General features: G+C 56.3%; 55 protein-coding genes (2 of these 55 running past the window's edge). 32 read left to right on the top strand and 23 right to left on the bottom strand.

The window, feature by feature from the left end:
* The 17 genes from hemF to F3J29_RS01255 form a co-directional block, all read left to right on the top strand.
* Positions 1-187: the 3' end of an oxygen-dependent coproporphyrinogen oxidase gene (gene hemF, locus F3J29_RS01335; protein WP_166862421.1), read on the top strand. Its footprint begins 716 nt before the window's first position; only the last 187 of its 903 coding nucleotides appear in the window; its start codon lies beyond the left edge, outside the window; the stop codon is at positions 185-187.
* A 121-nt stretch (positions 188-308) separates the two neighbouring features.
* Positions 309-875, top strand: coding sequence for a TetR/AcrR family transcriptional regulator (locus F3J29_RS01330; protein WP_166862419.1), 567 nt, complete (start codon positions 309-311; stop codon positions 873-875).
* Between the two features lie 31 nt (positions 876-906).
* Complete coding sequence (locus F3J29_RS01325; RefSeq protein WP_166862417.1) at positions 907-1,704, top strand: winged helix-turn-helix domain-containing protein; 798 nt, start codon at positions 907-909, stop codon at positions 1,702-1,704.
* Positions 1,701-2,219, top strand: a complete 519-nt coding sequence (locus F3J29_RS01320; RefSeq protein ID WP_166862415.1) for a FidL-like protein — start codon at positions 1,701-1,703, stop codon at positions 2,217-2,219. Before F3J29_RS01325 ends, F3J29_RS01320 begins: the two co-directional genes overlap by 4 nt.
* A gap of 405 nt (positions 2,220-2,624) precedes the next feature.
* Positions 2,625-2,903 carry a BMC domain-containing protein gene (locus F3J29_RS01315; RefSeq protein WP_004098239.1) on the top strand — a complete coding sequence of 93 codons (279 nt, stop codon included), beginning with the start codon at positions 2,625-2,627 and terminating at the stop codon, positions 2,901-2,903.
* Positions 2,904-2,920: 17 nt separating this feature from the next.
* Entirely contained in the window at positions 2,921-3,205 is a 285-nt protein-coding gene (locus F3J29_RS01310) for a BMC domain-containing protein (RefSeq protein ID WP_004098238.1), read from the top strand.
* Between the two features lie 15 nt (positions 3,206-3,220).
* Entirely contained in the window at positions 3,221-3,499 is a 279-nt protein-coding gene (locus F3J29_RS01305) for a BMC domain-containing protein (RefSeq protein ID WP_166862413.1), read from the top strand.
* Between the two features lie 53 nt (positions 3,500-3,552).
* The gene (locus tag F3J29_RS01300) at positions 3,553-5,157 is read left to right on the top strand and encodes an acetaldehyde dehydrogenase (acetylating) (RefSeq protein ID WP_166862411.1); all 1,605 of its coding nucleotides are present in this window, start codon (positions 3,553-3,555) and stop codon (positions 5,155-5,157) included.
* A gap of 26 nt (positions 5,158-5,183) precedes the next feature.
* Entirely contained in the window at positions 5,184-5,441 is a 258-nt protein-coding gene (locus tag F3J29_RS01295) for a EutN/CcmL family microcompartment protein (protein WP_166862409.1), read from the top strand.
* Positions 5,442-5,456: 15 nt separating this feature from the next.
* The gene (locus tag F3J29_RS01290; protein WP_166862407.1) at positions 5,457-6,611 is read left to right on the top strand and encodes a 1-propanol dehydrogenase PduQ; all 1,155 of its coding nucleotides are present in this window, start codon (positions 5,457-5,459) and stop codon (positions 6,609-6,611) included.
* 25 nt (positions 6,612-6,636) lie between these two features.
* Positions 6,637-10,023 (top strand): choline trimethylamine-lyase, encoded by a 3,387-nt coding sequence (gene cutC / locus F3J29_RS01285; protein ID WP_166862405.1) that lies wholly within the window; start codon positions 6,637-6,639, stop codon positions 10,021-10,023.
* A 56-nt stretch (positions 10,024-10,079) separates the two neighbouring features.
* Complete coding sequence (gene cutD, locus F3J29_RS01280) at positions 10,080-11,027, top strand: choline TMA-lyase-activating enzyme (protein ID WP_166862403.1); 948 nt, start codon at positions 10,080-10,082, stop codon at positions 11,025-11,027.
* 12 nt (positions 11,028-11,039) lie between these two features.
* Positions 11,040-11,468: a BMC domain-containing protein gene (locus F3J29_RS01275; RefSeq protein ID WP_166862401.1), complete on the top strand. Its 429-nt coding sequence runs from the start codon at positions 11,040-11,042 to the stop codon at positions 11,466-11,468.
* Positions 11,465-12,085: a phosphate propanoyltransferase gene (locus tag F3J29_RS01270; protein WP_166862399.1), complete on the top strand. Its 621-nt coding sequence runs from the start codon at positions 11,465-11,467 to the stop codon at positions 12,083-12,085. Before F3J29_RS01275 ends, F3J29_RS01270 begins: the two co-directional genes overlap by 4 nt.
* 12 nt (positions 12,086-12,097) lie before the next feature.
* The gene (locus F3J29_RS01265) at positions 12,098-12,775 is read left to right on the top strand and encodes a hypothetical protein (protein ID WP_166862397.1); all 678 of its coding nucleotides are present in this window, start codon (positions 12,098-12,100) and stop codon (positions 12,773-12,775) included.
* Between the two features lie 23 nt (positions 12,776-12,798).
* Positions 12,799-13,209, top strand: a complete 411-nt coding sequence (locus F3J29_RS01260) for a DMT family transporter (protein ID WP_166862395.1) — start codon at positions 12,799-12,801, stop codon at positions 13,207-13,209.
* A gap of 17 nt (positions 13,210-13,226) precedes the next feature.
* Positions 13,227-13,556, top strand: a complete 330-nt coding sequence (locus F3J29_RS01255; protein WP_166862393.1) for a DMT family transporter — start codon at positions 13,227-13,229, stop codon at positions 13,554-13,556.
* Positions 13,557-13,621: 65 nt separating this feature from the next.
* On the opposite strand, the gene maeB is transcribed toward F3J29_RS01255, so the two are convergent.
* Entirely contained in the window at positions 13,622-15,901 is a 2,280-nt protein-coding gene (gene maeB, locus F3J29_RS01250) for an NADP-dependent oxaloacetate-decarboxylating malate dehydrogenase (protein ID WP_166862391.1), read from the bottom strand.
* A 256-nt stretch (positions 15,902-16,157) separates the two neighbouring features.
* On the opposite strand from maeB, the gene tal reads away from it, so the two are divergent.
* The gene (tal, locus tag F3J29_RS01245; protein WP_166862390.1) at positions 16,158-17,108 is read left to right on the top strand and encodes a transaldolase; all 951 of its coding nucleotides are present in this window, start codon (positions 16,158-16,160) and stop codon (positions 17,106-17,108) included.
* An 18-nt stretch (positions 17,109-17,126) separates the two neighbouring features.
* Complete coding sequence (gene tkt, locus F3J29_RS01240; RefSeq protein ID WP_166862388.1) at positions 17,127-19,127, top strand: transketolase; 2,001 nt, start codon at positions 17,127-17,129, stop codon at positions 19,125-19,127.
* Between the two features lie 61 nt (positions 19,128-19,188).
* On the opposite strand, the gene F3J29_RS01235 is transcribed toward tkt, so the two are convergent.
* From F3J29_RS01235 to napF, 7 genes are all read right to left on the bottom strand, one after another.
* Positions 19,189-20,232 carry a DUF1176 domain-containing protein gene (locus F3J29_RS01235; RefSeq protein ID WP_166862386.1) on the bottom strand — a complete coding sequence of 348 codons (1,044 nt, stop codon included), beginning with the start codon at positions 20,230-20,232 and terminating at the stop codon, positions 19,189-19,191.
* Positions 20,233-20,375: 143 nt separating this feature from the next.
* Positions 20,376-20,951: a GDP-mannose pyrophosphatase NudK gene (gene nudK, locus F3J29_RS01230; RefSeq protein WP_166862384.1), complete on the bottom strand. Its 576-nt coding sequence runs from the start codon at positions 20,949-20,951 to the stop codon at positions 20,376-20,378.
* Positions 20,952-21,682: 731 nt separating this feature from the next.
* Complete coding sequence (gene napC / locus F3J29_RS01225; protein ID WP_166862382.1) at positions 21,683-22,285, bottom strand: cytochrome c-type protein NapC; 603 nt, start codon at positions 22,283-22,285, stop codon at positions 21,683-21,685.
* A 3-nt stretch (positions 22,286-22,288) separates the two neighbouring features.
* Entirely contained in the window at positions 22,289-22,738 is a 450-nt protein-coding gene (napB, locus tag F3J29_RS01220; RefSeq protein ID WP_166862380.1) for a nitrate reductase cytochrome c-type subunit, read from the bottom strand.
* A gap of 85 nt (positions 22,739-22,823) precedes the next feature.
* Positions 22,824-25,310, bottom strand: coding sequence for a nitrate reductase catalytic subunit NapA (gene napA / locus F3J29_RS01215; protein ID WP_166862378.1), 2,487 nt, complete (start codon positions 25,308-25,310; stop codon positions 22,824-22,826).
* Positions 25,307-25,570: a chaperone NapD gene (napD, locus tag F3J29_RS01210; protein WP_166862375.1), complete on the bottom strand. Its 264-nt coding sequence runs from the start codon at positions 25,568-25,570 to the stop codon at positions 25,307-25,309. Before napD ends, napA begins: the two co-directional genes overlap by 4 nt.
* Positions 25,560-26,051 (bottom strand): ferredoxin-type protein NapF, encoded by a 492-nt coding sequence (napF, locus tag F3J29_RS01205; RefSeq protein ID WP_166862373.1) that lies wholly within the window; start codon positions 26,049-26,051, stop codon positions 25,560-25,562. Before napF ends, napD begins: the two co-directional genes overlap by 11 nt.
* 351 nt (positions 26,052-26,402) lie before the next feature.
* Here napF and narQ point away from each other — a divergent pair, with 351 nt between their 5' ends.
* The 3 genes from narQ (at position 26,403) to acrD (ending at position 32,036) form a co-directional block, all read left to right on the top strand.
* The gene (narQ, locus tag F3J29_RS01200) at positions 26,403-28,112 is read left to right on the top strand and encodes a nitrate/nitrite two-component system sensor histidine kinase NarQ (protein WP_166862371.1); all 1,710 of its coding nucleotides are present in this window, start codon (positions 26,403-26,405) and stop codon (positions 28,110-28,112) included.
* A gap of 19 nt (positions 28,113-28,131) precedes the next feature.
* Positions 28,132-28,773 (top strand): nitrate/nitrite response regulator protein NarP, encoded by a 642-nt coding sequence (gene narP / locus F3J29_RS01195; RefSeq protein WP_166862369.1) that lies wholly within the window; start codon positions 28,132-28,134, stop codon positions 28,771-28,773.
* Positions 28,774-28,925: 152 nt separating this feature from the next.
* Complete coding sequence (gene acrD, locus F3J29_RS01190; RefSeq protein WP_166862367.1) at positions 28,926-32,036, top strand: multidrug efflux RND transporter permease AcrD; 3,111 nt, start codon at positions 28,926-28,928, stop codon at positions 32,034-32,036.
* A 113-nt stretch (positions 32,037-32,149) separates the two neighbouring features.
* On the opposite strand, the gene ypfM is transcribed toward acrD, so the two are convergent.
* Positions 32,150-32,209 (bottom strand): protein YpfM, encoded by a 60-nt coding sequence (gene ypfM, locus F3J29_RS01185; RefSeq protein WP_139827443.1) that lies wholly within the window; start codon positions 32,207-32,209, stop codon positions 32,150-32,152.
* A gap of 202 nt (positions 32,210-32,411) precedes the next feature.
* On the opposite strand from ypfM, the gene F3J29_RS01180 reads away from it, so the two are divergent.
* From F3J29_RS01180 to F3J29_RS01170, 3 genes are read left to right on the top strand one after another with little or no spacing between them, the layout of a single operon-like run.
* Positions 32,412-32,768: an ArsC family reductase gene (locus F3J29_RS01180; RefSeq protein ID WP_166864850.1), complete on the top strand. Its 357-nt coding sequence runs from the start codon at positions 32,412-32,414 to the stop codon at positions 32,766-32,768.
* Positions 32,769-32,772: 4 nt separating this feature from the next.
* Positions 32,773-33,900 (top strand): succinyl-diaminopimelate desuccinylase, encoded by a 1,128-nt coding sequence (gene dapE, locus F3J29_RS01175; RefSeq protein ID WP_166862365.1) that lies wholly within the window; start codon positions 32,773-32,775, stop codon positions 33,898-33,900.
* Between the two features lie 27 nt (positions 33,901-33,927).
* Positions 33,928-34,116: a YpfN family protein gene (locus F3J29_RS01170; protein ID WP_008460189.1), complete on the top strand. Its 189-nt coding sequence runs from the start codon at positions 33,928-33,930 to the stop codon at positions 34,114-34,116.
* Positions 34,117-34,158: 42 nt separating this feature from the next.
* Here F3J29_RS01170 and ypfH read toward each other — a convergent pair whose 3' ends face one another.
* From ypfH to dapA, 6 genes are all read right to left on the bottom strand, one after another.
* Positions 34,159-34,854, bottom strand: a complete 696-nt coding sequence (ypfH, locus tag F3J29_RS01165) for an esterase (protein ID WP_166862363.1) — start codon at positions 34,852-34,854, stop codon at positions 34,159-34,161.
* Between the two features lie 59 nt (positions 34,855-34,913).
* Entirely contained in the window at positions 34,914-36,953 is a 2,040-nt protein-coding gene (locus F3J29_RS01160) for a tRNA(Met) cytidine acetyltransferase TmcA (RefSeq protein WP_502706541.1), read from the bottom strand.
* 3 nt (positions 36,954-36,956) lie between these two features.
* Positions 36,957-37,835: a KPN_02809 family neutral zinc metallopeptidase gene (gene ypfJ, locus F3J29_RS01155; RefSeq protein WP_166862361.1), complete on the bottom strand. Its 879-nt coding sequence runs from the start codon at positions 37,833-37,835 to the stop codon at positions 36,957-36,959.
* Positions 37,836-38,321: 486 nt separating this feature from the next.
* Complete coding sequence (purC, locus tag F3J29_RS01150) at positions 38,322-39,035, bottom strand: phosphoribosylaminoimidazolesuccinocarboxamide synthase (RefSeq protein WP_008460193.1); 714 nt, start codon at positions 39,033-39,035, stop codon at positions 38,322-38,324.
* Positions 39,036-39,253: 218 nt separating this feature from the next.
* Positions 39,254-40,288 carry an outer membrane protein assembly factor BamC gene (gene bamC, locus F3J29_RS01145; protein ID WP_166862359.1) on the bottom strand — a complete coding sequence of 345 codons (1,035 nt, stop codon included), beginning with the start codon at positions 40,286-40,288 and terminating at the stop codon, positions 39,254-39,256.
* 16 nt (positions 40,289-40,304) lie between these two features.
* Positions 40,305-41,183: a 4-hydroxy-tetrahydrodipicolinate synthase gene (dapA, locus tag F3J29_RS01140; RefSeq protein ID WP_166862357.1), complete on the bottom strand. Its 879-nt coding sequence runs from the start codon at positions 41,181-41,183 to the stop codon at positions 40,305-40,307.
* A 146-nt stretch (positions 41,184-41,329) separates the two neighbouring features.
* Here dapA and F3J29_RS01135 point away from each other — a divergent pair, with 146 nt between their 5' ends.
* Together F3J29_RS01135 and bcp are read left to right on the top strand one after the other, a co-directional pair.
* On the top strand, positions 41,330-41,884 hold the full coding sequence (locus F3J29_RS01135) for a glycine cleavage system transcriptional repressor (RefSeq protein WP_008460196.1): 555 nt from the start codon (positions 41,330-41,332) through the stop codon (positions 41,882-41,884).
* Positions 41,885-41,899: 15 nt separating this feature from the next.
* Positions 41,900-42,370, top strand: coding sequence for a thioredoxin-dependent thiol peroxidase (gene bcp, locus F3J29_RS01130; protein ID WP_039295873.1), 471 nt, complete (start codon positions 41,900-41,902; stop codon positions 42,368-42,370).
* A gap of 66 nt (positions 42,371-42,436) precedes the next feature.
* Here bcp and F3J29_RS01125 read toward each other — a convergent pair whose 3' ends face one another.
* The 6 genes from F3J29_RS01125 to F3J29_RS01100 form a co-directional block, all read right to left on the bottom strand.
* The gene (locus tag F3J29_RS01125) at positions 42,437-43,303 is read right to left on the bottom strand and encodes an NmrA family NAD(P)-binding protein (protein ID WP_166862355.1); all 867 of its coding nucleotides are present in this window, start codon (positions 43,301-43,303) and stop codon (positions 42,437-42,439) included.
* Positions 43,304-43,388: 85 nt separating this feature from the next.
* A complete protein-coding gene (locus F3J29_RS01120; RefSeq protein ID WP_166862353.1) occupies positions 43,389-44,105 on the bottom strand; it encodes an SDR family oxidoreductase in 717 nt (238 codons plus the stop codon).
* Positions 44,106-44,160: 55 nt separating this feature from the next.
* Positions 44,161-44,763, bottom strand: a complete 603-nt coding sequence (locus F3J29_RS01115) for a TetR/AcrR family transcriptional regulator (protein WP_166862351.1) — start codon at positions 44,761-44,763, stop codon at positions 44,161-44,163.
* A gap of 118 nt (positions 44,764-44,881) precedes the next feature.
* Positions 44,882-45,769, bottom strand: a complete 888-nt coding sequence (locus F3J29_RS01110; protein ID WP_166862349.1) for an MBL fold metallo-hydrolase — start codon at positions 45,767-45,769, stop codon at positions 44,882-44,884.
* 36 nt (positions 45,770-45,805) lie between these two features.
* The gene (locus tag F3J29_RS01105; protein ID WP_166862347.1) at positions 45,806-47,221 is read right to left on the bottom strand and encodes an MATE family efflux transporter; all 1,416 of its coding nucleotides are present in this window, start codon (positions 47,219-47,221) and stop codon (positions 45,806-45,808) included.
* A 328-nt stretch (positions 47,222-47,549) separates the two neighbouring features.
* Positions 47,550-48,626: an AI-2E family transporter gene (locus F3J29_RS01100; protein ID WP_166862345.1), complete on the bottom strand. Its 1,077-nt coding sequence runs from the start codon at positions 48,624-48,626 to the stop codon at positions 47,550-47,552.
* A 202-nt stretch (positions 48,627-48,828) separates the two neighbouring features.
* Here F3J29_RS01100 and bepA point away from each other — a divergent pair, with 202 nt between their 5' ends.
* Both bepA and arsC read left to right on the top strand, forming a co-directional pair.
* Positions 48,829-50,292, top strand: coding sequence for a beta-barrel assembly-enhancing protease (bepA, locus tag F3J29_RS01095; RefSeq protein WP_166862343.1), 1,464 nt, complete (start codon positions 48,829-48,831; stop codon positions 50,290-50,292).
* Between the two features lie 11 nt (positions 50,293-50,303).
* On the top strand, positions 50,304-50,660 hold the full coding sequence (gene arsC, locus F3J29_RS01090) for an arsenate reductase (glutaredoxin) (protein ID WP_166862341.1): 357 nt from the start codon (positions 50,304-50,306) through the stop codon (positions 50,658-50,660).
* Positions 50,661-50,692: 32 nt separating this feature from the next.
* On the opposite strand, the gene opgB is transcribed toward arsC, so the two are convergent.
* Both opgB and F3J29_RS01080 read right to left on the bottom strand, forming a co-directional pair.
* The gene (gene opgB, locus F3J29_RS01085; RefSeq protein WP_166862339.1) at positions 50,693-52,981 is read right to left on the bottom strand and encodes a phosphatidylglycerol--membrane-oligosaccharide glycerophosphotransferase; all 2,289 of its coding nucleotides are present in this window, start codon (positions 52,979-52,981) and stop codon (positions 50,693-50,695) included.
* Positions 52,982-53,336: 355 nt separating this feature from the next.
* Positions 53,337-54,458 (bottom strand): agmatine deiminase family protein, encoded by a 1,122-nt coding sequence (locus F3J29_RS01080; RefSeq protein ID WP_166862337.1) that lies wholly within the window; start codon positions 54,456-54,458, stop codon positions 53,337-53,339.
* 130 nt (positions 54,459-54,588) lie between these two features.
* Here F3J29_RS01080 and F3J29_RS01075 point away from each other — a divergent pair, with 130 nt between their 5' ends.
* The 3 genes from F3J29_RS01075 to ahpF all read left to right on the top strand — a co-directional run.
* A complete protein-coding gene (locus F3J29_RS01075; RefSeq protein WP_166862336.1) occupies positions 54,589-55,470 on the top strand; it encodes a LysR substrate-binding domain-containing protein in 882 nt (293 codons plus the stop codon).
* A gap of 146 nt (positions 55,471-55,616) precedes the next feature.
* The gene (ahpC, locus tag F3J29_RS01070) at positions 55,617-56,180 is read left to right on the top strand and encodes an alkyl hydroperoxide reductase subunit C (protein WP_008460202.1); all 564 of its coding nucleotides are present in this window, start codon (positions 55,617-55,619) and stop codon (positions 56,178-56,180) included.
* A gap of 80 nt (positions 56,181-56,260) precedes the next feature.
* Positions 56,261-57,497, top strand: partial view of an alkyl hydroperoxide reductase subunit F gene (gene ahpF / locus F3J29_RS01065; protein WP_008460203.1) — the 5' portion only. It continues 332 nt past the right edge of the window; only the first 1,237 of its 1,569 coding nucleotides appear in the window; it begins with the start codon at positions 56,261-56,263; its stop codon lies off the right edge, out of view.

Here is a 57,497-nt window from a genome sequence, read left to right as displayed (position 1 = left end):
GCGCTACGTTGAGTTCAACCTGGTGTGGGATCGCGGCACGCTGTTTGGCCTGCAAACCGGCGGGCGCACCGAATCGATTTTAATGTCGATGCCGCCGCTGGTGCGCTGGGAGTATGACTATCAGCCTGAAGAAGGCAGCCCGGAGGCTGCGCTGAGCGAGTTCATAAAAATCACAGACTGGATTTAATCTCCGGGCAGGGCGACGAAATGTGAGGCGATACGCACTCTTAGGACAATAGAGAGACGCTGCCCGCCAGCGTTGATCGCGATCAACATGAACCATACCGACCAGACGGTATGGTTCCCCCATGAATACAGAAGCCCTTCATCGTAAAAAAAATCCCATCCTTCTTCAGCAACAATTGCTCGAGTCCGCGGCCAAAATTGCAGGACGAGACGGTATTGCCGCGCTATCCCTGAATGCAGTCGCCCGGGAGGCAGGTGTAAGTAAAGGGGGACTGCTGTATCATTTCCCTAGTAAACAAGCGCTTATCTTTGCTCTCTTTGAGCGCCTTCTTGCCATTATGGAAGATGCAATCTCAGGGTTGATGCACGCCGACAGAATAACTTACGGGCGTTTTACCCGCGCCTACCTGAACTACCTGTCTTCGCTGACGGATACCGATGAAAGCCGTCAGCTCATGGTGCTCTCCCTCGCGATGCCGGATGAACCGGTACTACGACGGTGCTGGCGTGACTGGATCCTGAATCACCTGCAAGAAGGCGATGCACTGGATAACGGTCCCACCGGAACATTGGTTCGTTATGCGGCGGATGGACTCTGGCTTTCAGAGCTAACGGAAGGGAAAACCATGAGCCCGGAGCACCGACTGGCGTTGGTTTGTAGCCTCAGCGCTATGACGTTTCCGGTGTAAATACATAAGGCTGTGGAACGGGAATCAAAGGATGCGTTACAACATCAATGCCTGCGTGATTTACAATTCTGCCGACGGCACTCTGACGCTGCCGTGTGGCACATCGCCTGAGGCACAGCTTTCCACAACGACAAATGCCCTGCTGTCGTTTTTCCTGCACCACACGGGGGTAGTTAGCCGTGAAGAAGTGCTTAAAAAAGTCTGGGATGATAATGGCTTAACATCATCCAATGCCAACCTGAACCAGTATTTGAGCATGCTGCGTAAAACGCTACGGTGCTATGACATTGAGCATGCCATTCTTACTATTTCCCGCGGTAACCTGCAGCTCAATCCAGACCTCCGTATCGAGAAGATTGACCCCGATCCCGCCCCTATAACCCAGGAAAGCCAGCCTGCTGAAGCCCCGCCCCACCCTCCCGAACAGATCGTCTCTTCCTTTGGTACGCATCAAAACGGAATATGCTGGTATATGGCCAGCGCGGCCCTTTTGCTGATAGCCCTTCTCCTGCTGGCTCTGACGCTGGTGGGAAAAGAAAAACTTCGTCCCATCAGCCTTACCCCTATTCCCCACAGCCACTGCGAACTGCTGGCCAGCGATGAGATGCTGCGATCCGTTGCCGAATCCGCCTACGGTAAAAATTTTGATGCCGTACGCCAGCGCCTGAAGCTGGAGTGCAAACTCGGCGAACGCTTCGTCTTCTTCTATGGCGACCGGCTGGAAACCAACGGCCTTGGCCGGGTGTTCCTCGCCCACTGCGCGATGCATGAAGATAACCCGTTCAGCTACTGCGATAACTATTTTTATTATTCATGGAAGCCGCAATGAGACTCGCCCCGCGCCCCTTTTTCGCCCTCTCCAGCCTGGTGTTTATTGCCGCCGCCGGGTTCTGCGCCTGGAAGCTGCTGCCGGTCGAAAACGGCAGGGTAATGAGCTGTTCGACAAAAGCGATTATGCGCTTTGAGAACATGGAGAAGGAGAACGTTAACGGCAATATCCATTTCAACTTTGCCGCCAACGGAAAAGGGGCGATGGTCGTCGAAGGCTACACCGATTCCGCAGCCGGCTGGCTTTATCTCCAGCGCTACGTCAAATTTAGCTACACCAGCAAGCGCATCTCCACCACCGAGCGCCACTATCGCATCAGCAAGTGGGAATCCAGCGCCTCGTCCATCGATGAGTCGCCGGACGTGATTTTCGACTACTTTATGCGTGAGATGTCCGACAGCCACGATGGCTTGTTCCTGAACGCACAGAAGCTCAATGAGAAAGCCGTCCTTCTCAGCTCTATCAACTCACCGCTCTACGTCTGCACGCTGAAGTCCGGCAGTAAACTTGACTAAGCTCACACCCGCTTTTCCTTCATCGCTTTCCCGTTAGTAAAACCGCACGTTTTGTATTTAGCCAGCCGGATAAAACACGATCTTCCCCACACTTAGCATGGGAATAAATCACTCCCGCTCTGCAATAAATTAGCAACTTATTAACATCAATCCGCCTCCGGCTAAATGGTCAAAAAAGCGCCACAATTGTCACTCAACATCCCCCACCATCGCAGCACAAACGCATAAATAATCGCCTTAACCAATCTAAATAACAGAGCAAAAGACTAAAAATACCACGTCAGTAGATTTAAATTTCACTTCATTCGCCATTCCCTATAGTGAACTCCGAACGCCGCATCCGCGTCCTGACGCCGTTACGCGGTCGGTTTTCCGAATCACAAAACCTGTTCTGGAGGAGAAACCATGGGTGATGCATTAGGGCTTATCGAAACCAAAGGTCTGGTGGCCTGCATTGAAGCCGCAGATGCCATGTGTAAAGCCGCCAACGTCGAGCTGATTAGCTATGAAAACATCGGCTCGGGGCTGGTGACCGTCATGGTGAAGGGCGACGTCGGCGCAGTGAAAGCGGCGGTAGATTCCGGCGTGGAATCCGCGCAGCGCATCGGTGAAGTGGTGACCTCGCTGGTTATCGCTCGTCCGCATAACGACATCAACAAAATCGTCATTAAACACAAGGCCTGATGGCCGGGAGAACGCAAATGGGTGATGCATTAGGTCTGATCGAAACCAAAGGTCTGGTGGCCTGTATCGAAGCGGCGGATGCCATGTGTAAAGCCGCCAACGTTGAACTGATTGGCTATGAAAACGTCGGCTCCGGCCTCGTCACCGCAATGGTGAAGGGCGACGTCGGCGCGGTGAAAGCGGCAGTGGATTCCGGCGTCGAATCCGCGCAGCGCATCGGTGAAGTGGTGACTTCTCTGGTTATCGCCCGCCCGCACAACGACATCAACAAAATCGTCTCGCATTACAAAATCATGGATTAACCGGAGGAAAACCTGATGAAAGAAGCGCTAGGGCTTATCGAAACCAAAGGTCTGGTGGCCTGTATTGAAGCGGCGGATGCGATGTGCAAAGCCGCTAACGTTGAGCTGATTGGCTATGAAAACGTCGGCTCCGGCCTGGTCACCGCGATGGTGAAGGGCGACGTCGGCGCGGTGAATGCCGCCGTAGATTCAGGCGTGGAAGCGGCAAAACGCATCGGCGAAGTCGTCACCTATCGCGTCATCGCGCGTCCGCATAACGACATCGAAAAAATCGCGGCGCAGCACAAAGCATGACCTGACAGGACGCGCCCCGTCTCCACTCTTTTAGTCTGATGAAGGATAGACTCATGATTGAACTGGATAACGATTTGCAGTCCCGGCAGAACGCCCGGGAACTGGTGCGCAATGCCAAAAAGGCGCAGGCGATTCTGGCCACCTTTTCGCAGCAGCAAATCGACGCCATCGTGAAAAACGTGGCCCAGGAAGCAGCGCATCATGCCGAAGCGCTGGCGAAAATGGCCGCGGAAGAAACCGGTTTTGGCAACTGGCAGGACAAAGTGCTGAAGAACCGTTTCGCCTCGCTGCGCGTCTACGACGCCATCAAAGATATGAAGACCGTCGGCATCATTCATGACGATCCGCTACAAAAAGTGATGGACGTGGGCGTGCCGCTGGGGGTGATTTGTGCGCTGGTACCATCGACCAATCCGACCTCCACGGTCATCTACAAAACGCTGATTGCTCTGAAGGCCGGCAACGCGATTATCTTCTCCCCGCATCCCGGCGCCCGCCAGTGTAGCTGGAAAGCGATTGAAATCGTGAAGCGCGCGGCGGAAGCGGCAGGGGCTCCGGCCGGTAGCGTCGACGCCATTAGCCAGCTGACCCTCGAAGCCACCTCAGAGCTGATGCACAGTAAAGACGTGTCGCTTATCCTGGCGACCGGCGGCGAAAGCATGGTGCGCGCCGCCTACGCGTCCGGCACGCCGACCATTAGCGGCGGCCCGGGTAACGGCCCGGCGTTCATCGAACGCAGCGCCGATATCCCCCACGCAGTGAAAGATATCATCACCAGTAAAACCTTCGATAACGGCGTGATCTGCGCCTCCGAGCAGTCGATTATCGTCGAACGCTGCATCTACGACGAAGTGCATCGCGAACTGGAAGCTCAGGGCGCGTACTTCATGAACGAAAACGAAGCGGCGAAAATGGCGGCCCTGCTGCTGCGTCCCAACGGCACCATCAACCCTAAAGTGGTGGGTAAAACCGCGCTCTATCTGAGCCAGATGGCCGGCTTCTGCGTTCCGGCCAGCACCCGGGTGCTGATTGCCGAGCAGACCACGGTATCGCATACCAACCCCTACTCGCGTGAAAAACTGTGCCCGGTACTCGGCCTGTACGTCGAAGAGGACTGGAAAGCCGCCTGCCACCGCGTCGTGGAACTGTTGACCAACGAAGGCCTCGGCCACACGCTGGTGATCCACACCCGTAATCAGGACGTCATCCGCCAGTTCTGCCTGGAAAAACCGGTTAACCGCATTCTGATCAACACCCCGGCGGCGCTGGGCGGCATCGGCGCGACCACCAATATCACTCCGGCCCTGACCCTCGGCTGCGGCGCAGTCGGCGGCGGCTCCAGCTCAGATAACGTCGGACCGATGAACCTGCTCAACATCCGCAAAGTGGGCTACGGCGTTCGCTCCATCGATGAACTGCGCGCGCCGGGCAGCCGCCCGGAACTGCAGCCGACCGTCGTCAGCCCGGCGTCCGGCCCGAACCGCAGCATCTTCGACGATGAACGTTTTAACGCCCCGGCGACCGCCGCCACCGCAGCCCATCCGGCCAGCGCCGACGATCGCTTTGCGGCTGCCGCCGCCGTCGGCGCGGAAAGCGAGATTAATGAGCAAAACGTGGAACGCGTCATCCGCCAGGTGCTGGAACGCCTCGGTAAGTAACACATTGATATAAGGCGATAAAAACAATGATTCTCGCAAAGGTAGTCGGACATGTCGTCGCCACGCAGAAGTGCGATGAGCTACGGGGCAGCAACCTACTGCTGATCGTCAAATTGAATGATGACCAGCAACCGATGAAAGACCAGGCCTGGGTTGCCGTTGATAGCGTCGGCGCCGGTATGCACGACATCGTGCTGGCCGAAGAGTACCTGGCGCTCAACAAAGAGCGCTACAAGGCCATGTCGGTGGTCGCCATTGTCGAGAACGTGTTTCGGGACGCTTAAGGAGTCAATAACCCAATGAGTGAATTTTTGCTGAAACCCCGGATTCGCTTTGGTCAGGATGCGCTTGCCATCCTGAACGAGCTGCCTGCCCGCAACATGCTGCTGGTCACCGACCAGGCGATGGTTAAGTTTGGCCTCGCCGATCGCGTCACGCAGATCCTCCATGCGCGCGGCATCGCTTTCCAGGTCTGGGACGACGTGGTGGCCGACCCGGATATCGCCACCGTGGTGCGTGGTATGAAGCGGATGGATACCAGCTATCCGGATCTGGTTATCGCGCTGGGCGGCGGTTCGGTGATTGATGCAGCCAAAGCGGTTATTTTCGCCCTGGCGCAAACCCGTCCGAACGCTCACCGCGAGCCGCCCTGCTTTGTGGCGATCCCCACCACCAGCGGCACCGGCTCTGAGGTCACCGCCTTTTCAGTGGTAAAAGCCCACGCCGAGAAGCTGGTGCTGGTGGACCCATCGCTACTGCCGGATATCGCCATTCTTGACCCGGCGCTGGTGGCCTCGGTGCCGCCGACGATCACCGCCGATACCGGGATGGACGTGCTGTGTCACGCGCTGGAAGCCTATGTCTCCCGCGCCGCCAGCGACTTTTCCGATGCGCTGGCGGAGAAAGTGGTTCAGCAGGTATTTCGCTTTCTGCCGACCTGCTGGCGCAACGGTGGCGATCTGCTGGCGCGGGAAAAAATGCACAACGCTTCCTGCATGGCGGGCATGGCCTTCACCAACGCCTCGCTGGGCATTACCCACAGCCTTGCCCACGCGCTCGGCGGCGTGTTTCGCGTCCCCCACGGTCGCGCCAACGCCCTGCTAATGGCGGACGTGGTGGCCTGGAACGCCGATTATCACGGGCTGTGCGATACCGATGCCGCCCGAAAATATGCCCGATTAGCCCATCTGCTGGATCTGCCTGCGGCCACTACCCGCCAGGGCGTCGCCAACCTGCTGGTCGCCATTCAGACGCTTAAAGACGAAATGAGCATGCCGGCCGGCATCCGCGATACCGGCGTCCTTGCAGACGAGTTTGAACAGCGGCTGGCGGAGATGGTCGGCCAGGCGTTACGCGACAGCTGTACCCCGACGAACCCACGCGCGCCGGACGCTCACGCACTGACCGAACTCTATCGCCGGGCATGGACCGGCAACGCCGTTCAGGGCCACTGATAACAAGATTTGGAGAACCTTACCCATGGCACACTACAGCTTAACGCCGCGCGTCAAAGTGTTGGCAGAACGCTTACTCTCACAAAAAAGCACCCTGTGCACCGAACATGCCACCACGCTCAACGCCCTTGATGGCGATATCGCCGGGGTTCCCGCAGCCGTCAAACCGGCGCGCCGCTTCTATGAACTGATGCGCCAGCTGCCGTTGTGCATCAACGCCGACGAGCTGATCGTCGGCAACCAGACCCGCAAACCGCACGGGGCGATTTTCCACGACGAGAGCGCCGCCCGTCGCCCGTCCGCGTTCCAGTTTCTCAATCTGAATAGCGATCTCGACTCCCCGGATTACAAGCTGGTGGTCGAAAAAGGCGTACTGGCGATAAAACATCAGCTGGAAGAGAAAACCCGCGCGCTGGGCAGCGCCGTCAGCCGCAGCGGCATGGACGAAGTCAACGGCTGCCGTGCGGCCATCTACGCCTGCGATGCCCTGCTGGCGCTGGCGCAAAACCTGGCCAACAGCGCGGAACAGCTGGCCGCCGCGGAAACCAACGCTTACCGCCGGGCGGAACTGCTGGACAGCGCCGCCATTCTGCACCATGTTCCGGCGCATCCGGCGCGCAGCTTCAAAGAGGCGTGCCAGGCCTTTTATCTGTTCCAGCTGGCGCTCCAGCTGGATAACGGCAGCTACGCCGTCAACCCGGAAGGCGCCGACAAAGCCCTGCTGCCTTACTACCAGCACGATATCAACAACGGCGCGCTCTCCCCGCAGCAGGCGTATGAAATCGTCGAATCGCTGTGGTTCAAGCTGGCGGAACTGTGCGAAGTGCGCGCCGCCTGCGCGATCGACGGTTATCCGATGTTTGACGCCATGCTGCACGGCGCAAGCCTTGAGAATGCGCGCATCAACGAACTCTCCGACATGTTCCTCAGCGCGCAGCAAAACCTGAGCGCCCTGAATCTGCCGGTGCGTCTGTTCAAGGGAGTACAACACGTTTCCGCCGCCCCGTTTGCCGCCGCCGGCGATACGCCGGCAGCAGAAGGGCTGACTCCGCGCATGCAGCGCCTGCGCAACCACTACCTGACCGTGCGCCCGAGCGTCTCTATCTATCGCGCGCTGGCCTTTACCGAAGTGGTCAAAGCCAACCCCGGCATGCCGACAATTCTGCTGCGCGCCAAAGCCTTCCGCCACGCCTGCGAAACCGCGCCAATTCTGATTCAGGATGATGAGCTGATCGTCGGTCATCCATGCGGCAAGCCGCGCGCGGGCGCCTTCTCGCCGGATATCGCCTGGCGCTGGGTGCGCGACGAACTCGATACCATGAGCACCCGTCCGCAGGATCCGTTTGAAATCAGCGAAGCAGACAAAAAAACCATCCGCGAAGAGATCGTGCCGTTCTGGGAAGGCCGCTCGCTGGACGAAATCTGCGAAGCCCAGTACCGCGAAGCCGGCGTATGGGCGTTCAGCGGCGAAACCTTCGTCAGCGACCTCTCCTACCACCAGATCAACGGCGGCGGCGATACCTGCCCGGGCTACGATGTGCTGCTGTTTACCAAAGGGATGAACGGCATTAAAGCCGACGCCGAGGCACACCTTGCCAGCCTGAGCATGGAAAACCCCGAAGATATCGACCGCATCTACTACTACAAAGCGGCCATTGAAACCTGCGAAGGGGTGATTAACTACGCACACCGCATCGCCGCCCGCGCCCGTGAACTGGCCGCCGTTGAACAGAACGCCCAGCGCAGCGCCGAGCTGCTGACCATTGCCGAGGTGAACCAGAACGTCCCGGCGAATCCGCCGAAAACGCTGCAGGAGGCGCTACAGAGCATCTGGACCGTGGAATCGCTGTTTGAAATTGAAGAGAACCAGACCGGGCTGTCCCTGGGCCGCGTAGACCAGTACTGCTACCCGATGTTTGAAGCCGATATCCGCGAAGGCCGCCTGACGCACGACACCGCGCTGGAGCTGCTGCAGGCGTTTATCATCAAATGCGCCGAGCTGATGTGGATGTCCAGCGAGCTGGGGGCGAAATATTTCGCCGGCTATCAGCCGTTTATCAACCTGACCGTCGGCGGTCAGAAGCGCTCCGGCGGCGATGCCTGTAACGACCTGACTTATCTGATCATGGACGCCGTGCGCTTCGTGAAGGTTTACCAGCCGTCGCTGGCCTGCCGTATTCACAACCAGTCGCCGCAGAAGTATATGGAAAAAATCGTCGACGTCGTCAAAGCGGGGATGGGCTTCCCGGCCTGCCACTTCGACGACTCCCATATCAAGATGATGCTGCGAAAAGGCTTCGATTTCGAAGACGCCCGCGACTACTGCCTGATGGGCTGCGTTGAGCCGCAGAAATCCGGCCGCATCTACCAGTGGACCTCCACCGGCTACACCCAGTGGCCCATCGCCATTGAGTTCGTTTTAAACCGCGGTCGGATGGTGCTGTTTGACAGCTATCAGGGGCTGGATACCGGCGACCTGCGCGACCTGCACACCTTCGAAGCGTTCGACGCGGCGGTGAAAAAACAGATTGCTCATATCGTACGCCTGTCGGCGATCGGGACGGTCATCAGCCAGCGCGTGCACCGCGACGTGGCGCCGAAGCCGCTGATGTCGCTGCTGGTAGAAGGCTGCATGGAAAAAGGGAAAGACGTTGCCGCCGGCGGCGCGATGATCAACCACGGCCCGGGGCTGATCTTCTCCGGTCTGGCGACCTACGTCGATTCCATGGCGGCGATTCGTAAGCTGGTGTTTGAAGATAAGAAATACACCCTTGAGCAGATGCGCGACGCGCTGCTGGCGAACTTCGAAGGCTTTGAAGGCCTGCGTCGCGACTGCCTTAACGCGCCGAAATACGGCAACGATGATAACTACGTTGACCAGTATGCACTGGATATCACCGAGTGGACCGAGCGCGAGTGCCGTAAGTACAAGATGCTCTACTCCAGCCTGAGCCACGGCACCCTGTCCATCTCCAACAACACGCCGATCGGTGAGCTGACCAACGCCACGCCGAACGGTCGCCTAGCGTGGATGCCGCTCTCCGACGGTATCAGCCCGACTCAGGGCGCAGATAAGCAGGGTCCGACGGCGATCATCAAGTCGGTGAGCAAGATGAACGTCGAAACCATGAATATCGGCATGGTGCACAACTTCAAGTTCCTCAAAGGGCTGCTGGATACCCCGGAAGGTCGTCACGGCCTGATCACCCTGCTGCGCACCGCGTCGATTCTCGGCAATGGCCAGATGCAGTTCAGCTATGTCGATAACGAAGTGCTGAAAAAAGCCCAGCAGGAGCCGGAAAAATACCGCGACCTGATCGTCCGGGTCGCGGGCTACAGCGCCTACTTCGTTGAGCTGTGCAAAGAAGTTCAGGACGAGATTATCAGCCGTACGGTCATCGAGAAGTTCTGATAAAGACACGGACGTTTTTGGACACGGATGTCCCGATCGTTTTTCTGGAGGTATGTGTGAGCGCAAAACAAGAATTAACCGGGCGAATATTCAATATTCAGAAATATTCGATCTATGACGGCGATGGGATCCGCACGCTGGTTTTTTTCAAAGGCTGCAATATTCGCTGCCCGTGGTGTGCTAACCCGGAAGGGCTGAATAGCCAGTTTCAGGTGATGTTCTCACAGGATAAATGCATTAACTGCGGCGACTGCGTCAACGTCTGCCCAGCGGGAATTCATTATCGGGCGGAGGAAAACGGCGAAATGAAGCATTTCGTCAACCGCAATAAAGACTGTATCGGCTGCCGCAAGTGCGAAGAGATCTGCACGCAGAACGCGCTGGATATTATGGGTAAAGATGTCACCGTCAGCGAACTGATGGAGATCATCATGCAGGACTACGACTTTTATATCTCCTCCGGCGGCGGCGTTACCATCGGCGGCGGTGAAATGAGTCTGCAGACCGATTTTGCCGTCGCGCTCTTTAGCGAATGCAAAAAGATGATGCTCAATACCGCCGTGGAAACGCAGGGCACCACGCCGCTGGCTAATTATCAAAAGCTGGCGCCGGTGACCGACACCTTCTTATTCGATATTAAGCAAATTAATAGCGAGCACCATAAAGCGTTATTTGGCATTGGTAACGAAGGCATTCGCCGGAACCTAGAGTGGCTGGTGGATTCCGGCGCTAACGTCATTATCCGCATGCCGCTGGTTCGTGGATATAACGATTCATGGGATGCCATTACTGGCGCAATTGACTACATCCAGAAACTGGCGAAACGCGGAAATATTCGCCGCATAGATATGCTGCCGTACCACCAGCTCGGGCGCAAAAAATATGAGCGCCTCGATATGCCCTACCCCATCACCCGGGACCCGACATATTCCGCCGAAGAGTTAGACCGGCTGGAAACGTTCTTCACGCAGTTTGATTTTGATATTCGCATAGTCCGCCATTAACAGGAGCCGACAATGAAAAGTTTAGGCGTAATTGAAACACGAGGGTTAGTTGCCGCCGTTCAGGCCGTGGATGCCGCCTGTAAAAGCGCAGGAGTAACCTACTTTGGCTGCCGCAAAGTCGGATCGGGGCTGGTTAGCGTCTGCTTTGAGGGGGAGATCAGCGCGATTCATACCGCCATCGAACGCGGCGTGGCCGTCGCTGAGCTTATCGACCCGCAGGTGAAATCCCTGACGATCGCTCGTCCGGAACGCAGCGTCGTGGAAGCCCTCAGCACCCTCAAAGGCCTTCCACAGCGTGCGGAAGCTGCCGTTGCTGCCCCGCTTGAGGCTGAAATCGTCGCGCCCGCCGCTGTGGAAACAAGGGTACACACTGAGCCCGCCGCCGCGCCCGCAGCGACGGAAGATAAAAACGCGGCGATGAGGAAAGGGAAGAAGGCATGATCGACACCCTGCTCCATGAAAAAATCGCCGCACGCCTGAGCCACGTCGCGCCGGCTATCCCAGTCGGTATCTCTAACCGTCACGTCCATCTGGCACAGCAGGACGTCGAAGCATTGTTTGGCAAGGGTTATGTCCTGACGCCGTTTAAGCCGCTGCGTCAACCGGGACAGTTCGCCGCCCAGGAGTGCGTCACCGTGGTCGGTCCGAAGGGCTCGCTCACCCACGTGCGCGTCCTCGGCCCAACCCGCCCGATATCGCAGCTGGAAATCTCCCGCGCCGACGGCTTTACCCTCGGCATCAAAGCGCCGGTTCGCGAATCCGGCCAGCTGGAGAACGCGGGCAGCGCGCTGCTGATCGGCCCGGCAGGCCACGTTGAACTGCGGTCTCAGGTGATCTGCGCCTGGCGGCATATCCATATGTCGCCGCAGGACGCCTGCCAGCTGAATGTTGCCAACGGCCAGAAGGTTAGCGTCCGCAGCGACGGTGAACGCCAGTTGACCTTCAATAAGGTGGTGGTGCGGGTGCGTGAAGACTTTGTGCTGGAATTCCACATTGATATGGAGGAGGCCAATGCCGCCGGGCTGAAAAACGGTGCGCAGGTCACCCTGCTGGGTTAACGGAGGCCCTCTATGACTGACGAACAAATTGACAGCCTTGTCACAAGGATTATCCAGCGCCTGCGCCCACCGGTGCTGGTAATGGTTACTAGTGCTACGGGCTATCGCCATGAAATTCGCCATCGCCTGGCAGGGTGTGAACAACCTTTGCATTTCGCTCTGGACGAAGGAATTATCGACGCTGGGCTATGGCAATCCTATGGCGAAATACTCCCTGCAAACGTCTGGCGGGATGCACTCCCCCCGATGCCCTGGCGAGCGCTGGTGCTGCCGTTTCTGGACTATTCGTTAGCCGTAGGCCTGGTGAATGGCACGCTGGAAAGCCCGATAGCCCGGCGCCTGCACGATGCGTTGCTCATTGGCCTACCGGTTTTGGCGCTTCGCTATCACTGCGATCCCAACAGTGAACTTAATCAGCTGTGGGGCGCACGGGCGCAATCTGCCTACGGCGCGCATATGCAAGCAACATTGTCCAAAGTGGCAAAAATGGGCATCACGTTATGCACGATGAATGAGCTTATGGAAAAGCTTGACTCACACAAGATCGCTGCACCTAAGACCGACGGTTCTCGCCGATATATCACTGTCACAGACATAGTGAATAATCCGGCGCTGGCCTCAGCACCCAATGCTCAACTGACCGATGCCGCTGTCGATTTTTTAAAAAAAGAAAAAAGAACCTTACCTTAAATTGCAACCCTGGAGTTTAATTTATGTCCTCTAAAACAAAATGTTGGCTATGGATGCTGCTGGTTATTTTATCTGAAACCTCCGCAACGTCGACGCTAAAGATGTTCGATAACAGCGAAGGGATGACCAAAACGCTTCTGCTGATGCTGATCGTCTTACTCTACTGCATCTGCTACTACTCGCTTTCCCGTGCGGTTAAAGATATTCCCGTCGGTCTCGCCTACGCCACCTGGTCCGGCACGGGAATTTTGGTGGTTTCCAGCCTGGGGATGCTGTTTTACGGCCAGCACCCGGATATGGCTGCCATCATCGGGATGGGAATCATCGCCAGCGGCATTATTATCATGAACTTGTTTTCCAAAATGGGCAGCGACGAAACGGAAGAAATCCCACCAGACAACACCGCTCCGCTCGGCAACAACATCTCCCAATAACCTGAAAGGATACTGCTATGTTTAATCTGGGATTTTTATGGCTGGCCCTCTCCATTGGCTCGGAGATTACCGGTACCTCAATGATCAAGAAAACCAACGGATTCAGCAAGCTGGGGCCTTCGGTGCTGGTGATATGTGCGTATGCTCTGTGCTACTTCGCCCTGACGCGGGCCATGAGCACAATTCCGGTCGGCGTGGCTTATTCGCTATGGTGTGGGTTCGGTATTGTCGGCGTGACAATCTGCTCGATGGTACTTTATAAGCAGCGGCCGGATTTCCCGGCTATCTTCTCGATGGTCCTCATTATTTCTGGCGCTATCGTGATGAACGTATTTTCCGCGATGTAACTGGTGTCAAAAAAGAAAAGCACGAGGATTTACCTCGTGCTTTTGTTAAATGGCCACGAGTACCTTTAAAGCGGCGCGGTTTGCGCCTCAACCACCGCCAGCGCCACCATATTCACAATGCGGCGTACCGAAGCAATCGGCGTCAACACGTGAACCGGCTTCGCCACGCCCATCAGAACCGGCCCAACGGTCACCCCTTCAGAACTCGACACGCGCAGCAGGTTGTAGCTAATACGCGCTGCCTCAACGTTCGGCATGATCAGGATGTTGGCGGAGCCTTTCAGCGGGCTATCCGGCATACGCTCATGGCGAATACTTTCGACCAGCGCGGCGTCTCCGTGCATCTCCCCGTCAATTTCCAGATCGGGCGCGCGCTCACGCACGAGATCCAGCGTTTTGCGCATTTTGCAGGCCGCTTTACTGTTGGAGGAACCGTAGTTGGAGTGGGACAGCAGCGCGACTTTAGGCTCAATGCCAAAGCGACGCACCGTTTCCGCCGCCAGCAGCGTGATTTCCGTCAGCTCTTCCGGCGTAGGATCATCGTTCACATAGGTATCCGCGATAAAGGTGTTGCCGCTCGGCAGCAGCAGCGCGTTCATCGCCCCGGCAGCCCTGACGCCTTCGCGGTAGCCAAACAGCTTCTCTACCACGTCAAAGTGCTCGTGATATTCGCCGATTGTCCCGCATATCAGGGCATCAGCTTCACCACGATGCACCATGATCGCCCCGATCACAGTGGTGTTGCTGATCACCGCCCGCTGCGCCTGCTCCTGGGTGATCCCGCGGCGCTTCATGATGTTGTAGTACTCGTGCCAGTATTCTTTGAAGCGCGGATCGGATTCGTTATTCACGATCTCAAAATCTTTGCCCGGCTGAATTTGCAGGCCCAGCTTTTTGATCCGCATTTCAATAACGCTTGGGCGACCAATCAGGATAGGTTTCGCCAGCCCCAACGTGATCAGCTCCTGCGTGGCATGCAGCACGCGGGCTTCTTCCCCTTCACTTAACACCACGCGCTTCGGCTCTTTGCGCGCCTGGGAGAAGATAGGTTTCATAAACAGGTTGGTTTTGTACACAAACTCTTCCAGCTTCTCGCTGTAAGCATTGAAATCCTGAATCGGCCGCGTGGCCACGCCGGAATCCATCGCCGCTTTGGCTACCGCAGGGGCAATTTTCACGATAAGACGCGGGTCAAATGGCTTAGGAATAATGTATTCCGGCCCGAACGTCAGTTCCTGCTCACCGTAGGCAGAGGCCACAACGTCACTTTGTTCGGCGTGAGCCAGTTCGGCTATCGCATGCACGGCGGCCAGCTTCATCTCTTCGTTAATCGCCGTGGCACCCACGTCCAGCGCGCCACGGAAAATGAACGGGAAGCACAGCACGTTGTTCACCTGGTTCGGGTAGTCCGAACGGCCGGTACAGATAATGGCTTCCGGACGCACTTCTTTCGCCAGCGGCGGCAGAATCTCCGGTTCAGGGTTAGCCAGCGCCAGAATCAGCGGCGCTTTACCCATCTTCTTCACCATTTCCTGGGTCAGCACTTTCGGGCCGGAACAGCCAAGGAAGATGTCCGCGCCTTCAATCACGTCGTCCAGCGTCCGCTTGCCGCTGTCCTCTACGGCATAGGCGGCTTTGGTTTCGGCCATGTTCTCTTCACGGCCTTTGTAGATAACGCCCTTCGAGTCGCAAACCACGATGTTGTGTTTTTGCATCCCCAGCGCAACCAGCAGGTTCATACAGGCGATTGCCGAAGCCCCCGCGCCAGAAACCACCAGCCGCACATCGGTAATGTTCTTTTCAACCACGCGCAGGCCGTTCAGCACCGCAGCGGTACAAATAATCGCGGTGCCGTGCTGATCGTCGTGGAATACCGGAATATTCATACGCTCGCGCAGCTTTTGCTCGATGTAGAAACATTCCGGTGCCTTGATATCTTCCAGGTTAATGCCGCCGAAAGTGGGTTCGAGCGCGGCCACCACGTCGATAAGCTTGTCCGGATCCATCTCATCAATTTCGATATCGAAGACGTCGATACCGGCGAATTTTTTAAACAGGACGCCCTTACCTTCCATGACCGGCTTGCCCGCCAGCGCGCCGATATTGCCTAGCCCAAGCACCGCTGTGCCGTTAGAAACCACGCCCACAAGGTTGCCGCGCGCGGTGTATTTGTAGGCGGCGAGCGGGTCTTTTTCAATTTCAAGACAAGGTGCCGCTACGCCCGGCGAATAGGCCAGTGCCAGATCGCGCTGGGTAGCAAGGGGTTTGGTTGGAGAAACCTGGATTTTCCCCGGGACTGGAAACTCATGAAAATCGAGGGCACTTTGCTTCAGTTGTTCATCCATTGCATCGTTCCTTTTTGGGTCTTCTTTATTGTTACGTCAGCCGCCTAGTATCACGCGGGCACGTTTCGCAAACTTTGAAGGTAGCCATACTATTAAGATTAGGCGTGATTATTGTTAGCTAACTATAGAACCAATGTTAGTGGCTGCCCCGTCATCGCCCCCATCTGCTATGCTTTTGGGTTATGCAAAGCGTAAATTTTCACGGCGAGCGACACGGAACGCTCAGGTAAGACGTTGCTTTTTCAAGGAGATAGTAATGAATCAGTTAGACAGCATTAAACAGTACACCACCGTGGTTGCCGACAGCGGTGACATCGACTCTATTCGCCACTACCAGCCTGAAGACGCCACCACCAACCCTTCACTGTTACTGAAAGCCGCAGGGCTTGAGCAATATCAACCGCTGATTGATGATGCCCTGGCCTACGGCAAACAGCGCGGCGGCAGCAGAGAGCAAATAGTGGCCGAAGCCAGTGACAAACTGGCGGTCAATGTCGGTGCGGAAATTCTGAAAAGCATTCCGGGGCGCGTATCCACCGAAGTGGATGCCCGTCTCTCCTACGACAAAGAAAAGAGCATCAGCAAGGCTCGTCGCCTGGTTGAGCTTTACGCCGAGCAGGGGATCGATAAATCCCGCATTCTCATCAAGCTGGCATCAACCTGGGAAGGCATCCGCGCGGCGGAAGAGCTGCAAAAAGAAGGCATCAATTGCAACCTGACGCTGCTGTTCTCTTTTGCTCAGGCGCGTGCCTGCGCGGAAGCGGGCGTTTTCCTGATTTCCCCGTTCGTGGGCCGTATTTACGACTGGTATCAGGCCCGTAAACCGATGGATCCGTACATTGTTGAAGAAGATCCGGGCGTGAAATCCGTGCGCAATATCTACGACTACTTCAAGCAACATAACTATGAAACCATCGTCATGGGCGCCAGCTTCCGTCGTAAAGAGCAAATCCTCGCCCTGGCGGGCTGCGACCGGCTGACCATCGCCCCTAACCTGCTGCAACAGCTGCAGGACAGCGAAGAAGAGGTTGTCCGGAAACTGATCCCGTTCTCACAGGGCTTCCGCCGCCCGGCCCCCATGAGCGAAGCGGAATTCCGTTGGGAACATAGCCAGGATGCTATGGCCGTAGAAAAACTGGCCGAAGGGATCCGCCTGTTCGCCATAGATCAACGCAAACTGGAAGATCTGCTCGCCGCCAAACTTTAACAAGACCTGGAGTGAAACATGTCATCACGTAAAGAGCTTGCCAACGCCATTCGCGCCCTCAGTATGGATGCGGTCCAGAAAGCCAATTCCGGCCACCCCGGAGCGCCGATGGGCATGGCCGATATCGCCGAGGTGCTGTGGAATGACTTCCTCAGCCATAACCCGTCTAACCCGCACTGGGCCAACCGCGACCGCTTCGTGCTGTCGAACGGCCACGCGTCGATGCTGCTTTACAGCCTGCTGCACCTGAGCGGCTATGACCTGCCGCTGGAGGAATTGAAAAACTTCCGCCAGCTTCACTCCAAAACGCCCGGCCACCCGGAAGTGGGCTATACCCCCGGCGTTGAAACCACCACCGGCCCGCTGGGTCAGGGGTTAGCCAACGCCGTGGGGATGGCCATTGCCGAACGCACGCTGGCCGCGCAGTTTAACCAACCGGGGCACGACATCGTCGACCACTACACCTATGTGTTTATGGGTGATGGCTGCCTGATGGAAGGCATTTCCCATGAGGTATCTTCTCTTGCCGGGACGCTGGGTTTAGGCAAGCTGATCGGCTTCTACGACCATAATGGGATTTCCATCGACGGGGAAACCGATGGCTGGTTTACCGACGACACGGCCAAACGCTTCGAGGCCTATCACTGGCACGTTATCCATGAGATAGACGGCCACGATCCGGCGGCGCTGAAAAAAGCCATCAAAGAAGCCCAAAGCGTGAAGGACAAACCGTCCCTGATTATTTGCCGCACCGTGATTGGCTTTGGTTCACCAAACAAAGCGGGCAAAGAAGAAGCTCACGGTGCGCCGCTGGGCGAAGAAGAAGTCGCCCTGGCGCGCAAGCAACTCGGCTGGAAATACCCGCCGTTTGAAATCCCAAAAGAGGTTTATCACGCCTGGGACGCCAAAGAGGCTGGTGAAAAAGCAGAAGCCGCCTGGAAAGAGAAATTCGCCGCTTATGCGAAGGCTCACCCTACCCTGAGCGCCGAATTTAAACGCCGTACCGAAGGTAAATTACCGGATAACTGGCAAAAAACAGCCCAAGGTTACATTGAACAACTGCAGGCCAATCCGGATAAAATTGCGACCCGCAAGGCTTCGCAGAATGCCCTTAACGCCTTCGGCCCTTCACTGCCGGAACTGCTCGGCGGCTCCGCCGACCTGGCCCCAAGTAACCTGACCATCTGGAAAGGCTCGAAGTCGATTAAAGAAGACACCGCCGGGAATTATATCCACTACGGCGTGCGTGAATTCGGTATGACCGCCATTGCCAACGGCATCGCCCTGCACGGCGGCTTTATCCCTTACACCGCCACCTTCCTGATGTTTGTGGAGTACGCCAGGAATGCGGCGCGTATGGCTGCGCTGATGAAGGCGCGGCAGATCATGGTTTATACCCATGATTCCATCGGCCTTGGGGAAGATGGCCCGACACACCAGGCCGTCGAGCAGTTGGCCAGCCTGCGCCTGACGCCCAACTTCAGCACCTGGCGCCCTTGCGATCAGGTTGAGGCCGCCGTGGCGTGGAAAGCAGCGCTTGAGCGCCAGACCGGGCCTACGGCACTGATTCTGTCTCGCCAGAACCTGGCTCAGATGGAGCGTTCGCCTGAACAGCTCAAAGCAATCAGCCGCGGCGGGTATATTCTGAAGGACAGCGACGGCAAGCCGGACCTGATTCTGATTGCCACAGGCTCTGAGATTGAAATCACCGTCGAAGCTGCGGCTGTATTGAGCAAAGAAGGGCACAAGGTCCGCGTGGTATCGATGCCGTCCACCGACGTTTTCGATGCTCAGGATGAGGCGTATCAGGAGTCCGTTCTGCCTTATGCAGTCCGTGCCCGCGTCGCGGTAGAAGCGGGTATAGCGGATTACTGGTACAAATACGTCGGCCTTAAAGGCGGGATTGTGGGCATGACGACTTTCGGCGAGTCCGCCCCTGCCGGGAAGCTGTTCCCGTTCTTTGGCTTTACGGTAGAAAACATCGTAGCCACGGCGAAAAAATCACTCAGCAAGAAATAGTTCCTCGCTGCCAGCCCTCTCCCTGCGGGGAGAGGGTTTTCTTTTGTGAAATGCATCCAGACTATTTGGTGACCCACAGCGTCGGCCAGCCGGCTGCTTTATGCCAGCCATCACAGGCGGGCTCTTCCGCATAGCGAACCAGTCGAAAACGCTGTCCGTCAAAGCGCCAGCGCGTTGCCACGCCGCAATCGCCGGGCCCGCGCCCTTTCGCCAAAGTCGTTAACTCTTTGCCGTGCTCATCCCATCCCACGTTCATGAGTTCCAGCTCAGCGCTACCGCCGTCCGGCACAAAAGGCAAGCGCAGGTGAATCACCCTGGCGACAAACGGCTTTTGCCGGGAGATAACCCAGGCCAGATAAACCACGTTATAGGCGCCGGCTTCACAGCTGGTAAGCATCAGCGCTTTGTCGTCGGTCAGAGGGAAAACGCGCACTTCGCGACGCTGCGGATCGAGCGAACACTGGCTGTTATTCATTCGCCATGTGCCGTAATCCAGCAGATCGTTCAGTTCATCGTGTGAAAGCGGCGTTGAGGCTGTCGTTGCTGCGGCCACTTCTTTTAGCGGTGGTGCAGGAGGCACGCTGAGTGGAGGCCCGTCACCTTTTTTAATCCATGCGGTTTCGCTGCCAATTCGCTTTTGCTGGCTGTCGATAAACAGCAGCGCCGCTTTGAGCCCGCTAAGGGAAATGATGCCCACGCCGTCAGCAAGCGTAATTTTATCGCCGTTCATAATAGCGCCTTGCAGGCCGTTAATCGCTGCCGGATTATTGGTCATCAAATGATGAGGCGATATTTTCCATTCGTTGGGCTGGATAACGAGGGGCACGCCGTCGAGCCGCAGCCTCGGTGCCACAGGCGGGACTTTAACGTCCGCACTTTCCATATTCCCCAGGTCGATGCGCAAACTGGCATCAGTGCGGGCCCCGGCGCTACGGGTAATCGTCATGACCAGCCCCTGATGCAGCCCGGTATTACGCGTGCTGCAAAAGTTCTGGTTATTGCAGGTCACCTGCCAGTCGGAAAACTGCTTTTGTGCCGGCGCGGCAAATGCAGCATTGGCCACCAGCAGAGCAAGCATGAGTAAGGAGGATATCCGATAGAACATTGAAGGCTGTCCTGAGAAGCGAAGCGTGAAAAACGTACGGTGATGCGACGTATCTTCAGCTCACGCGCCAGCCTGCTCAATCGGATTTGTCGGATAGCTTTAACGCAATATTAAAAATATCAATAACCTGATTTTACAGAGTTTTAAGCCATAACATTGCGTAACTGCAGCTGTTGAAGCAGTATCACTGTCTTACCGTCACGAATTTCACCGTTCTTCACCATCGCCATTGCCTGGTTAAACGGGATTTCCAGCACGTCGATATCCTCATCTTCCACGCCGCCGCCGGCCCCTTCTCGCTGTGCATCCCTGTACTCGGCCAGATAGAAATAGATGATTTCGGTCACGCCGCCGGGAGACATATACAGTTCAAAAACTTTCTCGACCTCTCCTACCTGAAATCCCGTTTCTTCCATCGCCTCTTTGCGGGCGCAGACTTCCGGCTCATCGGCATCCAGCAGCCCGGCGCAAGCCTCAATCAGCATGCCATCTTCATTCCCGTTAACCCAGGTTGCGACGCGGAACTGGCGCGTTAGCACCACGGTTTTCTTATCGCGGTTATAAAGCAAAATGGTCGCGCCGTTTCCCCGGTCATACACCTCGCGTTTATGGCGCACGCTTTCGGCCCCGTTACGGGACAGGTCATAGGTAATATTGCGCAGGATGAAGTAGTTATCAGACAGGATTTTATCTTTGATGACTTCGATACGTAACGACATACGGTCTCCACAAAGCGATAAGGGAGCCGACAATCATATGCGCTTCTGTGGGCGTTGTCGCGTGGGGTTAGGGGTGTTTTTTGGGTGTGTGTTTTTGGGGAAGGATTTTATTTATGTTAACCAGATAGTGGTTCCGTTCACTTCCAGCCCTGTTTTATAGGTAACCCGGCACCGGTGAACGTCTTAGGGGAGTCACCGTCACTCCCCCGAGACCCCGGACTCCCGGCCAAATAAATCGACCGCGTGAGCGGCAGACCTCCGTTTTATCTCCCAGTCCTGGGTCGGCTGAGATGCGTTCCCGACGCTCTCAGCCACAGTGTCTCGGCTTCTTTTACCCTCACCCTCTCCCTGGAAGGGAGAGGGAATACACAATGTTTCCCGTGGTTTTTGTTTTCTCCCTCTCCCCTTTGGGGAGAGGGCTGGGGTGAGGGGAGATTTGTCCCCGGCTCTCATCGCCCCCGGTGATGACCCAACTCAGGCGGGGTTGAGCTGTCGGGAACAGCGAAAGAGAGCGATCGTCGGGAACGCATCGCGAACGACCCCGAATGTTTGGGTGATAGCCGGTGGGTTTACCGCTTCAGCGGCGATGAGCTCGCCGGGCGCCAGGGTTGTCAGGGAGATGGCGTTATCTCCCTGACACGTTCACCGTGCTCTGAACGTGCAGGGAAAATCGATCTACGGGTGAACGGAAATATGCCTGGCTTACAGAAGTAAGAAATCCAGAACATTGATCAAAACCCCGCCTCAACCTCCCGCATATCCGGCAGCTTATGCGCTATGCCTTTATGGCAATCAATACAGGTTTTTCCGTCTTTGATAGCCTCATCGTGCATTTTGGCCGCCACGGTTTTCTGCGCGGTGAAGTCCATATAGTCGAAGTTATGGCAGTTTCGACACTCCTGGGAGTTATTGTTTTTCATCCGCCGCCACTCGTTTTGCGCCATCGCCAGGCGGTGATCGTCGAACTTCTGCGGCGTGTCTATCAGCCCAAAGGCCTTGGCATACAGCTCCTTGCTGGCCTGAATTTTACGGATCATTTTCGGCACCCATTCGTGCGGCACATGGCAATCCGGGCAAGTCGCACGCACGCCACTGCGGTTGTTGTAATGCACCGTCCCCATGTACTCCTCATACACATTATTGCGCATTTCATGGCAGCCGATGCAGAACTCTTCGCGGTTGGACATTTCCATCCCGGTGTTGAAACCGCCCCAAAAAATTATCCCGGCAGCAAAGCCAATCAGCAGCAACGTGCCAAGCGCTAGCCGGCTAGGCCTGCGCCACCACAGCCACACGCGTTTAATGATGCCGGGTTGACGATTAGATTTATCCATAACTTATTTCCCAAACCCTTTGGATGGCTCGAAGGTATTCTCAACCATCGGGGCAACATCTGCCTGGGGCACGTGGCATTGCAGGCAGAAATAGCGGCGAGGCGCCACGTTCGACAGCACCTTGCCGTCGCTATCCATGAAGTGCGTTGGGCTGACGCGCGGAGCCCCCGTGGTGCGGTAACTTTCAACGCCGTGGCACTGCAGGCAGCGGTTGCTGGTCGTCGTGACCTGGTAGCCGTCTACGCTGTGCGGGATCATCGGTGGCTGATTAACGTAGTTCAGCGCCATACGTTGCTGCTGCTTTGGCATTACCACGGCCCCTTCAGGGGTACCGGACACTTCAGGCGATTGATTGAGATCCACGCCATTTGCCGCCCAAAGCGTACCGCTGACAACCAGAGTGAATGCCGCTCCCCATTGAAACAACGCCTTCATCAGGCCTTGGTTATTCATGATTTAGCTCCCAGGCTCCATCGAATTGTTATTCTGAATAGATCCTCCGGACACTTAGCTATACCGCGACCGAAGGACAAGCGCGTTACACTTTCGCCAGTTTTACGGCGCACTTCTTGAAATCCGCCTCTTTGGAGAGCGGGTCGGTAGCGTCGAGCGTCAGGTTATTCACCAACTGCGCGGCGTCGAAGAACGGCATGTAGACCAGGCCCCGAGGCGGCTTGTTGCGGCCACGGGTTTCAACGATGGAAACCACTTCGCCACGGCGAGAGATCACCTTCACTTTGTCGCCACGGCGCAGACCGCGTGCCTGCGCATCCAGCGGATGCACGAACGTGACGGCCTCAGGGAAGGCACGATGCAGCTCCGGCACGCGGCGCGTCATGCTGCCGGTATGCCAGTGCTCGAGCACACGCCCGGTAGATAGCCACAGGTCGTACTCCTGGTCCGGGGCTTCTGCCGCCGGCTCGAACGGCAGCGCGAAGATCACCGCTTTCCCGTCCGGTTTACCGTAGAACTTGAAGCCTTCCCCGGCCTTAACGTACGGATCGTGGCCTTCGCTGTAGCGCCACTGGGTTTCTTTCCCGTCGACCACCGGCCAGCGTAACCCCCGGGCTTTGTGGTACTCGTCAAACGGAGCCAGATCGTGCCCGTGCCCGCGGCCAAAACTGGCGTATTCCTCAAACAGGCCTTTTTGCAGGTAAAAGCCCAGCTCGCGGGATTCGTCGTTTAGCTGCTCTGCGGCCAGTTCGGTCAGCGGGTATTGACGCACTTCATCGCTGGCGAACAGCACGTCGAACAGGGTTTTGCCCCGGTATTCTGGTTTTTTCTCGAGAAGCTCAGCAGGCCAGACATCCTCGACCTTAAAGCGTTTAGCGAAGGTCACCAGCTGCCAGAGATCGGACTTCGCCTCTCCCGGCGCGCTCACCTGCTGACGCCAGAACTGCGTGCGGCGCTCGGCGTTGCCGTAGGCGCCCTCTTTTTCCACCCACATTGCCGTCGGCAGGATCAGGTCCGCCGTTAGCGCGCTGATGGTCGGATAAGGATCGGAGACGATGATGAAGTTGCGCGGATCGCGCCAGCCCGGCATACGCTCTTCGGTGATATTCGGCCCGGCCTGCATGTTGTTGTTGCACATCACCCAGTACACGTTGAGCTTGCCGTCTTTCAGCGCCCTGTCCTGCGCCACTGCGTGTAAACCCACTTTGGCTGGAATAGTGCCGGCGGGCAGCTGCCACGTTTTTTCGACGATCTCCCGGTGCTTTTCGTTGGTGACGACCATGTCTGCCGGTAAGCGGTGTGCAAATGTGCCCACTTCACGCGCGGTGCCGCAGGCGGACGGCTGCCCGGTCAGCGAGAATGGCCCGCAGCCTGGCTGAGAGATTTTCCCGGTCAGCAGATGCAGGTTGTAAACCAGGTTATTCGCCCAGACGCCGCGTACGTGCTGGTTAAAGCCCATCGTCCAGTAGGAGATCACTTTCTTATTCGGGTCAGCGTAGAGCTTCGCGAGCGCTTCAAGCTGGTCTTTCGGCACTCCGCTCATTGCAGCGGTTTTTTCCAGCGTGTACTCGGCGACGAACGTTTTGTATTCGTCGAAGCTCATGGGTTCGGAGGCGTCAGACCCTGGATTCTTCGCGGCCTTTTCCAGCGGGTGAGTCGGGCGCAGCCCATAGCCAATATCGGTCACGCCACGGCGCAGGTTGACGTGCTGCTTAAAGAACGACTCATTCACCGCATTGTTCTGAATGATGTAGTTGGCGATATAGTTCAGGATCGCCAGATCGCTTTGCGGTGTGAACACCATGCCGTTGTCAGCCAGCTCAAAGCTGCGGTGCTGAAAGGTCGAAAGCACGGCTACTTTGACGTTTTCATCGGACAGCCGGCGGTTAGCGATGCGTGACCAGAGCACCGGATGCATTTCCGCCATGTTGGAGCCCCAAAGCACAAAGGCATCCGCCTGCTCGATATCGTCATAGCAGCCCATCGGCTCATCCATGCCGAAGGTGCGCATAAAGCCCACGACGGCAGACGCCATGCAGTGGCGCGCATTCGGATCGATGTTGTTAGAACGGAAACCCGCCTTAAACAGCTTCGCGGCGGCGTAACCTTCCCACACCGTCCACTGGCCGGAGCCAAACATGCCGATACCATCCGGGCCTTTCTCTTTCAGCGTGGCTTTGAATTTCTCTTCCATCACGTCGAAGGCTTTGTCCCAACTTATCGGCTGGAACGCTCCCTCTTTGTGGTACTGCCCGTCCTTCATGCGCAACAGCGGCTGAGTCAGACGATCTTTTCCGTACATGATTTTCGGCAGGAAGTAACCCTTAATGCAGTTTAGCCCTCGATTGACCGGCGCTTCTGGGTCACCCTGGCTTGCGACGACGCGGCCATTTTGGGTCCCCACCAGCACGCCGCAGCCGGTACCGCAGAAGCGGCATGGCGCTTTGTCCCATTTGATGGCATCAGGTTTGCCTACCACCGCACGAGCCACGCCCGGAGCGCTTAGGCCCGCCGCCGCGGCAGCTGCGGCAACGGCATTCGCTTTCATAAAGCTACGACGACTGAGTTTCATGGTGCTTCCTCACCTTGTTCATTCTGCTGGTGATAAACCAGCGACACCGCCAGCACGCCGGAGATATTGCGTGCCCGCTCAATTTGTTCCAGCAGCGCGTTGCTTTCGGCGGCTTCGATAACCACCGCAAGCTTGCCGCTGTCGATATCGTCAACCGCAACCTCGCTGCCCGGTAACGCGTTGATCGCGCTGCGTACGGCAGCAACATGTTCAGGTTTGGCCTGAACCACCAGGCCGCATACGTGCCAGTCAGTGTGCATTTTGTGGCCTCAGGGTGATGGCTGACGTCGGGCAACCGGCAACGCAAGCGCCGCAGCCGTGACAGGCAGACGAAGAAATCTGTGGACGGGAAACGTCATGCAGAGTGGGGATGAACCGGATGGCCTGCGGTTCACAGGCATCTTCACAGCTGCGGCATTCCACCTGATGCCAGGCCAGACAGGTTTCGCCGAGCTGTAAAGTCAGTGTCCAGGGCTGAGCGGATTGCGGAGCAAAAAGCCGCTGAGGGCAGACGTCCGCGCACGCGTAGCAGAAGGTGCACTCGCCCCGGCTAAAGTCGATTTCGGGGTAGCCGCCGTGGCCACGTCGAAGCACCCGGCTCTGACAGGCGGTAATGCAGCTATCGCAGCGCGTACAGTCCAGAAGAAAATGGTTTTCATCGCCGCTCCACGGAGGGCGAATAGCGGGAGTAGAACTGTGCCAGCCCCCGGTCAGCAGGCCGCGACGGGTCAGTTTAGCCATTGGGCAGATCCTTGCTCAAAATGCCCGGCCAGGTCGTCACCGGGTAGAAACGTTTTTCTTTTTATCCGCGCATTCTTTGCGGTTTTTAAGGTACTTAAGGTATGTGACAAGGGGTTACAAAAGCATCCCCATAAAGGGGTAAATGCCGTTGTCGGATCAAAGAGGTGGACAGTTTCGGCGTGACGGGGATGAATCCGCAGATGTAAGGCAGACGTTATACTGTGGCAAAGCTTGCGTTAAATACGACAGCATTTTTCGCACAGGGGCGAAAAAGTCACCGCCAGGCGTTTGCGTCTCAGGCAGATTCTGGTAGGTTTCGCTCCACCGCATACTTTAAAGGGTTATTCCCCCGTGACAGTCAAACGCTCGGTCTCCACAAGCCTTGCCCGCGCTTTCTTTTCGATTGTTTTGCTGTCGCTGCTTTCAACCGGCATTGCGATGCTGACGCTCGCCAGCAGCCTGAAAGATGCAGAAGCGGTGAATATTGCAGGATCGTTGCGTATGCAGAGCTACCGTCTGGGCTACGATCTTCAGAGTGACTCACAGGCTATTGCGGCACACTTGCAGCAGTATCAGCAGTCGCTGAGCTCCCCCACATTGCAGCAGCTTAACCGGTTTTGGGTGCCTGATGAGGTGAAAACCCGCTATAACGCCCTGCAGCATGCCTGGCAGCAAATGCAGCAGCATATTCAGAACGAAGACATCGACTGGTACCGCTATAACATTGCCGCCTACGTGGAACAAATCGACCTGTTTGTGCTGGCGCTCCAGCATTATGCTGAGCGAAAAATGATGCAGGTCGTCGCGGCTTCGGTGGTCGGTTTTATCGCTATTTTTACCCTGGTATTCTTCACGTTGCGCCGCATCCGCCAGCAGGTGGTCATGCCGCTCAATACCATGGTGGAAGCGAGTAAAGCTATTGAGCGCGGCGAATTTACCCTCCCGAACCTTGACCGCTCTCTGCCCAATGAGCTGGGCGCCCTGGCACAGGCTTTTATCCGCATGGCGGATGAGCTACAAAAACTTTATCGTTCCTTAGAGCAGCAGGTGGAGCAAAAGACCCTGCGCCTGCAGGAAGCCAACCGCATGCTCGAAGTGCTGTACAGCTGCTCCCAGGCGCTGAACGTCAGCACCATCAATCGCGACTGCTTCGTGCAAATCCTGCAGATCATCCACCAGCATGAGGCGGTCAGCGCCCTGGAAATGCAGGTGGGTGAAAACTGGCGGCTGACGGAGGGCTCTCCGGTGGCGGACGAAAAATGGCATACCCTGCCGCTGGTTCAGCAGGACAGCGCTTTTGGCACGCTGCGCTGGCAGTCACAGGGGAAAACCCCTTCCCCACAGCTGATGAAAAGCGTGGCCACCATGCTGGGGCGAGGCGTGTACTTTAATCAGGCACAAAAACACTACCAGCAACTGCTGTTGATGGAGGAACGGGCTACGATTGCCCGCGAGCTGCATGACTCTCTGGCCCAGGTGCTCTCTTATCTTCGTATCCAGCTGACGCTGCTCAAGCGCGCGGTGCCTGAAGAAAACCATCCCGCACAGCGAATTGTTGGGGATTTTTCCCAGGCCTTAAACGACGCCTATCGCCAGCTGCGCGAGCTGCTCACCACCTTCCGCCTGACGCTGCAGCAGGCAGATTTACCCGCCGCGCTGCAGGAGCTGCTTGAACCGCTGCGCGAGCAAACCCAGGCAGAAATTAGCCTGAAATGCAGCATGCCGACTCAGGTTCTGGACGCTTCGCAGCAAATCCACCTGCTGCAAATCATCCGGGAGGCGGTACTGAATGCGATTAAACACGCCAATGCGAGCCATATTGAGGTGGTTTGCCGCTCAGAAAGCGGCGGCGAGCATTTCGCTTCGGTATTTGACAACGGACACGGGATTGCCAGCCTTGAAGAGCCGGAAGGTCACTACGGGCTGAATATCATGCACGAACGCGCAGGCCGGCTTGGCGGCCAGCTGACAATATCCCGTCCGCCAGAGGGCGGAACGCGAGTAGAAGTCCACTTTACCTCTGCGCCTCCGGCTGACGCCGGGAGCCATAACAATAATTAGCTTTATTCAGGAGTTAGCAATGTCTGAGAAAACGGTATACCAGGTTTTAATCGTGGACGATCACCCGCTTATGCGGCGCGGAGTGCGCCAGCTACTTGAGCTGGACAGCACGTTTACGGTCGTGGGTGAAGCCAGCGGCGGTGCGGAGGCCATCAGTTTAGCGAATCGCCTGTCGCCGGATTTGATTCTGCTCGACCTGAACATGAAGGGCCTGAGCGGCCTCGATACGCTCAACGCCCTGCGCCGGGACGGGATCAGCGCCCGCGTGGTTATCCTGACCGTGTCCGACGCCCGCAGCGATATCTTTACGCTGATTGATGCCGGGGCCGATGGTTACCTGCTGAAAGACAGCGACCCGGAGGTTTTATTACAGGACATTCACCGCTGCCTGACGGGTGAAAAAGCATTTAGCGAGCAGGTACGCGAGTATCTGACCAACCGTGGGAGTGAGCGGCAGAGCAGCGATCCGTTTGCTATTCTCACTGAGCGCGAGCTGGACGTGCTGTCAGAGGTGGCCCGTGGGCTGTCAAATAAGCAAATTGCCAGCGGGCTGCATATTTCAGAAGAGACGGTAAAAGTGCATATCCGTAACCTGCTTCGCAAGCTGCAGGTGAGGTCCCGCGTCGCGGCCACGGTGCTATTTTTGGAAAGTCGGGGTTAAAACGACCCAATAAATGGCATGGTTACAAATCCTGCCAATTCCAAAGCATATTTACACTATCTCCTAGATTTCTCCACGTTTGACTAAGCGGTTAAAGCTACAGTGATGCGGTTATTGATAACAATTAGAAGCTTTTAAGGGGTCCTGACCGCATGGCGAATTTTTTCATTTCTCGCCCCATTTTTGCCTGGGTGCTGGCAATCTTGCTTTGCCTGACCGGGGCACTGGCTATTTTTTCACTGCCCGTCGAACAATATCCCGATCTTGCGCCACCCAACGTAAGGATCACCGCGAACTATCCGGGCGCCTCGGCCCAAACCCTGGAAAACACCGTCACGCAGGTGATAGAGCAAAGCATGACCGGCCTGGACAACATGATGTATATGTCGTCCCAAAGCAGCAGCGCCGGTCAGGCCACCATTACCCTGAGTTTTAAGGCAGGGACAGACCCGGACTCCGCGGTGCAGCAGGTGCAAAACCAGCTGCAGTCTGCGGTAAGAAAGCTGCCGCAGGACGTGCAGACTCAGGGCGTCACGGTGAACAAAACCGGTGATACCAACATTCTGATGGTCGCCTTTGTTTCCACCGACGGCAGCATGGATAAGCAGGACATCGCTGACTACGTGGCCAGTAACGTGCAGGACCCGATGAGCCGCGTGAACGGCGTCGGCAGCGTCGATGCTTACGGCTCGCAGTATTCCATGCGTATCTGGCTCGACCCGAATAAGCTCATCAACTACCAGATGACCACCCAGGATGTGGTCACCGCCATTAAATCCCAGAATGCGCAAATTGCCGTGGGCCAGCTTGGCGGTACCCCGGCGCTGGACAAACAGGCGCTGAACGCCACCATCAACGCCCAGTCGCTCCTGCAAACGCCGCAGCAGTTCAAAGACATCACGCTGAGGGTGAATCAGGATGGCTCTCTGGTCACTCTGGGGGATGTGGCAGACGTTGAGATGGGCGCGGAGAAGTATGACTTCCTGAGTACCTACAACGGGCAAGCGGCTTCAGGGCTGGGGATTAAGCTCGCTTCCGGCGCTAACGAAATGGAAACCGACAAGCTGGCCCGCGCCAAAATCGAAGAGCTTTCGCAGTTTTTCCCGCACGGCCTGGAAGCCAAAATCGCCTACGAAACTTCCCCGTTCGTTAAAGCCTCAATCACAGACGTGGTGAAAACCCTGCTGGAAGCGATTCTGCTGGTGTTCCTGGTCATGTATCTGTTCCTGCAAAACTTCCGCGCCACGCTTATCCCAACCATTGCCGTGCCGGTGGTGCTGCTGGGTACCTTTGCCGTGCTGTATGTCTTCGGCTACAGCATTAACACGCTGACGATGTTCGCCACCGTGCTGGCTATCGGCCTGCTGGTGGATGACGCCATCGTGGTGGTAGAAAACGTTGAGCGAATCATGAGCGAGGAAGGTCTTTCCCCTCGGGAGGCGACCCGAAAATCAATGGGCCAAATCCAGGGGGCGCTGGTCGGTATCGCTATGGTGCTCTCCGCCGTGTTTGTGCCGATGGCGTTCTTTGGCGGCACAACCGGGGCGATTTATCGCCAGTTCTCGGTCACTATCGTAGCGGCCATGGTGCTGTCAGTGCTGGTCGCAATCATCCTCACCCCAGCGCTGTGCGCAACCATTCTTAAGCCTCTGCATAAAGGCGAACATCACGGCCAGAAAGGCTTCTTCGGCTGGTTTAACCGCACCTTTAACCGCAGCGCCGACCGCTACGAAAATGGCGTGGCCAGAATCCTCGCCCGCAGCCTGCGCTGGATGCTGATTTATGCCCTGCTCCTTGGCGGCATGGTGTTCCTGTTCCTTAAACTGCCGACGTCATTCCTGCCCCAGGAAGACCGCGGCGTGTTCACCACGTCAGTACAGCTTCCGAGCGGCGCAACGCAGCAGCAGACAACCAAAGTAGTGCAGCAGGTTGAACAGTATTACCTCACCAAAGAGAAAGACAACGTCGTGTCGGTGTTCTCCACCATTGGCGCAGGCCCTGGCGGGAACGGACAAAACGTCGCGCGAATGTTTATTCGCCTGAAGGACTGGGACGAGCGCAGCGCTGACGGCAGTTCGTTTGCCATCATTGAACGGGCCACCAGGGCCTTCAATAAGATTAAAGAAGCGCGCGTCATTGCCAGCAGCCCACCTGCGATTAATGGTTTAGGCAACGCCGCGGGCTTTGATATGGAGCTGCAGGATCACGCCGGCGCGGGGCATGATGCGCTCATGCAGGCGCGTGACCAGCTGTTGGAAATGGCCGGCAATAACCCGCAGCTCACGCGAGTACGCCACAATGGCCTGGACGACAGCCCACAGCTGCAAATAGATATTGACCAGCGTAAGGCTCAGGCGCTGGGCGTCTCCATCGACGACATCAACAACACGCTGCAAACGGCCTGGGGCTCAAGCTATGTGAATGACTTTATGGATCGCGGGCGCGTGAAAAAAGTGTATGTCCAGGCCGCGGCCAAATACCGCATGCTGCCGGACGATATCAACAGCTGGTATGTGCGCAATAAAACCGGCGGCATGGTGCCCTTCTCCGCCTTTGCCACTTCCCGATGGGAAACCGGCTCGCCTCGCCTGGAGCGCTACAACGGCTATTCCGCGCTGGAAATTGTCGGCGAAGCGGCGCCAGGGTTAAGTACCGGTACCGCCATGGACATTATGGAGCAGTTGGTCAGCAAGCTGCCGAACGGCTTTGGTCTTGAGTGGACGGGCATGTCCTACCAGGAACGCCTCTCCGGCGCACAGGCCCCTGCCCTGTATGCCATTTCGTTGCTGGTCGTATTCCTGTGTCTTGCGGCGCTGTACGAGAGCTGGTCCGTGCCGTTCTCTGTCATGCTGGTCGTGCCGCTTGGGGTGATTGGCGCCCTGCTCGCCACCTGGATGCGAGGCCTTGAGAATGACGTTTACTTCCAGGTCGGGCTGCTAACGGTGATCGGCCTGTCGGCGAAAAACGCCATTTTAATCGTCGAGTTTGCCAACGACCTGAACGCCAAAGGCCAGGATCTGGTGGTCGCCACGCTTGAGGCCTGCCGCCAGCGCCTGCGCCCGATATTAATGACGTCCCTGGCGTTTATTTTCGGGGTTCTGCCGATGGCGACCAGTACCGGGGCAGGCTCCGGCAGCCAGCATGCGGTAGGCACCGGCGTGATGGGCGGGATGATATCCGCCACCGTGCTGGCCATCTTCTTTGTGCCGCTGTTCTTTGTCCTGGTACGCAGACGCTTCCCGCTCAAAGCGCACCACGACTGAACTCTCGGGCAATAAGCCACAAAAAAGGCGACCTTTTCAGGTCGCCTTTTTGCTGATGTTCGCAGAGTATTCAGTACCAGAATATCGCGCCGTTGCTTTTTATGCCGGAACGCTTATTTGCGCAACATACCTTCGATGAAGTCTTTCCACTGCCCTAATTCGTGCTCGATCATAACCGCCTCTCTTGATGTTGGCGCAAGTATACGCGGATATATTCTGCAGTTGAACCTTTTTTGAGCGGCCAACTATTGAGCAATATCACAAATATATTGTTAGCAGAATAACGATTTAGCGCTGAATCGTGGCTCGATAATTGCCCTCACCTGCGGCAGAATGGTTGCCCTCTGGCAAACTAAAACGGAACCGACCGCCACTATGATCACCATGTACGGCATTAAAAACTGCGACACCATCAAAAAGGCGCGCCGCTTTTTAGAAGCTCAGGGCGTGGATTACCAGTTTCACGACTATCGTGCTGACGGACTCGACGCTGAACGACTGAACAGCTTCATTGCTGAGCTCGGTTGGGAAGCGCTGCTAAATACTCGCGGTACAACGTGGCGCAAACTGGATGAAGCCCACCGGGCCTCCATTAACGACCCACAAAGCGCGGCGGCGCTGATGCTGGAGATGCCGGCAATCATCAAACGCCCATTGCTCTGCGCGCCCGGTCAGCCTATGCTGCTGGGTTTCAACGAAACTCACTATCAGCAGTTTATCAACGAGGTATAGTCTTATGTCCTGCCCGGTTATTGAGCTGACGCAACAGCTTATTCGTCGTCCTTCCCTGAGCCCCGATGATGCCGGCTGCCAGGCGCTGCTGATTGAGCGCCTGCGCGCGATTGGTTTTACCGTTGAACACATGGATTTTGGCGACACCCAGAACTTCTGGGCATGGCGCGGGCAGGGCGAAACGCTGGCGTTTGCCGGGCACACCGACGTGGTGCCGTCAGGGGATGCCGATCGTTGGATTAACCCGCCGTTTGAGCCCACGATTCGCGACGGGATGCTGTTTGGCCGCGGTGCCGCAGACATGAAAGGTTCGCTGGCGGCGATGGTCGTTGCGGCTGAACGTTTTGTGGCCCAGCACCCCAATCATAAGGGTCGCCTGGCGTTCCTGATCACCTCCGACGAAGAAGCCAGCGCAGCCAACGGCACCGTGAAGGTTGTGGAAGCGCTGATGGCGCGCCGCGAACGTCTGGACTACTGCCTGGTTGGCGAGCCGTCCAGTACCGAAGTCGTTGGCGACGTAGTGAAAAATGGCCGCCGCGGCTCCCTGACCTGTAACCTGACCATTCACGGCGTCCAGGGCCACGTTGCCTATCCGCATCTGGCCGATAACCCGGTACATCGCGCCGCACCAATGCTGGCAGAGCTGACGGGCATTGAGTGGGATAAGGGCAACGAGTTCTTCCCGGCCACCAGCATGCAGATTGCCAACGTGAAGGCCGGCACCGGCAGCAATAACGTTATTCCAGGCGATATGTTTGTTCAGTTTAACTTCCGCTTCAGCACCGAGCTGACCGATGAAGACATCAAGCAGCGCGTCGTCACCCTGCTGGAGAAACACGATCTGCGTTATACCGTCGAATGGTGGCTCTCCGGCCAACCGTTCCTGACTTCGCGCGGAAAGCTGGTCGATGCGGTGGTGAACGCCGTTGAGCACTATAATGAAATTAAACCGCAGCTGTTAACCACGGGCGGTACATCTGACGGGCGCTTTATCGCCCGCATGGGGGCTCAGGTTGTGGAACTGGGGCCGGTGAATGCCACCATTCATAAAATCAATGAATGCGTCAACGCCGCCGACCTGCAGCTGCTGGCCCGGATGTATCAGCGCATTATGGAACAGCTTGTCGCCTGACGGGCAGCCAACTGAAGAGGTATCAGCATGGAATGGCTATCGCATTACTGGTGGATTATCGTCCTGGTGTTATTGCTGGGGATTTTTATTAACGTCATTAAAGACCTGAACCGAATCGATCCGAAGAAGTACATGGCAGACAAGCCTGAGCTTCCGCCGCATCGTGATTTTAACGATAAGTGGGATGACGAGGACGACTGGCCTAAGAAGAAATAGCAGTCTGCCTCACTCCGGGCGATTCCGGAGTGAGGCAGATATTTACAGCAGCTCAATCAGATCATCATCTTTCGGTGCCGCGCCGCCGCTCAAAGCCTCATCGAAATAGTGTTTCGGCACGGTGTAGCGCAGGTGATCCAGCGCCGCCTTCATGCTGCGGTCATCTATCGCATGCCCCAAATCGTCAATCAAATCCAGCGTAACGTCTCCCCCGAGGCTAAGTAACTTCTCGGCGGCGTCCACCGCGTGTGTCGCGTGGATCACTTTGTCGTTGTCGCCGTGAATCAGGTGGATTGTGGTGCTGGTAGAGGCCTGCTGCGGCAGTTCTGCATAACGCCCGCTAAAAGCTATGACTCGAGCAGCAAGACCCGGCTCAGCCTTAATGCCCTCCAGCGCCATAATAGCCCCCTGAGAGAAGCCAATCAGCGCCGTCGCCGTGGGCGGCACGCCGCTTTGTCGCTGCCAGTCACGCACCGCCTCAATAAATCCAGGCATCGCGGCATCCACGCGTTGCTGACGATTTTCTTCCGTCACGCCTGCCACGGAGAACCACTCCCGGCCAGCGCCGCTTGGGCCTGAGCCGCTAATACTGACCACCAGGGCATCAGGAAACTCTGGCGCAAACCAGCTCCCGATTTCGCCCATGGCTTGAGCCGTGTCGCCTACGCCGTGGAACAGCAGTATCAGCTGGCTGGCCGGCGCTACGGGGCTTTGGACAACAAAATGGTCATGTTTCATGGCTTTCTCCTGGTTAATGGAGACAACTATACGCCGCTGCATGGGGATGACCATGCCGTTTAGTGGAATTTTTGCAATTGCATAATGCTGTCATGCAGCGCATCGGTGCGAGTCCAATTGAGATTTTCCAACGCGCTTCGGGCTTCCTCACGCATCAGCGCAAGCAATGCTTTTTTGCCGGAAATCCCCAGCCGCTGGCTAAGTGCCTCGCTGCTTTCACGCAGCTGCAAGCGCCCACGAAGCGTATGCAGCGGTAAAACTGACGCCAGCAAAAGGCGATTTAATGCCCCCAGACAAGCTTCCAGCGGGCGATGAGCAAAGGCAAAACCGGCTAACTCTTCCCAGTCTTCAGGCAGCAAAGCTGACCAGGAACCCTCAGGCAAAGGCAAAGGCAAAGACAGCTCGATCCACGGTTTCTGCCACGACCAGTCTCGCAGTAGCCTCTGCTGCTCATTTTCCGTCAGCAACCTGCCTGCGGGCGTCAGCGGCAATAGCGCCATGGCGCTGTAGCAGCCGCTGCTGGCTTCTTTGTGGCTACCGATTCGCACCAGCACAAACCCGCAGCGCTGCCAGAAACGCCATAGTTCATCGGTATAGCCGAAGCTGACCGAGAGATAATCATATTGATGATTCACCGCCTGCCGCGCATGTTCAATCATGCTGGCACCGATATGCTCGCGCTGGCGCAGAGGATGAACCGCAATCCGACTGATACGTAGTCCACGGAGCGTAGCGGCCAATGGACTGCCACCGTGAGCCGCCAGCGATTGCGCCACCAGATTGCCTCTGGGGCGACGAAACCCGGCCCACACGCTGCGGCTTAGATTCTCATCGAGCCCGCCCTCTTCGACCATCCACAAGGCACCTGCGCACTGCTCTTTGATATTCGCCGCGCTAAAATGCTGGCCGGGGGCATCAAGCATCCGTCGCCAGTCGAGCGGTGAGGTACGATAATGCGCCCCCGAAAGCAGCCGGTACATCTGCTTTAATTGCTCAGGTTTACGCGGCCAGTCTGCCTGCTCAACAGCCTCTAAAACGGGATCGCCTTGCGGGAATCGCGCCAGATCTGGCTCATCGAAAAGCATGATCCTGTCGATCGTCTGCTCGAGCGGATCGTTCTGCGCCCAGCGGATCGGCGTGTTGAGCGTGAAGCGCTTGAGCGCCGGAAACGCCGCGCAGAACTTCAGTAGAAAACCGCGCCCGGTTCCCTCATATCCTTGTACCGTCGTGGTCAGCAAAACGCGGGGGAAACGCTCTATTATCTGGCGTAGCAACGGGGCCGGAATAGCGGCCGCCTCGTCCACAATCAGCCAGTCACAGGCCGTCAATCCACGCTCTGCGGCCAGCGCATCCGGGGCGGTAAACTGAAAGCGTTCGCCTGCATAGCTTGCCAGTACGTTGGTGGCAGCCTTCGCCGGAGCCGTCACCAGGCAAGCGCCTGAGCTCCGATTGACCAGCATGCCCGCCAGGGCAGATTTCCCCCGGCCTCTGGCCGCCGTTACTACCGCCACGCCGCGCGCCATCCCGGACAAATTATCAAGGATAGCGGCCTGCTCTTGCTCTGGCGCACCGCTGGCGGGCCGCCAGACCGGGCGATGAGTAAAAGGATTCAGGGTGAATGATTCATGCTGCTGCCACAGCACGGCTTCTGAATCTTGCCGTATGCAGCGCTGAAGATGGGAAACAAAATGGGGAGTCGGAATCGCCTGTGGCGCATCGCTCCAGCGGCCGGCATCTTCATCCGGAAGCGAAGCCCAGCGCGACCACTCAGGCGTCAACAGCAGCAACCAACTGCCCGCTTTGAGCATCCCGGAAAGGGCAGCGAAGGCGGCGGCATCCAGCCCTCGCCTGGCATCAAACACGGCATGCTGAAACTCACGCCCAAGCATGCTGCGCACTGCCGAAGGCGAGCAATGCAAAGGCAATTCAGGGGAAGAGCCAACCCAAAGCCAGTCTCCGGGTAAAGACGTCGTCAGCGTAACAACCTGCTGGCTGCTCCACTGGTTCTCCCCGGCAAGCACCATCAGCCGGCGGATACCGGTCAGCTGCATCTGCGCCGTTGCCTGCTGCATCGGTGCGATCAAAGTTGCTGCGGTCATCGATTAACGGAGCGTATTGCCGAAGGTGTTGCACTGGGCCGGATCGCCGCTGTCGAAACCACGCTTGAACCAGGTATAGCGCTGCTCGGAAGTGCCGTGGGTGAAGCTATCCGGCACTACGCGTCCTTGGCTTTGCTGCTGCAGACGGTCGTCACCGATAGCTTCGGCGGCATTGAGCGCTTCTTTCAGATCGCCCGAATCAAGCACCTGCTGTTTCTGCATGCTGTTTCCCCAGACCCCGGCGAAGCAGTCGGCCTGAAGTTCCATTTTCACCGACAGGCGGTTAGCGTCAGCCTGAGAAGCATTCTGCTGGAGCTGACGCACTTTTGGCTCAATGCCCAACAGTTTCTGCACGTGATGCCCCACTTCGTGAGCGATAACGTAGCCCTGAGCAAAGTCACCGCCCGCCCCAAGTTTGTTGCGCATATCATCGTAGAAGGAGAGGTCGATATAAACGGTGCTGTCCGCCGGGCAATAGAACGGCCCCATCACGGACTGGCCGGTACCGCAGCCGGTGCGCGTTGCCCCGCGATACATCACCAGCTTAGGCTGCTGGTAGGTACGCCCCATCTTCTGGAAAATTTCACCCCATGTATCTTCAGTTGTCGCCAAAATGACCGAGGTAAATTTGGCGGCTTCATCGTCTTTCGGGCTGATAGAGCGCTGCTGGGAAGACTGCTGAGAAACCGGCGGCTCGCCGGACAGGAAGGAAGTAAGATCGACGCCGTAATAGCTTGCCACAATGACCACGACGAGCAGCACCAGGCCGCCTTTTCCGCGTGGGATGCGAAAACCGCCGCCGCCCATGCTCATACCAGGGCCAGAGGCGTCATTGCGCCTGTCTTCTACATTGTCGCTTTCGCGACGTCCTTGCCAACGCATACGCTCGTCCTCATTAACAACCTGTAATGGAATACTTGTCATACTTCAAGCCGCAGCTGCGTTGGCTGCATCCGTTCACCTCAGACACATAGTTAGCTATGCTCCTGAGGACTCACGGCCTTGCCGCGTGATTCGGCCTTATGGCCTCACCCCTTCGAGGCCAGTGCAAGCACTGTTCAAAACGACCAAGCGTTTTGTGCTGCAACTTGAATTATTTAGAGTATAGATCGTAGGTGGTTACCGACAGGATTACCATAAGAACAGACAGCGAAAAAACAGGGTGCGCAAACACGCACCCTCAGGTTGCTGACAAAGAGGGAAAAAGCGTGGTTTTTCCCTCTTTGTGGTGAACAGTCGAAAATCAATGAATTGATTTTCCTGTTTATTTTTTGGCGAAGCATTGCAAAGTTGATACGTATGCGGTTTGTCATCGGTCTCAGGGTGCGCAAACACGCACCCTGATGCGCAACGTAAACGATTGCGTGGTTAGTCTAATTTAACGCCGAGACGGTGAGCAACTTCCTCATACGCTTCAATCAGGCCACCCAGGCTCTGGCGGAAACGGTCTTTATCCATTTTATCAAGGGTTTGCTTATCCCACAGGCGGCTGCCGTCTGGGGAAAATTCGTCACCCAGCACCACTTCACCTTTGAACAGGCCAAACTCTAGCTTGAAGTCAACGAGGATCAGGCCAGCGTCATCAAACAGCTTGCTCAGCACGTCGTTCGCTTTGTAGCTCAGCTCGCGCATGCGGGCCAGATTCTCTTTGCTCACCCAGCCAAAGGTTTCGCAGTAAGATTCATTGACCATCGGGTCATGCATGGCGTCGTTTTTCAGGAACAGATCGAACAGCGGTGGGTTCAGCTCAATACCTTCCTCAATACCAAGGCGCTTCACCAGTGAACCCGCGGCGCGGTTACGAATCACGCACTCTACCGGCACCATGTCGAGCTTCTTCACCAGCACTTCGTTATCAGACAGCAGCGCTTCCATCTGGGTCGGAATACCCGCTTCTTCCAGCTTGGCCATAATGAAATGGTTAAACTTGTTGTTTACCATGCCCTTACGGTCGAACTGCTCGATGCGCGCCCCGTCACCTGCTGACGTATCGTTACGGAATTCGAGCACCAACAGGTCCGGATTTTCCGTACTGTAAACGGTCTTCGCTTTGCCGCGATACAACTCAGCTTGCTTTTGCATCTTTCTTACTCCAGGTATAACGATCGCTTGCGCAATCGAAGGGTTTTACCCGTCATACTTCAAGCTGCATGTGCGTTGGTTGCACCTGCTAACTCCGGTCACATAGTTAGCTATGCTCCCGGAGATTTCCAGGCTTACCGCCTTCCTGCAGCTCGAATTATTTAGGGTATCTACATAGGCCTAAATAAGAAGGGCCGGAATTAACCGGCCCTTCTGTGTTACTTGCTGAATGCTGCCTGGAATACGGCGACCAGAGCATCGTTCTGAGACTGCGTCAGCGGGTGCCCTTTCGGGTCGATGAACTGCAGGCTGCTGCGGTTATCGAGGTCGCCAACCTGCAGCTTATAGTCGCCGTTAGTGAGCCCAGGATCTTTCGCCCCCAGATCGCTCCAACTGCTGTCAGACAGCGCTTTGTAGGTTACCGCGATACTGCCCTGAGAACGGGTTGTATCGGTCACCTTCATGCCTGCTTTTCCAAGCGCAGCCGGCAGGCGACTCCACACCACGTTGAATGGTGCGCGTACGACCAGCATTGGCAGGCCTGTGTCATCCGCCGCGCTTTGCACGTCAAGCTGGCTGGCACTGCGATTGTCCTGTGCGTTCTGGCGCGAGGTTTCAGACTTATCCAGACCGGCACTGATGATGTTCAGCATCTGCGCGCTATAGCGCTGCAGGGAAGAAGCATCGGCGACCGGTTTGCCACCCTGCTCCAGGTTCAGCAGCTTAACCACAACGGACTGCTGGTAGCCCTGCGGCTGCACGCTAATCTGGTAACGGCCACGGTACTGCACGTCTTCGTCCGCGCGGTTCCACTGCACCCAGTCGGTCGTCAGGGTTTGGCTGGCATCGTTGCGTTGAGCAATGGCGTAGTTTTCACCTTGCAGAATGCTTACCACCTGAGGCCACAGCCCGCTTGCCTTATTGGCTTCAACCTGCAGCGTGGCGGTATCACCGGTAAACTGGGTACGCGCCCCGTTCACCAATGCCAGCGCCTGCGCCGGTGGGCGAATATCCAGCTGCTTGCCTACAGCACCGCTGCCGTTGGTGACCGGAATGTTGTAGTCGCCATTCTGAATCGGCAGGATCATGCCGGCCGGAGAATGGATTTCCGCAAGTGGGGTCGCATCCAGGTAGGACTCATCGCCGCTAACCTGACGCTTGTAACGCTGATCGGAACTGCACGCCGCTAAAAGCATGGCGAGCGAAACAACAGCAACTTTTGCCACCGTCGACTTCTGTACTGAGTAAGCCATCAAATCTCCCTAAGCTTTACAGCAGACCGGCATGCTTAAGCGCGCTAATAATCACCGGGCGACTGGCGTCGGTCAGCGGCGTCATCGGCAGGCGTAAGGTATCGGTTGCTACAAGACCCAACTCTCTCGCGGCCCATTTCACCGGGATAGGGTTAGGTTCTACAAACAATTTATGGTGCAGCGGCATCAGACGCTGGTTAAGTTCGCGAGCCTGTGCAAATTGCCCTGAGGTGGCAAGTTTACACATTTCTGCCATTTCACGCGCGGCTACGTTTGCCGTCACGGAAATCACGCCGTGACCACCAAGCTGAATGAAGTCCAGCGCGCTGGCGTCATCACCACTCACCAGGATGAAGTCATCTTCAACCAGCTCTTTGATCTGGTTTACGCGGCTTAAGTTCCCGGTAGCTTCTTTGATACCGATAATATTTTTGATTTTCGCCAGACGGCCAACGGTTTCTGGCAGCATGTCACAGCCGGTACGAGACGGCACGTTATACAGCATCTGCGGCAGATGAGTGCTTTCAGCAATCGCTTTAAAGTGCTGGAACAGCCCTTCCTGAGTAGGACGGTTGTAATACGGGGTGACCGTCAGACAGCCCACAATGCCGCTGTCCTGTAGGTGATGCGTCAGGGAAATCGCTTCGGAGGTGGCGTTAGCCCCGGTGCCGGCAATGATCGGGATTCGCCCGTCCGCCAGTTCCACGGTAAGCTTCACTACGTCGACGTGTTCGTCGTGGCTTAAGGTAGCCGATTCGCCGGTAGTTCCTACCGAGACAATCGCCGAGGTTCCGCTGGCGACATGGTAATCAATCAGTTTTTTCAGGCTGGACCGGCAGACATTACCTTTCTCATCCATCGGCGTAATTATCGCGACAACACTTCCCGTAAACATTAGCCACCCTCTGTGCAAACATGTTGTCCAATGTTACGTTTGGTGCCATAGCAAAAGCAAGCCGCCAGAAGGCGCTAAGCGGTTGGCAGCTTACTTTTTTTATGCTTTCCTAATGTGAATCTCACCGATTGACAGGAAGAACACGTTTGACACCCTCATCACACCATTATTTGGTTATCACAGCTCTGGGAGCGGACCGTCCTGGTATCGTCAATACCATCACCCGTCACGTAAGCAGCTGCGGCTGTAATATCGAAGACAGCCGTCTGGCTATGCTGGGTGAAGAGTTCACCTTTATCATGCTGCTTTCCGGTACCTGGAACGCGATAACCCTGATCGAATCTACCCTGCCGCTTAAGGGTGCCGAACTCGATCTGTTAATTGTGATGAAACGCACAACCGCGCAGGAAAGACCGGCCACGCCGGCCACGGTTTGGGTGCAGGTTGAAGTGGCGGACTCGCCGCACCTGATTGAGCGATTTACCCACCTGTTTGATACCCATCAAATGAACATTGCGGAGCTTGTCTCCCGCACGCAGCCTGCTGAAAACGGCGTGGGGCCGCGCCTGTATATTCAGATAACTGCCCACAGCCCCGGTTCTCAGGATGCGACAATTATCGAGCAAGCGTTTAAAGCCCTATGTACAGAACTGAAAGCAGAAGGCACTATTAACGTGGTTAACCCACAGCAAGATGATTAAAGACGGAGAGTAGTGATGAGCCCACTGAAAGCCGGTGATATTGCACCGAAATTTAGCTTGCCCGATCAGGACGGCGAACAAGTAAATTTAACCGACTTCCAGGGACAGAGAGTTCTGGTTTATTTCTATCCAAAAGCGATGACACCAGGCTGCACCGTGCAGGCATGTGGTTTGCGCGACAACATGGATGAGTTGAAAAAGCGTGGCGTGGAAGTGCTGGGTATCAGCACCGACAAGCCAGAGAAACTTTCCCGTTTTGCCGAGAAAGAGCTGCTTAACTTCACCCTGCTTTCTGATGAAGACCACCAGGTTTGCAGTCAGTTTGGCGTGTGGGGCGAGAAATCTTTTATGGGCAAAACCTATGACGGCATTCACCGCATCAGCTTCCTGCTGGACGGCGACGGTAAAGTGGAAAAGGTGTTTGACGATTTCAAAACCAGCAACCACCACGATATCGTTGTGAACTGGCTGACCGAAAACGCCTAAGTACAGATAAAGAACAGACAAAAAAGCCGACATCTTAGTCGGCTTTTTTCTTCCTGCGGTGTCAGCTTATCCAGCCAAACGCTTAAAGTGCTGCCCGATAAATTGCGGCAGTGTCACTAACGGCTGACCGATAATCTCAACGCCCGTGCTATCAAGTCCGGCCAGTAATCCTTCTTGCTGATCCTTTTTAATCGCGGAGAAATGCGCGCGCATAACCTGATGGTCTGGCATACCCAGCAGGTTCAGGAAATCATCCACGGAGACAGACTCAAAACGGATTTCTTTCTCTAACACAGCCCCCAGCAGTTGAGCTATCTCCGCATGGCTGTACTCTACCGGCCCGTGAAGGGTATAAATCTGCCCAGCGTGCGGCTGTGGCCCAGCCAGGATCCCGGTGACCACGCGGGCGATATCAACGGCGGCAATGGGCGCAAAACGGCTCTCTGCCTCAAACGGCGTAACATAGCGCCCTTCGCGGATCAAATGAGCCGTGTACAGCAACCATTCGGCGAACAGCGTCACCCGCAGGTGCACCGTTGGCACGCCAGACCAGCTTAATACCTGCTCGGCCAGCCAGTGTTTCAGCGTTTGCGGGCTGGTGGCATACGGGCGCGATTGCTTTTGAGACATATTTACCACCAGCTCAAGCTTTGCCTCTTTTGCCGCCTGGGCGAAAATCGTCGTCGCTTCTACCAGGCCCTCAGCAAGCGGGTAACAAAAATAGGCCGCAGAGACGCCGGCCAGAGCCTCGCGCATCTGTCCCAGCTCCAGCATATCGGCCACAACAATATCTGCCCCGAACGAACGTAATGTATCGGCTCGTTGATCATCGCGCCGGACCAGGGCACGCACGCGGTGCCCCCTATCCAGAAGGAATTTTACCGTAGGGGCGCCCGTGTCACCGGCCGCGGCGGTAACCAAGAATGTCTTCATTGTTCTGTTCCTGAGAAGTGAAAAAGGGCGGTCAGGCTATGAAAATGCCCCAGCAGAGAGCATTGCCCGGCTGACCGTGACCGACTTACAGCGTGGCAAAGTGATGTTCAAGCCCCTTCGGGTTGCTTCCCCAGAACCCGGCAACCTGGGCCGAAACGGGATCGGGAAAAATATCTTCCTGCTCACCAGCCAGACCGTTCACGATCTCTTCGGCCGCAGCGGCAGGAGAGGCTTTTTCCGTATGCAAACCGGCCGCCATTTCGGTATCAATCGGACCCGGGAAGATACTCACCACATTGATATTTTTAGGCTTCAATTCAGCCCGCGCCGCCTGGGTGACTGAATGCAGGGCTGCTTTAGAAGCGGCATACCCGGCAGTCTGCGCCATCGGCGCCAGCGCCAGTACGCTCAGCACATTGGCAATCACGCCGCCGCCTTTTTTCTCAAGCAGGGGCACAAAAGCCTGAATAACGCTCACCGTGCCGTAATAATTAACCGCCATATCGGCGGCAAGATCGGCAGGGGTGGCGGTCAGGAGCGAGTTGGCATTCATCACCCCCGCATTATTAACCAAAATATCAAGCTCACCGACCTGCAGCGCAGCGGCAGAAACAGCTTCCGGTCTGGTGACATCCAGCTGCACGGCGGCAACGCGGCTGTCACCAAAATCCGGCAAGGTTTGAAGATCGCGGGCGCCAGCATACACTTTGCCAGCGCCGTGTTTGAGCAGCGCACGAACTAAATCAGCACCAATACCCCGGTTTGCGCCGGTCACGAAAACTGTTTTGCCTTGAATGTTCATATGTTGACCTTATGGGTTGATTCACCTTTTGGTGAGGCAGTTAGCCGCGCCCGGTTTATCCCGCGCGCAGCGGTTCTATTTCTGAGGCAAGCCTCAATGCGGTCGCGATCCCGTCCTGCAGAAGCTGCGTGGACAGCGCCGGATCGGTCACAATGCGAGACAACTGAAGCGTGCCGACCATCACGGCCCAAATCGCCGCCGCAGCTCTCATTCGCACTTCAGCCTCCGCTTTTGCCGGTAGGGTGTCCGCGATATGTCGAATAAACCCTACCGTTTTTCCAGCAACCATTGCCCGGGTCTCTTCCGGTCGGTTCTTCAGTTCCGACGCAAGCGAGGCGAAGACACAGCCGGCTTCCGGATGGTCGCGGTGCTCAGGGCTGAGATAACGCGCTAAAATCCGCTCCAGGCTTACCGCCTGGCTATCGCTACCCTCGCTAAAAATGCGGCAGAAGGTTTCGTCTGCAGCGAGGCCAACGGCCTCCTGGATCAGATCCTCTTTAGACTTAAAGTGGCTATAAAACCCCCCCACCGTTAGCCCCGCATGTTCCATCAGGGCAGCCACCCCTACCTTCTCAATGCCTTCTTCACGAAAACGTTGCGAAGCGACCTTAACAATGTGCTGGTGCGTTTCCTCTTTATGACCTTTGGCATAGCGCATAAAACTGCCCTCTTATCTGCAAGCTTAATGACGATTAAATTATAATCATAATATAACAGACCGTCAGGCAGCCACCATCCTTTTGCTGGCCGGCTATGCGTTATTCTGTCGAGAGGCGTTAATAATCAAAGAAAAATGCGCTTCCATTGCGGGAGATCCGCCCGGCGTGTGGCGCCCCGAAATGAGCAGGAAACATCACGGCATTCGTTTCGGCACAATGGTTCAGAACCTGTTTCCGCGACTTGATTGCCTGTACCGGATCCATACAGAATCGGCTGTTCCACTCAGGCCTATAAATCTGTATGGGGTGATGCATAACATCCCCAATAAATACCCCCTCCTCCTGTCCGCTGATTAATCGAAGCATAACGTGGCCCGGTGAATGCCCCGGCGTAGGCTCTATCAACAAAGCGTCGCTGAGCCGATCCGTCATGCTTACCACCTGCGCCTGGTTAGCCTCTAGCACAGGCAGCACTGAATCAGTAAAGACGTCCCGGGATTCTTGCGGCAGATGCGGGTTTCTTGCCGGGTCCCAAAAATTCAGCTCTTCAAGCGAAAAAACATATTTGGCATTTGGAAATGTGGGCACCCAACACCCGTCCAGTAGCCGGGTATTCCAACCAACGTGATCCACATGCAGATGTGTACACAGCACATAGTCAACGTCCTCAGGTTTAACGCCCGCGCAGCTTAGTCGCTCAAGGTACGGCGAGTTCAGTTGGTGGAAGTGAGGCGACTCCGGGCGATGTTTATGGTTTCCGCAGCACGCGTCTACCAGGATCGTATGGTGCGGTGTCCTTATCAGCCAGGAGTGGACCGACATCATGACCTGATGGGTCGAGAGCTGGTAAAAATCAGGCACCATCCAGCCGCCATGCTCTTTAAGAACCGCCGGGTCCCAATCGGCAAAGAGTTCCTCCCCCCTGAAGCCAGGGCCGTGAAGTTCCTCAATGCGGGTCACGGTGGCATGCCCTATTTTCCAGCTCTTGGCCGTATGAGTACTCATGCTGATTATCTCCTGATTACGTATTAAAACTTTTCGCTAGCGAGCCTGTTCTGCAACGCCGCGCTGGCTTCGGCTGCCCTCTGACCGCGGCCACATGGCACCAGAAAGCTCCGTCACTACGCAAATCACAGCTGAAATCACTATCGCCGCCGCAATAATCGCAAACAAAGTGGTCAGGGAGACATGGCAATACGCCACGGCCACCCACCCGCCGCCGGCGGCAATCAGCAGACGTACCGTACCGGCAAGAAAGATGCGCCACATATAACCGCTGCCCTGGGCGGCAAAACTCAGCGCGAAAACGACCCCGGTCGCGACATACAGCGGCGCAACAATTTGCAGATAGAGAGAGCCGGTTTGCATAATCGCCGGATCCTGGGTGAACAGCCCCATCCACAGCGCCGGGAAAAGAGCCACAATTAAACCAATGACTTCGACAATCGTGACGCTTACCGCCACCCCAACCCACGCAATTTTTCTGGCTCGGGCAATCTGACCTGCGCCCACGTTCGTCCCGACCATAGTGAGGATCGCGGTCCCCATTGCGAATAAAACAGGAATAAGAACGTAGTCCAGTCGGGATGCTGTGCCATAGCCGCCGATAGCATCGAGGCCAAACCGCCCGACAGCACCGGTCACAAGCAGAACCATGACATTCAGTTGCAGTGTCCCCAGTGCGGCCAACACACCCACCTTAAGAATGTCGCCGAATAACCGGCCACGCAGAGGAGAGAACCTCAAACGGAGCCCGGCACGCCCACTGGCCATGTAGCGCAGCAGTGCCAAGGCAGCCAGCCAGTAATAGAGACTCACAGCCACACCGGCTCCCGCGATGCCAAGGCCTTTGATCGGGCCAAGGCCGAAAATAAACAGCGGCGAGAGAGGGACCAACACAATAGCGCCGATAAACGTCACCATGGCCGGCACTTTCACATTCCCGACGCCCCTGAGCACGGCGGAAAGGAGATTGACTATCCAAATCGGAACCGCAGCAATAAAAACAAATATTGAGTATGTCTGCGCAGCCTGAAGCGCCTCGCCAGACCCACCGAGAGCGGCATAAAGCACCGGCCCAAAGCCGATAACGCTCACAGAAAAAAGCAGGCCAAAGACCACTGCCACCACGACCGCATGCAGGATCAGCGCATTCACATCATCATGCCTGCCCGCTCCGGCGGCTCTGGCAACCGCAGAAGCCACCCCTCCGCCAATGCCCCCGGCCGCCATCATCGTCATCAACATCCACAGCGGGAACACCATCGACACCCCAACCAAAGCAGGTGTTCCGAGGAAAGAGACATAATAGGTCTCAGCCACGTTGACCAGAGTTTGTGCTGCCAGTACGGCAACGGTGGGGAGAGCCAGGCGCATCATTGTTGAAAAGACTGGCCCACTCAGCATTTGTTCCCGCATGTGCCGCTTTGCATCCTGACGATCGTTCTGAATCTTCATGTTGCCCTCTCTGCCGCCTCTCGTTAACCCTGTCACGGTCGCTTCGCGTAGTGTTAACAATGATTATATTATGATCATAATACTATGCGGCAAAAAAACGGAATACAAGAGGGATCGAAACAAATAGTCCATCGATCGTTTCCAGGGGAAGATTATAAGCACCTTCGTTTAGCCGCCGCCGTAAGCAGGAACTGAACTCGAATAGCGTGTGGTTTTTTTGAAGATGGAGAAGGGTCATGCAGTAAAATATCAGGCAGAAGGGGCTGCCAGGCAGGAGGGCGCGATCGGCGACGGTGGATATCTAAATACCGTCGCCGATCCCCGATCGCTACTCCCGGCTCGCCACGTCATCCACCGCAGAGGCATCCGGCCAGGCGTGAACCACGGCCTTAATCAATGTTGCCAGCGGGATAGCAAAGAACACGCCCCAGAATCCCCACAGCCCGCCGAAAATCACCACCGACAGAATAATCACCAGCGGATGCAGGTTCACTGCCTCAGAGAACAGCACCGGCACCAGCAGGTTACCGTCCAGCGCCTGAATAATCAGATACACGCCAAACAGCGTCCAGAATTCGGTGCCCAGGCCAAACTGGAACAGCGCCACACAGATAACGGGAATGGTGACCACAAACGCGCCGATGTACGGAATCAGCACCGAGAAGCCAACCAGCACCGCCAGCAGCAGCGAATAATTCAGCCCGAAAACAATAAAGCCGATATAGGTCGCCACGCCCACGACAATCATCTCCAGCACTTTGCCGCGAATATAGTTGGTGATTTGCTGGTTCATCTCCAGCCAGACTTGCCCGGCCAGCCCGCGGTTGCGCGGCAGAACACGGCGCACGGCATTCAGCATCTGCTCTTTGTCCTTCACCAGGAAGAACACCATCAGCGGCACCAGAATCAGGTAAATAGCCAGCGTCAGTAGCCCAACCAGCGACGCCAGCGAGAATTTCACCACCTGGTCGCCCATGCCGGAAAGCCGACCGCGAACGTTTTCGGCCATGGCGTCGATAATGCCCGCATCCACCAGCGCCGGATAACGCTTAGGCAGCGTGGCGGCAAAATCGGAAAGTTTGTTGAGCATCCCCGGCATATCGCGAATCAGGTTGATGCCCTGCTGCCAGGCGACGGGGGCCACAAACAGCACCATCAGCAGCAAAATGCCGACAAACAACACCAGCACGATGGTGGTGGCCCACGTTCGGGAACAACCGATACGCTCGAGGCGCACCGTAGGCCATTCAAGCAAATAGGCCAGAACGATGGCAACCAGCAGCGGAGCCAGCAGACCGTGCAGGAAGAACAGGATGCAAAAACCCGCCACCAGAATAACCAACAGGGCAATCGCCTCCGGGTCGCTGAAGCGACGGCGATACCACTGCAACAACATGTCGAGCATACATCCCTTCCGTGAAGTTTTTTTTGATGCCGAATTGTATCGAAATGTCACCGCAAAGACTTTGCTTTTTACGGCGGATTACACAGGAGAATCCACCAAATAAAATCTTCGCAGCTTCAACGCCCTACAGTACACTTCTTTAAGCGAACAAACTTGTACTCATCGTGTCAAAATCTGACAACGACTAAACGGGACAGTAGTTATGGTTAGGCAGTTGAAAAAGACCCTGATTGCAACACTTACGGCCTCGCTGCTGGTGGCAACCTTACTGCCAGCGCGCGCGGATGTAACTGACCAACTCCCTGATATGGGAACATCCGCGGGCAGCACGCTGTCTATCGCGCAGGAAATGCAGATGGGCGATTTTTACGTCCGTCAGCTGCGCGGCAGCGCCCCGCTGATTAACGATCCGCTGCTGACGCAATACATTAACTCGCTGGGCATGCGGCTGGTTAGCCACGCCAACTCGGTGAAGACCCCGTTCCACTTCTTTTTGATCAACAACGACGAAATTAACGCCTTCGCCTTCTTTGGCGGCAACGTGGTGCTCCACTCGGCGCTGTTCCGTTATGCCGATACGGAAAGCCAGCTGGCTTCTGTAATGGCCCACGAAATCTCCCACGTCACTCAGCGCCACCTGGCTCGTGCGATGGAAGATCAAAAGAAAAATGCGCCGCTGACCTGGGTCGGTGCCTTAGGCTCAATTCTGCTGGCAATGGCCAGCCCTCAGGCCGGGATGGCCGCGCTGTCCGGAACGCTGGCCGGGACGCAGCAAGGCATGATTAGCTTTACGCAGCAGAATGAGCAGGAAGCCGATCGTATCGGTATTCAGGTACTGCAGCGTTCGGGCTTTGATCCTCAGGCGATGCCTGGCTTCCTGGAAAAACTGCTCGATCAGGCCCGCTACTCCTCCCGCCCGCCGGAAATTCTGCTGACCCACCCATTGCCGGAAAGCCGCCTGGCGGATGCCCGCAACCGCGCCAACCAAATGCGCCCGGTAGTGGTTCAGTCCTCGGAAAATTTCTACATGGCGAAGGTTCGCACCCTGGGGATGTATAACTCTGGCCGCAATCAGCTAACCCCGGACCTGCTGGATGCCTGGTCAAAAGGCAACGTGCGTGAGCAAAATGCGGCGCAATATGGTCGCGCGCTGCAGGCTCTACAGGCGGATAAATACGACGAGGCAAGGAAAGCGCTTCAGCCATTGATTAGCGCCCAGCCGGGCAACCCGTGGTATCTCGATCTGGCCACCGATATCGATCTCGGCCAGCACAAAGCCAGCGACGCGATCAACCGGCTGAAAAACGCCCCGGATCTGAAGAATAACCCGGTGCTGCAGCTGAACCTCGCCAACGCTTACCTTGAAGGCGGGCAGACCGCCGAGGCAGCGACGCAACTTAATCGCTACACGTTCGCTCACCCGGACGATACCAACGGCTGGGACTTACTGGCGCAGGCACAGGGGAAACTAGGCAACCGCGATCAGGAGTTAGCGGCACGCGCCGAAGTCATGGCGCTCAATGGCCGTCTGGATCAGGCTATTTCACTGCTCAGCAGCGCCAGCTCGCAAGTGAAACTCGGCAGTCTGCAACAGGCCAGATACGACGCCCGAATCGATCAGCTGCGCCAGCTGCAGCAGCGCTTTAAACCTTATATGAAAATGTAACAGGAGTTCGTATGTCCACGAAGGTCGAAATTTATCACAACCCACGCTGCTCCAAGAGCCGTGAAACACTGAGCCTGTTGAAGGAAAATGGCGTTGAGCCAGAAGTGGTGCTCTACCTGGAAACGCCGCCGGACGCAGCCACGGTCAAATCGCTGTTGAAGAAACTGGGCTTTACCAGCGCGCGGGAACTGATGCGCCGCAAAGAAGACCAGTACAAAGCGCTACAGCTGGACGACGCCAGCCTCAGCGAAGAAGCGCTCATTCAGGCGATGATTGAGCACCCGAAACTTATCGAGCGTCCAATCGTGCTTGCCAACGGGAAAGCCCGCATTGGCCGCCCGCCGGAACAGGTTCTCGAAATCCTCTGATCTGCCCCGCCCGTTCCCTCCCCGGGAACGGGTTAGCCGCTCACCGGCACAATTTTCAGCTCAGCCAGCCCCACGCCAATCTTACGCGGTTCATGCCCCAGGATATTGCCCTCGTTGGACAACTGCGGCTTCGGCGGTTCAATGGTCAACAACTTGCTGCCAGCCGGGTTATCAAAACGCAGCGTGACTGTGGAAAGCTGGTCGCCAAAGGTTATGGTCTGCACTTCATCACCGACCTTCACCGAAACCGGCTCGCCGACGTTTGGCCCAAAGGCTTTGGCCACCAGCACCAGATCGAACGTTGTTGGCAGCGGATCCTGGTATTCAATGGTCACCACGGGAGCCATGTTGGCGTTTGACCAGCGGCCCCAGGCTTCCGGGCGCGAAATACCGCTGAACTGCTTCACGCTCTGCGGCGCCCCGGCCACGTTAAAAATAAAGCTGTCGGCCTGGTAGCGAATACTGTTCTCATCCGCCTTCAGCAGAGCCACATTATTTTTGAAACGCTCGTTACTCAGCGTTTGCTCGTCAAACTGTACGTTGTATTCATCCAGCGGTTTGTCCACCAGCCGTACCGTTGGCTCCCCGCCGAGCTGCCCCTGGGCTACGCACAAGCCAGTAGAAAGCGCGAGCTGCGGCTCCCACAGGCGCGCCATTTTGTAGCAGCGGTCGGCCCAGATAAACCTGTCGTCGCTTTTAAAATCCGCCAGCTGATAGCGCAGTGGCGCCGAGTATTCGCTTTCCGGCAGCGGTTCAATTTTACCTTTGCCGATTTTCAACAGCAGCGGCAGCCTGAAGTGCGCGCCAGAATAGCTGAACGTATTCTTCTTCCGATCGATGCTGTAGCGGCTGATGGTTTTCGGGAAGTTCCACAGTTCGATCACGTCCGGCTTCCAGTCGATAACCTTCTCTTTCAGGTTGGTAAAGACCATCGACAGCGACTCCCCCGACAGGCTGCTGCGCCCCAGGCCGATGTAGTTCCCCCCGCCGAGGATATCCAGCACCGTCGCACCGTTATCCATCGTGTTGCGCTTCACGGCTTTTATTTCCGCCTGCGGTTTATCGCCGCGAATGACAAAGAACAGGTTCTGCCTGTCCTGCTTCGTCAGGTATTTATACGCCGTGTTGTTCATCGCCAGATGGTCGGAAGAGACCACGATCACCGTGTTACGGAAATAAGGCGAGGCTTTAATTTTTTCTATTAGCGCCGCGATATGCTCCTGGCTGCATGAAACGGCGCTAAAAGATCGGTTTTCTTTGCCCTCGTAGCTGTAGCTGCGGCGGTTACAGGTCCGCGAGATAAAGCCGTCCGGGTGATGAGTGTCCACCGTCAGGGTAAACAGCGAGAAGCGCTTCCCGGCTTTAGAAAGCTCGATAAACTTGTCATAAGCTTCGTCCAGCACCGTATCGTCGTAAAAACCCCAGTTATTGCGGTAATTCGGGTCGGGCACCATCCCCTTCAGCTCCTGCGCACCGTACATATGCTCGAAGCCGTGGGACTGCAGGAAAATGTCTTTGCCGGCAAAGCGCAGGTCTGCGCCCTGGATAAAGTAGTTTTGATAGCCGGAGGCTTTAAGAATATCGCCGAGGCAAATGTTCTTCGGGAAGAAGCTCGACATAGACGCCGAGGAGTTCCCCTCGAAAGGTGCAAACAGCGGGATCCCACACTGCGAAGCGACAATACCCGCAATGGTGTAGTCCATCCCCGCCATCTGCCCGGTATGGCTGAAATCTATTGCCTGGCTTTTCAGAGCGTTCAGCTCCGGCGCTAAGTCGGGAAACGCCTGCTCATCAAAATAAGTGCGTTCCAGACTTTCGCCGTAGATATAAACCAGGTTGAGCTTCGGCTGTTTAATGGTACCTTCCGGGACTTTATACCAGTTGGCAAAGTCAGAGGTGCCGGTGCGGGTCTGGGATTTAATCAGCGACACCACCTGCTGATAAGCAGGCGTTGTTTTTATCGAAAACAGAGCCAGAAACAGCGCCAGGGCGCTGTAGCCCAAATGGTGAGGATGGTTCTTCCGGCGTAAAATCCAGGTCAAACCGCCAAAAATAGCAATCAGCCCAACGGCGAGGCCCAACCCGGGCAGAATGTATTTGCCAACGCCCGCGCCGGTCATGCTGCTGGTGAGCGTATAGAGCACCGCGTCGTTGATACCTTCGCCGGTAAAATAATTACTGGCAAGCAGCGTCACGTTGAGGACGATGAACAGGCCGAGCATCAGCAGGATGATCGCCAGCCACCAGATATTTCGCCCGGCCTTAACCGCATACACGGCAATGGCCGCCAAAAACAACACCAGAGAAAGCAATTCGGACAACGCCAGTACCTCAACCCTCGCGCAGCCAGGCGCGATTATTCATGCAGAAAAATAACAGCCGGTAATTTAACCTTACCGTCATACAGCCGCAATTTTCCTGACATTACTTTGCTCACCACCTCGACTTTTCAGAATATCCCTCGAATTTTAGGACTCACGGCCTTTAATAGTTTCCAACTATTACAACCATCGCTACTACAACGAACCGGGGAATTGACCTTTTTAACGCTAAAGTGCTGTAATTTCGCCGCTGTTATAATTTTTTAAAGTGGAATTGTAACGCGCAACGCCGGCCACCCTCGCAACGGGTGGCCTTTTTTTGCGCATAGCTCAGTGCCGGGCGAATTTCACGCCGCTATTTCACGGCGGGTAACTGATTTGTCACACAGTGGATCCCCCCGCCTCCGGCGGCAATTGCATCGATGTTAAGCTGCACCACTTCACGTTCAGGGTAGAGCCTCGACAGCAGGCGAAACGCGGCCTCATCCGTCTCTTCATCGCCAAACTCCGGAGCAATAATCGCGCCATTGATCGCGAAATAGTTGATGTATCCGGCGGCAAAATCCGGGTTCTCTTCGCTGAAGCGGCTGGCGCGTGGCGCCTGCGGCGGAGTGACGGTATGAACCTTTAGTCTGCGGCCATCGGCGTCAGTAGCTTGCCTGAGGATATCCAGGTGGGCCTGCGTCACCTTGTGATCCCAGGAGTCCGGATCCGGATCGAGGTTGGCTATCACCACGCCGGGTTTCACAAAACGGGCGTAAAAATCAACGTGAGCATCAGTAATATCTTTGCCTTTAATGCCCGGCAGCCAGATGATTTTCTTCAGGCCCAGCTGCGTTTTCAGTTCTTGCTCAACCCGATCGCGATGCCAGCCAGGATTACGATTAGCGTTGACCCAACTGCTTTCAGTCATCATGCCGGTGCCGTGCCCGTCCACCTCAATCCCGCCGCCTTCGCCTGTCAGGCCGCTGTTAATAAACGGCGCAGCGCCGTATTTTTCCGCCATCAACGCCGCCAGCTGCGCGTCTTTACTGTGCCGCTGCTTATTGCCCCAGCCGTTGAAGTTAAAGCCCACGGCGGCGAGCCTGCCTTCCGGCGAAGTGACAAAGCATGCGCCGGTGTCCCGCATCCAGATGTCGTCCAGCTCGGTCACCACGTAAGTCACGTTGTGGCTCCCGCATTTTTCCTCCGCCATCGGGCGTTCGTGTGCCCGGCAGAATATCGTCAGCGGTTGATAACCGGCGATAGCGCGGGCGATGCGTCCCAGGGCATCCTGCACGTCGGGGGTAAAATCTTTCCAGATAGCCCGCTGCGCGCCAAACGCGATAAATGCCCGCTGCTGCGGCTCTCCTTCGTCAGGCATGCGCCAGCCAGCCCCCACCGCCGCAAGGGCGGAAACGGGCAGCCCCAGAGAGCCCGCCATGCCCATCCCCGCCAGCACCGAGGCACACTTTATAAATTCACGACGCGTTGACATACCGGACTCCCGTATAGCTGTTTTAAAATAAGAAATTCTGCTCAGTATTGCAGGTGGATATTTCATCACTGGCTGAATTCAGCTTCCAACGATATATTTAGCGGACATCTGATTAGTCTGGCTTATCGAAATGTTAAAACACTGGCCACCGTTAAATGCCCTGCGAGGGTTTGAAGCCGCCGCGCGTTTGGGAAGCTTTCATCAGGCCGCCGCTGAACTGCACCTCACCCAGTCGGCCATCAGCCAGCAAATCCGCAGCCTGGAGAATTATCTGGAACAACCGCTGTTCTTCCGCAGCGGGCGCAGCGTTAGCCTGACGGACGCCGGGCAGGATCTTTACAGCACCGCGCAGGTCATGCTGCAACAGCTGGCGGTGGGGATTCGGCGGCTCGATCAGTACCGTAAGCCGAATCAGCTTATCGTGAACACCACGCCTGCGTTTGCCAGGCACTGGCTCTTGCCCAGTCTGGCTGACTTTAATCGCCACTATCCGGAAACCGATGTCTGGCTATTTACCAGCTTTGACCCGCCGGATATGGGCAGTGAAACCATCGACGTGGCTATTCGGGATGACGTCAGCCACCAGGCAGAATGTATTTTTGAGGTGTTGTATAAGGATAGACTTTATCCGGCCTGCCACCCCAGACTGCGGGAGATGCCGGCCCAGCGACGAATAACGCTTCACGGCGAACGAGAGATGAGCTGGGAGCACTGGAGCGTGGCCGGAGGTGAGGATGTCGGCCAACAAAGCCAGGGCATGAACTTCTCCGATCCCGGATTATTGCTTGACGCTGCCGCAGACGGGTTGGGTATCGCACTTGTCAGCCAGCTGCTGGCAGAACGAAAAAGGGCAAATGGGCAGCTTATCCCGCTGGGGGAGCAAACCGTGCGCGGCGCCGACTGGGCATGGCTTATCCATCGAGAGAGCGAAAATGACCCGCTTACCCGCCAGTTTTGCGCGTGGCTCCGGGCCAGGCTGCCTGGCAAAATGGACGAAGCGAGAGGGGCCTGAACGGCGATATGTCGCTCTTCAGGCAATTTATTTATGCCCGCAGAATCACTGTTAGGAAATACCTCTTGATTCAATAAAACCTACCCATTAGAGCCCAGGACTAATATTCGGTACCTTTCTCCCATCGCAAAACGGAGGAAGTTTAGATGTCTTTAATTAATACCAAAATCAAACCATTCAAAAACCAGGCTTTTAAAAACGGCGAATTCGTTGAAGTTACGGAAAAAGATACCGAAGGCCGCTGGAGCGTTTTCTTCTTCTACCCGGCTGACTTTACTTTCGTTTGCCCGACCGAACTGGGCGACGTGGCTGACCATTACGAAGAACTGCAGAAACTGGGCGTAGACGTGTATTCCGTTTCTACCGACACCCATTTCACCCACAAAGCGTGGCACGGCAGCTCTGAAACCATCGCTAAAATCAAATACGCGATGATCGGCGACCCAACCGGCGCGCTGACCCGTAACTTCGAAAACATGCGTGAAGATGAAGGTCTGGCAGACCGCGCCACCTTCGTGGTTGACCCTCAGGGCATCATCCAGGCTATCGAAGTGACCGCCGAAGGCATTGGCCGCGACGCGTCTGACCTGCTGCGTAAAGTGAAAGCTGCCCAGTATGTCGCTTCTCACCCAGGCGAAGTTTGCCCGGCTAAATGGAAAGAAGGTGAAGCGACTCTGGCGCCATCTCTGGACCTGGTCGGCAAAATCTAAGTTTTACCCGCGTTACCCTCTTTTATTTTACGGCTACTCCTTTTGGTAGCCGTTTTTTCTCGCCACCAGGGAGACTGACCATGCTCGACACAACAATGAAAACCCAGCTCAAAGCCTATCTTGAGAGACTAACGAAACCTGTTGAGTTGATTGCCACGCTGGACGACGGCGCGAAATCATCTGAAGTAAAAGAACTGCTGGCAGACATCGCTGAGTTATCCGACAAAGTTTCTTTCAGCATTAATAACGATCTGCCGGTGCGCAAACCGTCGTTTTTAATCACTAACCCAGGCTCAAGCCAGGGCCCGCGCTTTGCCGGCTCCCCGCTGGGTCACGAATTCACTTCCCTGGTGCTGGCTTTGCTCCAGGTCGGCGGTCACCCGTCCAAAGAATCTCAGGATCTGCTGGCGCAAATCCGTGAGATCGACGGCGACTTCCACTTTGAAACCTATTATTCCCTCTCCTGCCACAACTGTCCGGACGTTGTGCAGGCGCTGAACCTGATGAGCGTGCTGAATCCGCGCATCACCCATACAGCTATCGACGGCGGCGTTTACCAGAATGAAATTCAGGCACGCAATGTGATGGGCGTGCCTGCCGTGTTCCTGAACGGCAAAGAATTTGGTCAGGGCCGCATGACGCTGGCTGAAATCGTGGGCAAAATTGATACCGGCGCAGAAAAACGCGCGGCGGAAGCGCTGAACCAGCGTGAGGCTTATGACGTGCTGATCGTCGGCAGCGGCCCTGCGGGCGCGGCGGCGGCGGTCTATGCGGCGCGTAAAGGCATCCGTACCGGCCTGATGGGCGAACGCTTCGGCGGCCAGGTGCTGGATACCGTAGATATCGAAAACTACATTTCCGTGCCGAAAACCGAAGGCCAGAAGCTGGCGGGCGCGCTGAAAGCCCACGTGGACGACTACGACGTGGACGTGATCGACACTCAAAGCGCCAGCAAGCTGATCCCGGCCAAAACCGAAGGCGGCCTGCACCAGATCCAAACCGCATCGGGCGCCACGCTGAAAGCGCGCAGCATTATCGTGGCGACCGGCGCAAAATGGCGCAACATGAACGTGCCGGGCGAAGATCAGTACCGTACCAAAGGCGTGACCTACTGCCCGCACTGCGACGGCCCGCTGTTTAAAGGCAAACGCGTGGCGGTAATCGGCGGCGGGAACTCCGGCGTGGAAGCGGCCATTGACCTGGCGGGTATCGTCGAGCACGTCACCCTGCTGGAATTTGCCCCGGAAATGAAGGCCGATCAGGTTCTGCAGAACAAAGTGCGCAGCCTGAAAAACGTCGACATCGTGTTGAACGCGC

Source organism: Enterobacter sp. Cy-643 (assembly GCF_011752815.1).
Classification (GTDB): Bacteria; Pseudomonadota; Gammaproteobacteria; order Enterobacterales; family Enterobacteriaceae; genus Cedecea.
The sequence above is the reverse complement of the archived record's forward strand: the minus strand, read 5'-3'. Positions and strand labels throughout refer to the sequence as shown.

What these genes read in the sequence shown, in the direction of transcription:
- napF (WP_166862373.1), bottom strand. Translation starts at nt 26,051, where the DNA reads ATGGCTAAACTGACCCGTCGCGGCCTGCTGACCGGGGGCTGGCACAGT.
- purC (WP_008460193.1), bottom strand. Translation starts at nt 39,035, where the DNA reads ATGCAAAAGCAAGCTGAGTTGTATCGCGGCAAAGCGAAGACCGTTTAC.
- napA (WP_166862378.1), bottom strand. Translation starts at nt 25,310, where the DNA reads ATGAAACTCAGTCGTCGTAGCTTTATGAAAGCGAATGCCGTTGCCGCA.
- dapE (WP_166862365.1), top strand. Translation starts at nt 32,773, where the DNA reads ATGTCCTGCCCGGTTATTGAGCTGACGCAACAGCTTATTCGTCGTCCT.
- F3J29_RS01315 (WP_004098239.1), top strand. Translation starts at nt 2,625, where the DNA reads ATGGGTGATGCATTAGGGCTTATCGAAACCAAAGGTCTGGTGGCCTGC.
- napD (WP_166862375.1), bottom strand. Translation starts at nt 25,570, where the DNA reads ATGCACACTGACTGGCACGTATGCGGCCTGGTGGTTCAGGCCAAACCT.
- F3J29_RS01300 (WP_166862411.1), top strand. Translation starts at nt 3,553, where the DNA reads ATGATTGAACTGGATAACGATTTGCAGTCCCGGCAGAACGCCCGGGAA.
- F3J29_RS01275 (WP_166862401.1), top strand. Translation starts at nt 11,040, where the DNA reads ATGAAAAGTTTAGGCGTAATTGAAACACGAGGGTTAGTTGCCGCCGTT.
- F3J29_RS01255 (WP_166862393.1), top strand. Translation starts at nt 13,227, where the DNA reads ATGTTTAATCTGGGATTTTTATGGCTGGCCCTCTCCATTGGCTCGGAG.
- tal (WP_166862390.1), top strand. Translation starts at nt 16,158, where the DNA reads ATGAATCAGTTAGACAGCATTAAACAGTACACCACCGTGGTTGCCGAC.
- F3J29_RS01260 (WP_166862395.1), top strand. Translation starts at nt 12,799, where the DNA reads ATGTCCTCTAAAACAAAATGTTGGCTATGGATGCTGCTGGTTATTTTA.
- F3J29_RS01125 (WP_166862355.1), bottom strand. Translation starts at nt 43,303, where the DNA reads ATGAAGACATTCTTGGTTACCGCCGCGGCCGGTGACACGGGCGCCCCT.
- F3J29_RS01295 (WP_166862409.1), top strand. Translation starts at nt 5,184, where the DNA reads ATGATTCTCGCAAAGGTAGTCGGACATGTCGTCGCCACGCAGAAGTGC.
- F3J29_RS01120 (WP_166862353.1), bottom strand. Translation starts at nt 44,105, where the DNA reads ATGAACATTCAAGGCAAAACAGTTTTCGTGACCGGCGCAAACCGGGGT.
- F3J29_RS01100 (WP_166862345.1), bottom strand. Translation starts at nt 48,626, where the DNA reads ATGCTCGACATGTTGTTGCAGTGGTATCGCCGTCGCTTCAGCGACCCG.
- F3J29_RS01110 (WP_166862349.1), bottom strand. Translation starts at nt 45,769, where the DNA reads ATGAGTACTCATACGGCCAAGAGCTGGAAAATAGGGCATGCCACCGTG.
- narP (WP_166862369.1), top strand. Translation starts at nt 28,132, where the DNA reads ATGTCTGAGAAAACGGTATACCAGGTTTTAATCGTGGACGATCACCCG.
- F3J29_RS01310 (WP_004098238.1), top strand. Translation starts at nt 2,921, where the DNA reads ATGGGTGATGCATTAGGTCTGATCGAAACCAAAGGTCTGGTGGCCTGT.
- F3J29_RS01235 (WP_166862386.1), bottom strand. Translation starts at nt 20,232, where the DNA reads ATGTTCTATCGGATATCCTCCTTACTCATGCTTGCTCTGCTGGTGGCC.
- cutC (WP_166862405.1), top strand. Translation starts at nt 6,637, where the DNA reads ATGGCACACTACAGCTTAACGCCGCGCGTCAAAGTGTTGGCAGAACGC.
- napC (WP_166862382.1), bottom strand. Translation starts at nt 22,285, where the DNA reads ATGGATAAATCTAATCGTCAACCCGGCATCATTAAACGCGTGTGGCTG.
- ypfH (WP_166862363.1), bottom strand. Translation starts at nt 34,854, where the DNA reads ATGAAACATGACCATTTTGTTGTCCAAAGCCCCGTAGCGCCGGCCAGC.
- napB (WP_166862380.1), bottom strand. Translation starts at nt 22,738, where the DNA reads ATGAATAACCAAGGCCTGATGAAGGCGTTGTTTCAATGGGGAGCGGCA.
- ypfJ (WP_166862361.1), bottom strand. Translation starts at nt 37,835, where the DNA reads ATGCGTTGGCAAGGACGTCGCGAAAGCGACAATGTAGAAGACAGGCGC.
- acrD (WP_166862367.1), top strand. Translation starts at nt 28,926, where the DNA reads ATGGCGAATTTTTTCATTTCTCGCCCCATTTTTGCCTGGGTGCTGGCA.
- F3J29_RS01170 (WP_008460189.1), top strand. Translation starts at nt 33,928, where the DNA reads ATGGAATGGCTATCGCATTACTGGTGGATTATCGTCCTGGTGTTATTG.
- maeB (WP_166862391.1), bottom strand. Translation starts at nt 15,901, where the DNA reads ATGGATGAACAACTGAAGCAAAGTGCCCTCGATTTTCATGAGTTTCCA.
- F3J29_RS01180 (WP_166864850.1), top strand. Translation starts at nt 32,412, where the DNA reads ATGATCACCATGTACGGCATTAAAAACTGCGACACCATCAAAAAGGCG.
- tkt (WP_166862388.1), top strand. Translation starts at nt 17,127, where the DNA reads ATGTCATCACGTAAAGAGCTTGCCAACGCCATTCGCGCCCTCAGTATG.
- bamC (WP_166862359.1), bottom strand. Translation starts at nt 40,288, where the DNA reads ATGGCTTACTCAGTACAGAAGTCGACGGTGGCAAAAGTTGCTGTTGTT.
- bcp (WP_039295873.1), top strand. Translation starts at nt 41,900, where the DNA reads ATGAGCCCACTGAAAGCCGGTGATATTGCACCGAAATTTAGCTTGCCC.
- F3J29_RS01320 (WP_166862415.1), top strand. Translation starts at nt 1,701, where the DNA reads ATGAGACTCGCCCCGCGCCCCTTTTTCGCCCTCTCCAGCCTGGTGTTT.
- dapA (WP_166862357.1), bottom strand. Translation starts at nt 41,183, where the DNA reads ATGTTTACGGGAAGTGTTGTCGCGATAATTACGCCGATGGATGAGAAA.
- ahpC (WP_008460202.1), top strand. Translation starts at nt 55,617, where the DNA reads ATGTCTTTAATTAATACCAAAATCAAACCATTCAAAAACCAGGCTTTT.
- F3J29_RS01115 (WP_166862351.1), bottom strand. Translation starts at nt 44,763, where the DNA reads ATGCGCTATGCCAAAGGTCATAAAGAGGAAACGCACCAGCACATTGTT.
- bepA (WP_166862343.1), top strand. Translation starts at nt 48,829, where the DNA reads ATGGTTAGGCAGTTGAAAAAGACCCTGATTGCAACACTTACGGCCTCG.
- F3J29_RS01330 (WP_166862419.1), top strand. Translation starts at nt 309, where the DNA reads ATGAATACAGAAGCCCTTCATCGTAAAAAAAATCCCATCCTTCTTCAG.
- F3J29_RS01075 (WP_166862336.1), top strand. Translation starts at nt 54,589, where the DNA reads ATGTTAAAACACTGGCCACCGTTAAATGCCCTGCGAGGGTTTGAAGCC.
- F3J29_RS01325 (WP_166862417.1), top strand. Translation starts at nt 907, where the DNA reads ATGCGTTACAACATCAATGCCTGCGTGATTTACAATTCTGCCGACGGC.
- arsC (WP_166862341.1), top strand. Translation starts at nt 50,304, where the DNA reads ATGTCCACGAAGGTCGAAATTTATCACAACCCACGCTGCTCCAAGAGC.
- nudK (WP_166862384.1), bottom strand. Translation starts at nt 20,951, where the DNA reads ATGTCGTTACGTATCGAAGTCATCAAAGATAAAATCCTGTCTGATAAC.
- F3J29_RS01105 (WP_166862347.1), bottom strand. Translation starts at nt 47,221, where the DNA reads ATGAAGATTCAGAACGATCGTCAGGATGCAAAGCGGCACATGCGGGAA.
- F3J29_RS01305 (WP_166862413.1), top strand. Translation starts at nt 3,221, where the DNA reads ATGAAAGAAGCGCTAGGGCTTATCGAAACCAAAGGTCTGGTGGCCTGT.
- F3J29_RS01160 (WP_502706541.1), bottom strand. Translation starts at nt 36,953, where the DNA reads ATGACCGCAGCAACTTTGATCGCACCGATGCAGCAGGCAACGGCGCAG.
- F3J29_RS01080 (WP_166862337.1), bottom strand. Translation starts at nt 54,458, where the DNA reads ATGTCAACGCGTCGTGAATTTATAAAGTGTGCCTCGGTGCTGGCGGGG.
- F3J29_RS01265 (WP_166862397.1), top strand. Translation starts at nt 12,098, where the DNA reads ATGACTGACGAACAAATTGACAGCCTTGTCACAAGGATTATCCAGCGC.
- F3J29_RS01270 (WP_166862399.1), top strand. Translation starts at nt 11,465, where the DNA reads ATGATCGACACCCTGCTCCATGAAAAAATCGCCGCACGCCTGAGCCAC.
- F3J29_RS01290 (WP_166862407.1), top strand. Translation starts at nt 5,457, where the DNA reads ATGAGTGAATTTTTGCTGAAACCCCGGATTCGCTTTGGTCAGGATGCG.